Genomic DNA, 57,671 nt, shown 5'->3' on the forward strand with positions numbered 1-57,671 from the left:
ATTTTCAAATCTTCGTGCGGATCATACTGCCACTCTCGGGACCGGTGCTGGCAACCATCTCCCTCTTCATCGGGGTGGCCCATTGGAATGATTGGTTCTCGGGCGCATACTACGTATCCAACAAAGATTTGATCCCGGTGCAGACCCTATTGCAAGAAATGCTGACCGAAGCAGAAGCATTATCCAATTCGATGCAGCGCGCGGCGCAGCAAGGTGGTCAGACGGTGGGCGGAACCAGCGGGGCAGGCGCGACGCCCGAATCGCTTCGCATGGCCTTGCTTGTCATCACGGTCTTCCCGATCCTGTGCATTTATCCGTTCCTGCAGCGATATTTCGTAAAGGGGGTTATGATCGGCTCGGTTAAAGGTTAGGTCATCCTGACCCGGAATTTGTCCAAAGCTTTACCAAGATCATTGATATCCATATTCCAGGAGGCGATTGGTTTGAAGAGGATTTGGTCGAAAGGCGTATCCGCATTGCTCGTGTCCATCATGGTTGGAGGTTTGCTGATCAGCTGCACGAATTCATCAGGGAACGGAGATAACGGAGAAGGCGCAGAAGGAGAGAATTCATACAAACTCAAAATATTACACAATTGGAATGGCTCAAACGGTTCCGATGCGATGACGCCGGTCGAAGAAGTCATCAAGGAGAAGACGGGCGTTACCCTGGAGTGGGAATATACCAAGGGCAGCGAGACGGAGAAGGTCAATCAGATCTTCGCGACCCAGGATCTGCCCGATATCTATACCGGACCTGCCTGGGGCGGGGAGCTGGACGGAATCATCAAGGCGGCCAAAGAAGGACAATTGGTCGATATCTCCGAGAAATTGAAGGATTATCCGAACTTATCCAAATCCATTGCGGAAGAAAATGTCCCGCCGGCATTGTATGAAAAAGCGATTAACGCTTACGACGGCAAAAAGTATCTGCTGCTGCAAAATCAGCCGGCGACCAACGAAGATGGGATGGACTGGCTCTATGGCTTCTATGTGCGCAAAGACATCGCCGAGAAGGTTGGCGTAGACCCGCAATCCGTCGTGACGAAGGACGACTTCTATAACTTCCTCAAAAAAATCAAGGATGCCAACTTGCAGGAGAACGGCCAGCCGGTCTTTCCGCTGGGCGGTTTCAGCAACGGCTGGGCCGTCGGCATCGGCAACACCATGTTTTATTCCGGGGCGAGTTACGTCGATAAAGGCGACGGCACGCTTGAGCATAACTTCTTCACCAAGGGCTACGAAGAATACACGCTGTTCTATCGAAAGCTGGTTGAAGAAGGGCTGATGGATCCTGAAGCCTTCACCCAGACGGACCCGATTGCCAAGGAAAAAATCAATCAAGGCCGCATCGCCATCCTGGCCGCCCACTACCCGGCTATACTGGATGCTTCCAAGGAATATGTCTCATCGCATCCGGGCAGCGACTACATTCCGCTCGGCCCGCTGGAGCGCGCTGACGTCGAACCGGACAGGCCTGTCGATCTCGGAATTCAAGGCAACAATGTGACGGCAATCACCAAGAACTGTAAAGGCGCTTGCGTGGATGCTGCGCTCAAGTTCCTCGACTTCATGGCTTCCGATGAAGGCTTTATGCTGGCTAGGTACGGGGTGCAGGGCGTTCACTGGGACATGAAGGACGGCAAGCCTGTCGCGAATCAGGAATGGTTTGACAAATTCAGCACGGACACCAACATGAAGCTGCGCAAGAACGAAGGCATCAGCATCGGTCTGGAATCGCTGACAGGACTTGACCGCATCAATTCCGCTGCGGGAGGAGACATCTGGGCGGAACAAGAAAGGCTGGACGCGATGGAGAATGCTCGCAAAATCCTCCGTCCGAACGGCATTCAGGTCATTACGGCGTACAACCCCGGCGATGTCATCACCAAAGCGCCGGAATGGGAAATGCTGAAGCCTTCGATGGATCGGATGGGCGATGCGTGGAAGGAAGCGGTTTTTGCCAAATCGGATGAAGCCGCCATGAGCATTATCAACGAACTGCGGGAACAGCTCCGAAAGACCGGATACGATAAGGCGATGCAGTTCACGAACGAAAATCTGAAGGGTAAAGACGTTGTGACCGTTCAAATGCCGAACTAATCATATCCATGATCAGGGGAGCCCGTTAATTAGGAAGGCTTCGCATGACCTTGTCATCCAAGGGGGCGAAGCCTTCGCTGTTTATTGAATCAATATTTCCAAATCGCAAGGAGATCCAGGCAGCTTGAAGAATAAAGAATACATGAAGGAGTTGACGTTAGATGACAACGAATTTCAGACCCCCATCCGTGCCGCTGGTAACCGTAGATCCTTATTTCAGCGTATGGTCCGCAGCGGACCGTCTATATGACGACCATACCCGGCATTGGACGAACAAGATTCAGGGCATGACGGGAGTAGCCATCATTGATGGCGTACCGCGACGATTCATGGGAAAAGTTATCACGCAGGAGCCGTCAGAACAACTTGAGCCTGAAGCGCTTGAGCAAACCGATCTGACGGTTGAGCCCGTAACGACCCGGTATACGTTTCAAGGGGAAGGCATTGAACTTCAAGTTCAGTTTACCACCCCGCTCTTGCTGGACGATCTCGAGCTATTATCCCGGCCCGTCACCTATTTGACCTTTCACGTGCGTTCGTTGGATGGGCAACCGCATGACGTTAAGATTTACATCGATGTAACGGGCGAATGGTGCGTTAATACGCCGGATCAGCAGGTGACCTGGGAGCACCGCGTGTTCGACGGACGATTGAATGCGATGTCGATGGGTACTGTCGAACAGCCGATCCTGCAGCTTGCCGGTGATGACACCCGAATCGACTGGGGGTATATGGTGCTGGCGGTGCCGCGTTCATCGCGGATACAGACGGTAATTCATTCGGTCACAACTCGGGAGTCGTATGTGAGGACTGGTCAATTACCTGTCCAAGATGATTCGAAGAAGCCGCGCCCCGTCTCCGATAACGTTCCCGTCATGGCTGCCGAAATCGATTTGGGTGCTGTTCGGGATGAATGGGTATCCGAATATCTGATGCTTGCGTATGACGATATTCATGCGATCGAATATTTCCTCAAGCCGCTGGATGCTTATTGGAAGGTAAATGGATGGACCTTTCATGACATGCTGTTAGCGGCAGCCGATCAGTATGAAACGATCATGGAGCGATGCGAGATATTTAACCGCGAGCTCATGACCGAGAGCCAAGCCGCAGGGGGCAATCGGTACCGGGATATTTTGGCGCTGACCTATCGGCAGGCGATTGCCGCGCATAAACTGGTTGCTGACGAAGCGGGCCGCGTGTTGTTTTTCTCCAAGGAGAATTTCAGCAACGGGTGCATTGCCACGGTCGATGTCAGCTACCCGTCGATTCCATTGTTCCTGAGATATAACCCTGAACTGATCAAGGGCATGATGCGTCCGATTTTTAAGTATGCGATGAGCGATGAATGGACGTTCGATTTTGCGCCCCATGACGTGGGCACGTACCCGAAAGCCAACGGTCAAGTGTATGGCGAGAACAAGCTGGAATACCAGATGCCGATTGAGGAATGCGGTAATATGCTCCTGATGGCGGCTGCGGTATGCAAGTATGAAGGAAATGCGGAGTTTGCCAGGGAGCACTGGGAGCCCCTTACCGCATGGGCTGGGTATTTGCTGAAGAATGGACTCGATCCGGACAATCAGCTGTGCACGGATGACTTCGCCGGACATTTGGCGCATAATGCTAATCTGTCCATCAAGGCGATCTTGGGCATTGCCGCATACTCCTACATGTGCGATCGGCTCGGCCTCCCGGAAGGGGAAGCTTATCACGAAGCTGCACGGAACATGGCGAATGAATGGATGTCCATGGCCGATGCCGGTGACCATTACAAGCTTACGTTCGACAGCGCCGGCGATTCCTGGAGCATGAAATACAATCTGGTGTGGGATCGGCTGCTGGAGTTCAACCTGTTTCCAACAGCAGTGGCGGAGCGGGAACTGGAGTATTACCAGCATCTACAGAACCGTTACGGCCTTCCCCTGGACAGCCGCGATACGTATACGAAATCCGATTGGCTGGTATGGTGTGCAGCCATGAGTACCACGCAGGCCGGGTTTGAGTCCATGATCGCGCCCCTATGGGATTTCATGAATGAAACCTCCGCTCGAGTCCCGGTGACCGATTGGTATGACACCATCAGCGGCAAGCAAATGAACTTCCAGAATCGCTCCGTCGTCGGGGGATTCTTCATTCGATTACTCATGTCAGAATCCAGTTCAAATTCGAACAAAGACAGGTGATGTAGGTGAACAGCCTTCATGTTAAGGAAGAAATCGAAATGGATCTCATGCGGTTGAAGCAGCAATTCCAGAATCCGGACGCAACGTACCGCCCGCAGCCTTTCTGGTTTCTGAATCACGAGCTCAAGGAAGCGGAGCTGGAAAGCCAGATTCAATCGATGTTTGAAGCGGGCGTCGGAGGGGTTGTTCTGCATGCGCGTCATGGAATGCAAGCCTCATACCTCTCGCAGGCTTTTATGGAAGCTTTGGAATTCTGCACCGTGGAATGCCAAAAACGCAATATGGTCGTCTGGCTGTACGATGAGGATAATTGGCCAAGCGGGACGGTGGGCGGAAAGCTGACGCGACAGCATCCGGAATTTCGCATGCGTTACTTAAGAGTGGAGGAAAAGAGATGTTACGGCGGTTCCGGGCAAGAGAGCTTGAAGCTGGATTTTGCACGCTATGAGAATAATGAGCTGATTGCCATTCTGGCCTATCGTGCCGTCGAGTCTGACGGGGAATGGCTGCTCCATGAAGAATCCGAGGACCTCACGCATGAATGGGGACGGGATTGGACGCCTCCGCATGCGGAAGACTCTTATGTCGTGCTGGCCTGCTGGTCCTGCGAAATTGCGGAAGGCATCACGTTTGCCAATGGGTACTACTTGGATACGTTGAATCCGGAGGCGGTCCAGGCGTTCATCCGGATGTCCTATGAACCGTTTCTGTCCTTGCAGAAATATTTCGGAACGACGATACAAGGCGTTTTTACCGACGAGCCGGGGCTCATGATCCACGACGGTTTCTTCGGGGTGGAAGCGATCCGGACGGCTGTTCACGATGTAGGCGCTACCCTGCCTGGCATGGTCTTTGCTTGGTCTGAAGGAATGGGTGAGCGGTACCGGCAAGAGAACGGGTATGATCTCATCCCGCGATTAGGAGCTTTGCTATATAACATGGCAGACGGCAGCCGTGCAACGAAACAGCAATATTATGATACGATTACGCGCTGGTATGTGGAGGGGTATCATCAAGCGGTTTCCTCATGGTGCGAAGGGCATGAACTGCTGTACATCGGTCATACGCTGGAGGAACCGGTCTGGGGGCAAGCCAGGTCGCAAGGCAACCAGACGCGCGTCCTGCAGCAGTTCCACTATGCAGGCGTGGATTATTTGACGCCAGGCATCGGCACGAAGGAGAATCCGCACCGGATCGTGTCCGTGAAGACGGCGGCTTCCGTAGCCGGGTTGGATAATAAAGAACGCGTGATCTGCGAGGCCTTTGGTGCCAGCGGTCACGGCTATTCCATGCGTCAAAGGCGGCTCGATGCCAATTTCATGGCTTTCCTCGGCGTTAATCTATTTATCCCGCATGCGTTCTATTATTCGTTTGCAGGGTATCGGAAAACCGATTTTCCTCCCACAGAATTCAAACATGCGCCGCATTGGCCGCATTATCGTGCTTTTGCCGACTATCTCGGTCGATTGAGTCTGCTCGGCGCCAGCGGAAAACGAACCCCGGAGGTTCTTCTATTATCGCCTATTCAATCGGTGTACGAAAATATGTTCGCATCGGGACAATCTAACCGGTTTCCTTCATCCGATACCTTGTTCTCGCTTTTGTCGGATCGCATGCTGCGCCATTCCATTGATTATGACTATGTTGATGAATGTCAGCTTCGTAATGCTGCCCTTGTTGATGGAGAAGGGGTACGATTCAGTGGTGACGGGAACGTATATTCGGTTTTGGTTATGCCCGAGGTGGAAGTCATGTCGAGAGACATCGCCGTTCTTCTGGTTGCCTATGTAAAGCAAGGCGGAACGCTGGTTGCCGTAGGGGCAATTCCGAGGCATAGCGAGACCGTACGCCAGGACCCGGAGCTGGCAAAGCAAATGCATGAGCTTTTTAGCCCGAATCCTCAGCATGGGGCTTTACGCCCCGTTGGCAAAGGGTATGCTTTATTTTATTCGTTGGAGGACAAGGACCACGAAGATACATTGATCGAGGATCATCTCGATTCCGGAGAAAAGCGGATACTTGCCGATCCAGAGATGTCCGGAGGCCGTATAAAGGAGCAGGCTCCAGATCTGTTCGAGCCCTTGTGTGAAACGGTAAGCGGGTTATTAAAGAAATCTGCTGCCTTACGATGGAAGCTGATTGAAGGACAATATGAGGATTTGATCTATGTAGAACGTGTGTTCGGTAACCGTGTATTTGTATGGTTTATGAACTGGACGGAGCATGACGTTTCCATGAAGCTTGATGCAGGAGAAACCGGGAACCTTATGGAAGAGTGGGACTTGGAAAGCGGGAACATTCGCCGGTTAGTAGGCGATTCCGTTCTTACCTATGCACCTGGAGAACTGCGAGTTCTATCGGTTGGACCTGAGGAGTGCTCAATTAATGGAACAGAACAAACGTTCGGCAAGGTGCAAAAAACCGAGGATATTATCGTTCTCGAAGATAAGTGGCGTTTTCAGTCTCTTGAACCCAACGTTTTATTACTGGACCAGTGGCAGGTCACGCTGAATGACCGAAACTCCAGGATGAACGCCACGATGCCTGGGCAAGTGAACACGTACCGTACAACGTTTACCATTACGCAGGCATTAATCGAACAATTGCATTCACCGAATGGCCGAGATCATTCGCATCCACCAGATGTTCATCCATTGCCGAGGCTTGAGTTGATTCTGGACGATGTGAAGCAGATAATACCGGCCCATATCGGCTTCCTGCAGCGCAGGCGCAATGTTGAAATCTTCGTGAATGGCGTTAGGCAGAATGCGCTGAAGCCATCCGATTGGCAGGATTCAAACTATGCTTGCCTGGATATCACGGCTCATTTGGTGGCGGGCGAGAACGAGCTCGAGATATTGACGGTTTCCTTATTGGAGCCGATGCCGGCGATTTCATTCCCAGCCTATTTGATTGGCCCGTTTGAAATAGAAGCTGAGGTGAGGTTAAACGCACGTTCGGAACATATGTTTGGTTCTTGGGCTTCTGCCGGCTATCCTTATTATGCGGGGGCGGGTGATTACTCTCAGCAGGTAGACCTGACGGAGGTCAGCTTAGCTCCGGACGAGGAGTTGTGGCTGGAAGCCGAAGATATTAGGGAGACGGCTTGCCTATATGTGAATGATATAGACGCTGGCATCCGGCTGTGGCCTCCGTATCATTGGAACATCACGCGGTATGTGGAACAGGGGCTCCATCAGCTTACCATCCGTGCAGCCAATACGCTGGAGAACCTGTATGGCAAGAATGCTTTGCCTTCAGGGGTGAATGGTCAGGTGAAGCTGGTACGTCGAACTTTATCCAAAGAAATGTAATCTTAGAAGAAGCTCATCGAAATGACTACAACGAATGCAGGTTGTAGTCATTCTGTTAATTAATTGTTTACATAATATAATATATGTAACCTAAATGGATGATGACCTTGCTTATTTCAAGTTACAAAGTCGCGAGCTTATTTATTCGATTGGACATAAGAATAACGAGGACTATTCTTACAAATGTATCGATTTATCATAACATTCTCTTAATCAAGAAGGCTTACACTTAAGTAGTTTTTACGATTGATATCAACTCGGAGGTGCCATGAAATGCAGCTAAAGAAGAAAACCATCATGGTTTTGGCGCTCAGCTTGTCCATCCTTTCGCAAGGCATGGTTGTTCATGCGAAGTCGGATGGGTCTAAGTTTAAGCCGGAAAGCAACGGCAAATGGATGACTGGGGAGTATCACGCGCATACGTATCAGTCCGATGATGCCAGTCAATCCTTACAGGAATTGTTGGACAACGGGTTCGAAAAGTACGGTTTGGATTGGATCGCCGTTTCGGACCATCTTAGAGTTTCGAAACGGGATGATGAGGGAAATCCTCTTGCCGGCGGACCTGTTCCGTTCTCCCAAGGAATGGCGCTGTATCAGATCCCTAAGATCCAGCAGCTCCAGGCAGCAGGGAAATACAAGAATAACATTATCTATTCGGGTTTTGAATGGGACATGCCTACATACGAACATGTGGGAGTCGGCATTATAGCAGGCTCATTCGGTTCAGAGGCGAGCCTTAGGGCAGCCCGTCAGTTCGAGTATCTATTCACGGATCGAGATGAAGCGATGTTTGATCCCAAAGAAGTCGCCGATTGGAAAAAAACAGACAACCGGGCCTATACGACGTCCGAAGATGCTCGAACGGCACTGGCCTGGCTCCAAAAAAACTACGCCAACAGCAGTTATGCATTGCTCAACCATCCTTCCAGAAAAACCGTCTATACGATCGCTGACATACGGGATTTCAACAACATCGCGCCGAATGTTGTATTCGGGTTGGAAGGAATGCCCGGGAATCAGATGGAACCGGATCGTGGCGGGCTAAATTTAACTACGCCGGAAAACAGAACCTATGGCGGCGCTGATTACATGATTGCCAAAGTTGGCGGCGTATGGGATGCGCTGCTCGGCGAAGGACGCGAATTCTGGAACTTTGCGAACTCGGATTCTCATTTTGAGATTAGTGACAATCGTTTATACTCCAGCGGTTATTGGCCGGGACAATACGCCAAGAATTACACATGGGTGAACGGAAAGGATATGCAAAGCGTGCTGAACGGCATGCGTTCAGGCCAATCGTTCTCCGTGCACGGCGATTTAATCAACGCGTTGGATTTTCGCGTTCGCCATGGGAATAAGCAGGCCGAGATGGGGAGTAAACTTCAAGTGAAACAAGGGAATCCTATCGAAATTACGATCCGATTCAAAAGTCCGAAACAAAATAACAACGGCGACTCCGTAGCCGTGGATCATGTCGATTTGATCTCGGGTGATGTCACCGGTAAGGCACAACCAGGTACGGCGGCATACAGCAAGAGCACCAACGATTCGACCAAAGTGGTGAAACGGTTTACGAGCAAGGATTGGACAACCGATCGGGATGGATACAACGTGATCACTTATCGGACGAAAGCAACGAAGGACCAATATTTCCGGTTAAGAGGGACGAACCTTGGCGTGAATGTTGACGGAGAAACCCGACATGGCGATCCGCTCATGGATCCGAAAACGGACATCGAAGACAACGAGCAGCGCTTTGCGGAAATTAATAAACGGAATTACAGCGACCTGTGGTTTTATTCTAATCCGATCTTTGTCAGCGTTAACGATAAGCCGGTTAAAGCTCCTAAACAACAGGGGAAACATTCGTAAGACGCGACTTGCGCTATATTCAGAAGACTGCCGATTATCCGGCAGTCTTTTTCATTTTTCAACTTTTAAAGAAGCCTGAGGTCTGAATTCCTATCTGGCTGCAACAGAAAGGGCTAAAGACAAATGACATACCGTTTGAGATTGGCGGGATTTCTGTCGTTACTCTGCATTACGACTGGCGCATCCATTGTTTCCCGCGGTGCATAAGTTTTGCGAGAACTTCAATAATATAGAAGGAACATCATGCATTGAAAGATATGGACCTAGGCGAGTAGAGACAAGGAGGCAACCTAGCCATGAATATAGCTGAACAAAAATTGCTGGTCGCCGCGCTTGGCGGGGTGAATGAAATTGGCAAAAACATGTACTTCATACAGTACGATCAAGATATTGTGTTGATTGATTGCGGCTCGAAATTTCCTGACGAAAACCTGCCCGGCATCGACTTGATTGTCCCCGACTTCACCTATTTGCTGGACAACGCGGATAAAGTCAGAGCCCTTGTCGTCACTCATGGACATGAAGACCATATTGGTGGAATTCCCTATTTACTGAGGCAGCTGCCGATCCCTGTGTATGGGACGAAGCTTACGATTGAGCTGATTAAAATCAAGCTGAAAGAGCATCGAATTCTGCGTAATTCCGAGCTTCACACGATCGACGCGAATTCCACCATTCAAGCGGGTGCCATCCATGCCTCTTTTTTTTCGACCAGTCACAGCATCCCGGATTGCGTGGGCGTCGTATTTCAAACTCCGGAAGGCAATGTCGTCCACACGGGAGATTTTAAATTCGACATGTCTCCCGTGAAGGGACCTTATCCCGATCTGCACCGAATGGCAGAAATCGGCAAGCAGGGCGTGAAGGTGCTGCTATCGGAAAGCACAAACGCCGAAAGACCCGGGTTTACCCCTTCGGAACGCCTGGTTGGCGGTCATATCCTGGAGGCTTTCGCCCAGGCCAAACAGCAGGTATTCATCTCCACATTTGCTTCGAACGTCAACCGTGTTCAGCAGATCATCGATGCCGCGGTAGAGACGGAACGGAAATTGATTCTGCTCGGCCGGAGCATGGTTAATGTCGTTGCGGTGGCCAAGGAGCACGGATATCTCAACATGCCCGATGATTTGCTGATCGATGCTGGAGACAGCGAGCGTTATCCGCCGGACCAAATCGCCGTGTTATGCACGGGAAGCCAAGGAGAGCCTATGGCAGCCTTATCACGGCTAGCCAACTCCAAGCATCCCCATATCGAGATTCTGCCGGGCGATACCGTCATTATTGCTGCAGGGGCGATACCGGGTAATGAGCGGAATCTGGCTCATGTCATCGATAATTTATATGTGCTGGGAGCCCAAGTCATCTATGGATCGGGTGCGACTTCTGGGATGCATGTATCCGGACATGGCAGCCAAGAAGAATTGAAGTTGATGCTCACCTTAATGAAACCGGACTATTTGCTCCCCGTTCACGGTGAATTCCGAATGCTCTATCAGCATCGTCAGCTGGCCGAGTCCGTGGGAATCCCGAATGAGAACGTGTTTATCGTTCAGAATGGCGATACGGTACAAATCCAGCAGGGCATGGCATCGTTAGGTCCCAAAATCCCTTCAGGCAACAGCCTGGTGGACGGATTGATGATCGGCAACGTAGGCAATATCGTCTTGCGGGACCGGAGGCAGCTGTCCTCCGACGGGATGCTCATTATCGTCACCACGCTCAGCAAAACGGAAAAGCAGATGGTGGCCAAGCCCGAGCTTATATCCAGGGGGTTTATCTTCGTAAAAGATTCGGAGGAATTCATGGGTCAGATCCACGATATCGTCTCGTCTTCAATGAAGGATTTGACTGAAACCGGATCCACCCAATGGAATCTGATCAAGCAAACCTTGAAGGATCATGTCGGCAAATTCATATACAGTGAGACCAAGAGAAGGCCGATGATTCTGCCCATCATTATCGAAGTTTAAGCCCTTTGAATATATAAAGCACAGCCTCCAATAGGCTGTGCTTTTTTTTATGCGTATCGATATGGGGTTCAACCTAGGCATACACCCGGAAGCGGGCTGCTGCATACACTGCCGATAAAGAATCGCTTTAAGGTGTTATTCTTTCATTCACGTCTGTGAAAAAAAGAATAACACATAATCCGGATTCATCCACATAACCATGTACAGAATGGACATGAACGTCTTGTCCGATTGCCGGAATGGATCCGGTTACTAACGAAAGGAGGAGGATCGGTTTGTCATCCACCCCAGAAGGGAAATGGACTGCGGAACATGGAAAATGGGCAAAACGAAAGTTCAGATTTACGCGCAATGACTGGATGGGCTATCTATTCAGCGCCCCTCTGATTATCGGCGTCATCGTATTTGCCATTTATCCCATGTTTGCCGCACTGTTTATGAGTTTTCATCAGACATCCGGGCTCAATTTATCCGGAAACTGGGTGGGCCTGAGCAACTATCGTTACGCGTTAGAGGATTCCTTATTTTGGCAAGCGCTTACAAATACGTTCGTCATGGGGATATGGTCCGTATTGCTAGGGATCGCGCTTTCGTTTGTTCTGGCGAGCCTGATTAATAATCTGAAATGGCATCTGGGACGCAACTTTTTCAAAGCGGTCTATTTTCTGCCCAACGTCGTGTCTGGCGTTGCTACAAGCTTGTTGTTCTCCTTCTTGTTTTTCCCCTCCAAGGAAGGGCTGATCAACTTCGTGATTGGATTGTTCGGCATCGATCCGGTCGGCTGGTTCACGAACCCGGAAGTCGCGCGTTACAGTATCGTGCTGATGAGCTTGTGGGGTGCACTAGGGTATAACACCATTATTTTTCTGGCCGGTTTGCAAAGCGTCCCGCGGGATCTCTATGAGGCTGCCGAGGTCGACGGTGCAGGCACGTACCGGAAATGGTGGTATATAACGATTCCATACTTGCGTCCGATCTTTGTGTTCATGCTCATCATGGGAACCATCGGCGGAATGAAGCGGTTTACCGATGTATGGTTAATCGGCGGAACCGCAGGTAATCCTGGGGGAAGCTTGATGACCGTGGTGCTGTATATTTACCGAAATGCATTCCTCTCTTCGCAGATGGGGCTGGCTACGGCCGTATCCTATCTGTTATTCGTCATCATACTCATCTTAACCGTGTTCCTCATGCTGCTCAACCGACGTAAAGACAGCTTGGATTAATCCCATTATCCATTTTTGGATCCGTAGGGGAACTTTATTCCAGAAGACAGGAGGGTAACTATGAGCAGTTCAGCCTTGCCCAAGGAGCCGGTGCGCCGCAAACGAATCACGCTTCCACAATTGATGCTAACGCTGGTCCTATTGGTAGGTTCATTCATTATGATTGTGCCATTCTTATGGATGCTGGTAACAAGCTTCGATTGGGCCGCACGGTTAAATATTTCATTCCCGCCGAAAATATGGCCGGAGGAGCCTTCAATCCGAACCTATGAAGCCGCTTTCACCAACATCAATATGTTCCGATATATCGGCAATTCCACGCTTGTCAGCGCAGGGGTCATTATCATCAGCTCGTTGTCCGCACTATTATCCGGTTATGCCTTATCCAAGCTTCGCTTCAAAGGAGCTAATTTCGTACTGCTGCTGGCGCTAAGCACGATGATGATTCCGTTCGAAATGACCATGATTCCGCAGTATCTTTTGTTCAGTAAACTCGGGTTGGTCGACAATTATCTGGCATTTTATTTGCCGGCCATGAACTATGCGTTCGGTACTTTTTTGGCCAAAGCGTTCTTTGATCAATTGCCCAGCAGTTTAAGGGAAGCGGCCGTACTGGATGGAGCTAAGGAAATTACGGTATTCAGCCGGGTTTATCTGCCGCTGTGTACGCCTATTATCGCTACCATGGTCATTCTGCTGTTCTTGGGCGTATGGAATGATATGCTGTGGCCGCTGCTGATCTTGAAATCGGCTGCCAAGTACACGATCCAGATCGGTTTAGCCATGTTTACGTACAACAACGGTATTAACCAACAGCCATCCATTATTATGGCGGCCACAACCACGAGCCTAATTCCGGTTATCGTCGTCTATATGTTCCTGCAGCGCTATATTATCGAAAGCATTGCGCTCTCCGGTATCAAGCAGTAATTCAGATAGTAAAGCTAAAATTATGCGGGGGTGTTGACATGATGAAAAAAGCTGTGCTGCTGATCCTGTCATTCGTGCTGGTGTTTACATTGGCCGCTTGTTCAGGCAGTTCAGGTAAAGATGTGACAGGCGGCGTTACCATTGAAAAAGTATCGGATATGGAAGGAACGGTTCGCGTTGCGCTGGCAGGCTGGCAGCTGGATAACGGGATCGATGCGCTGACAGGCAACCCGACCATCGGACTCAACGAATATTTGGATAAAACGTTCAAAAAAATGTATCCGAACATCAAACTGGAGGTTTATCAAATCCCTTGGGAGAACGTAAAAGCCAAACAAACGGCCATGCTGCTCTCCGGCGATGCGGATGTCTTGTATACCGGGGGAGCCTTTGCATCGCAATGGTACCAAGAAGGGCTGCTGCGTGACCTGGACGACTTGATTGCAAAAGATACTTCGTTTGACCCAAGCATCTATCTGGAAGGCATTATGAATAATTCCTACAGCACCAAGTCGCCGGACGGAAGTAAACAATTTGGAATTCCTGCCGTTCTTGGCCGCCGGATGACGATTTATGATAAGAAGCTGTTTGAAGACTGGGGCGTTGAAACACTCTCGGCACAACCGGGACCGGACGAAATTCTGGAGAAAGCCAAGCAGATGACCGGCAAAAACCCGAAAACCGGTGAAGACAATTTCGGTTTGTATTGGAGCGGCAACTCTTTAAACGGATCTACCTTTGTTGCATTAACCCTTGCATATGGCGCCAAAGGAGCGGAAGGATCACTGAAGGATATCAAGAACATCAAGTGGCACCTGAATTCTCCGGAAATGGTCAAAGTGCTGGAATGGCTGAAGGAAGCCGCACAGCTGCCACCGGCCGGGTTCGTGAATGCCCAGGGTGCCGAGAATTTTGGGCTCGAGAAAAACAATATTGCCATCGCGCTGGATTCCACCGGCGGCTCCACGATGAGTGAATACCGGTCGAAGCAGAACAAGGAGTTGCTGGACCGTTTTGAACCTGTGCTGAACATGGGGCCTAAAGGCGAAGGCTGGGTGGCGGTTGACCCGTTCATCATGGCAAAGAATGCCAAAGATGTGGATGCATCATGGGAAGTATTAAAGTTCTTGACCAGCTACATGACGCAAAAATACATGTATGAGAACTTCTCCAGTACCCCGACACTTAAAAACGCTGATTTCGTAACTCCGGAGGATAAGTTTGTGAAAAAAGCACTCGAAATCGCTGATGTTGGCCACTCGGAGCTCATGGATGAAGCCAATCCGTTCTACATGAGCGATATCGCTCCAGCCATTAATGGATTTATCAGCCAGGCAGCGTCCGGTAATGCTCCGGATATTCAGAAGTTTCTGGATGATCTGCAGGCTCGTGCCGAGAAGTGGTCTGCGAATCTGAAGTAAAAACAGGAGGGGACTGCACAGGTGCATGGGTTTGATAAGCGTGGTTGACTTACACGTTGTCCCTGACTTTGAAGAGACGGGCTAATCATGATGAGTATATGAGCCGAACAGCACAATATATTCCAATGTTATGTGAATCGTGCATTGTCCCGATCATGCGGGAGAAAAACCGACCGAATATGGCCGGTTTTTTTATATTTCAAGGCGGATAAAATAACATATAATGGTAAATTATTAAGTTGTAGAGAGGGGAGGGTTAATAAAAAATTAGGATAATGGATGATAACAAGCAAGCACTAAATAGTTCATAAGATTGAGCATTAATAAAAATTAAATCGATTAAGAACCAACGAAAGATTAAAAATATCTCAGTAGCGAAATTCCGCTAAAATGTGAAGCGAAATCGTAATAATAATGAAACAACCAAAATTCGATGATTATGATGATTTATAATGGCACATGAACAAACTTGAACAAGTGATCGATTAATGACGATATTAAACGACATTTTAATTAATGCCTTAGATTAGATAAATTGTAATTCAAACGAATGAATCTAGAATCAAAGAATCCAATTGGAAAGTTAAAGTTGTTTGATAAAAAGAAGATGCGCAAGAAAAAAGGATTATAACGGCTTAACATGATAGAAAGCAAAAACTTCAGATTCATACGAATCTAAATGAAAATCAGCTGTGGCGATTCTTTTCTCAACATCTGTTACACAAAACTCGTATTTTGTACATATGTCAAAGAATCCGGAACACAATTGGCGTGTTTGCTACGATCAATCGATTTATGTCGGAGGACAAGAACATGTACCGTTAAAGGACAAGAACTTGTACCCATTGCCGTAACTTGCCCTTTTCCCTCTTAGATTTCTTCCATTATCGTTATAATAAAAAATAAAAACCCGTTGGAATTAATCATCAACGGGTTTAAAAATTCAATGGGTTCGTTATGCGCGCTTACGGTTATATTTTGATACTAGTTCAGAGTGATACTATCAAGCTCGGCATATCCAGTTGAACCTTTGGCTAGTCTTATGATGTTATCTCCAGTAGTTAGATTCACATTCACATTTATAGTAGTGAATTCCCCCCATCCTGTGGTTGGAGGGTAAGTAACCGCTGAACAAGGGCCACCGTTGTAGCAAAGGTTTTGTGACGAATTTGCTCCAGTACCATTAGCATATCGGATTGTCATCTCCCCGGCATGTCACGCCAAAAGATTAAAACGACCAATGCGTCTGTAGAATCGACTCTTTGTAATTGTCATTTGCGAAATGGCATTCCAAATCCTATCATCACGAACTATTAGATATTTCTCATGATTATATTCATATTTCCTGCTTTGACTAAGATTGCAAAAAAGAGTACCTTTAATCGGTTTTTACCGAATAGAAGGTACTCTTTTTTCTGCTCAATGTCAAAATACAATAAAAACATACGGAATCCTAAGGTTAAGGCATCTCCGAGCTCCAGTAGCTCTCCGGATCCACGTTTTCAAGACCCGGAATTGGCTTGCCGATCGGCAGTTCAAAGGACCAGTTCACATTCGGATACCACTTGTCGGTGACTTTGCGGATCAAGGTGGCCTTCTCCGGCAGTTCGGTCATGCCCTGCACAACAAAGCCGGGATCTCCGGAAGCCTCTTTGATCTTGCCCATACTGACTCCCCCTCTGAATTCCGCCGGATATTCCCTTCCATCCTGATCTCTGACGACCCAAACATCTTTGCTGAATTCATTGCGATATTGCCCTTTCATCTTAATTAGACCCGCAATTTTCGGATCATTCATCCTCGCATTCGGGTCATGGTCAACCGTAAAGCCGCTTAATGTAACGACGTCTCCCTGATCCTTGAATATGACCGGATGTTCTTTAAGCTCGCTTGGAATCAGTTCAAGCGAACCGCTGCTTTGAATGGGAATGGAGTATCCGTCAAATACGAAGCTCAGCTTTTCGCGGTCATACGGAAGATACCTGAAGGTATAGGTCCAGTGCCGCTTACCGCCCTGCAGCTCACTGTTCTGCGAAATGATCGTCTCTGGGTGTCCGCCCCTGTAATTGTTTACGCTCGATATGTCTTCTCCCTTTTCATTTTCAAAATGAAACATCAGCTGCTGCATGCTCTCCAGTACTCCCGGCGAGCGCTTGGCGGCTTCAGGTGTCAAGGAAGTGCTCAGCTCCAATCTTACGCCGCTTGGCGTGCGTACCAGCTTTTCCATCTCAATCTGCATACCGTCAGGCGTCATGTACTTCTCATGTAGGGGCGTCGTAATATTCAGCGCGTTCGCCTTTTTCATGTCGAGCTTGAAGTTGAAATCCCAGTTTCCTTTCACGACTTTCTTGGAAAATACATTTCCTATTTCGCTTACCTCTCCTACTACGCTCACTTGATCATTCTGAACTTCACGAGTAAAAACAAACGTCAATTTATCGATGAACTTCGATCCTCCTTGTTCCCTGAGCCGCGCCACCTCATTATCGTTAGCATCTAGGACAAGAATTTTACTCCAGTCAACCTGATTCACGGCAGGTTTCCCCCGCGGATCCGTCACCTTCACCCCCATCACAAGCCGGGTCGCATCGGCGACCACTTCGTTAATCTCAATCGTGTAGCCTTTATCCTTCACTTTGACATGGGGGTTCTGCACGAGTCCAAGGCTTTGGGCATCCATCATCCCGCTATCTGAGGTTTCCCTCGCAAAAATCGATCGGACCCAGTCGGCAATGGACGGCTGTGCGTACAAAGTCAATGCCATGGCTACAACGAGAAGCGAAGCAACCCACAAGGCGCTTTTTTTCAAGAAAGGCCGCGATTTCGGATGACTCTTCTTAGAAACAGCCATGGATTCTTCCCCTGCAGGCTCGATTTCCATCTGTTCAAGGGAAGCCATCACCTGCTCGGTAAAGCCTTCTGGAAGTCTCTCGGCATACAGCAGCTGCGTCCATACTTTTTCTTCCTCCTCTGCCGCGGCTACCGTACTCCGGCATTCCGGGCACATGCGAAGATGGAATTCCAGCTCTTCGTCCGTTTTATTTCCAGACCGAATGTACTCTTTTGTCTGAGCAAGCTTCCAGCATCTCATGTATCATCCCCTCCTTCTCCTTGAACTTTTTTCGCAGAGACTTCTTGGCCCGGTGCAGCCGATTGCGCACTTGATTCACCTCAATGCCGGCAATAGCGGCAATTTCGTCATAGCTTAGTTCATTCGTATATCGCAGCAGCAGCACGATCCGATATTTATCCGGCAGCTGCTGCAGTAATTGCTGTACTTCCCCGCCGGTTTCCTTGCGGAGATAAGCCGATTCCGGCGTTTCGGTGTGATGATGCTGCACCCGGATCAGCACATCAGCTTCTACCGGCTCAGGCTTTTTTCTCCGCCCCGCATCCTTCATCACATTCACGGCGATGGCGTACAGCCATGAGGCGAAGCTCGATTCCTCCCTGAAGCCCGCCAGCTTGCGGTAAGCTTTCAGAAAAGCCTCCTGCGTGTAGTCCTGGGCATCCTGCGGGCTAGCACCCAGGCCTCGTAATAGGCCGTATATTTTATTTTTGTGCGTATCCACCAGCTGTGTAAAGCTCCTCTTGTCGCCAGCCAGCACCTGCCTGACCAGCGTAACGTCCTGTGACGGGTCTGCCATAACGATCCTCCCTGCTCATCATCTGAACTTCATATATTATAGACGGATGTCCTTTGCCGTTTCTCTCACTAAAAAAAAAAGAGCCCTCTTAGAATCTCTTCCTGTTTATTCCATTATACAGCCCGTTAGTTGAACAAAGGCAGCCGATCTCGTTATCGGCTGCCTACTTGTCTTTTATTGAACTAACGTGTCCCGTTAGTTTAATGAACCTCTATTATGCATTTGAATAATTAATCGAGACCACTCCTGGTTAACTACGGAACGAAGGAGTACCCCAAGTACCCGAAGAAGAACTTCGGCTCGTGCTCCTAGTTTGTATCCTCCCATAGTTGAACGGAAAAAAGTATCTTTATATACTAAAAGTGAGACCTTTACATCTAAAGTAATCTTCAACTTGTTTAATTCTTTTCCAATATACTTAACAAAAAGTTCATAACGTCTCTTTAACCATTCAAATGACCTATTCATGATGTTTGTAATTATACATGTATGAGTGATCCGGTAGGACGTCCAAATTTTTTTGAAAATATCCCAACCTTTATTTCGCCTGGCACACTATTTAATTGTCAGGAATTACAGATGCAACTATGGAGGCAAAAAATGGATTCAATTGGGAAGAACGGAAAAGAATCGGCGGAAGCGATTCGGAGCTATGTCAAACCGATTTTCGGTTTTGCGTTAAACCGGGTCAAGCAGCGGGCCGAGGCGGAGGATCTGGCTCAGGAGATTATGCTGCAGTTGTTGAAATCCTTCTCCGGGGTGCGGGACATTAGATGCCTTGAGGCTTACGTCTGGACGGTTGCCCGATACACTTGGGTGAATTGGTTGAAAAAGCGTGCGCACGCTCCCCAAGCGATCGAAATCAACGGCATGTCCGAACTGTCGGCCGCCCCTTCCCGGGAGCCGCTTGACCGGCTGCTGGTAACCGAAGCTTACCGCGAGCTGCGCCGAGAAGTCGCGTTTCTGTCCGACATCCATCGCCGGATCGTGGTCATGCATTACTACGACGAGCTTAAAATCGGCGATATCGCGATTGCTCTGAACATTCCTGTCAACACGGTGAAGTGGCATTTGAGCGAGGCCAAAAAGGAGTTACGGAAAGGGATGAAACGTATGCGTGCAACAGGAACTTTAAGTGTCAATCCGGTCAGCATGGGGGAAATGGGCCATTCCGGTTCGGCCGGCAGACTGGGCGAAACCAACGATTTTCTTGGACGCGCCTTGGCGCAAAATATCGTTTACGCGGCTTATCACAAGGCGCGTACCGTACATCAAATCGCGGAGGAGCTCGGAATGCCGCCGTCTTTGCTGGAAGGCGAAGTCCGGCACCTGGCCGATTACAATTTTCTCATCCAAACCTCTCCCGGCAAATATCAAAGCAATACCATCGTCTGGGACCTCTTCGAGTTGGTCGTAGCCGGTCATCAATTCTGGCAAGATTGCGCCGCCGAAGTGGCCGATGTTCATTTCGACGCGTTAATGGAAGTTCGCCGGCAAGTCGAGGATAGCGGAGTGTACGTTCCGGACGGCGACTATAACTTCCTGCTCTGGACCTTGCTGCCCAAGAACGTCGAGGAGCAATCTTGGCGGAGCATGCCGGCGGGCGACAACTTCGATGCGGTCGCACCAATGCGAAAGGACGGAGGTCAGTATATTGCCTATGCGGCGTTGAACCGGAGCCGCAATGCCGATCCGGGTTTTGATTTGAGTAGTTACGTCACCTTCGGTCCGTCGCTCCGCTACGTCGAAGACACTCCCTTATACTTGTGGCAATTCAATACGTACTGGAGCGACCGCCAGGTGGATTGGCGTTTCCTGGAATACCGGAATGTCGAGATTTGTAATGCGTTCCAACAAGGGGAACTGCCCGACAACGAAGAGAACAGCGAGCAATATTCGTTCCTGCTGGAGAAGGGGTACATCCGCAAGACGGAGGAGGGGTACAAGTTCAATGCGGTTTGGATCGACTCTCCGCAAACGTTGGATCGGTTGAACAAGGCAATGCCGGATTTGTCCGCTCTGTATGCGCCTGCTGTCGGCAAGCTCTACGATAAAATGCTCAAGCTGTTCCTGCAAAATCAGCCGAAGCATTTGGAGCCGCAGCTTGCTTACATGGTGAGAGGCAACACCGGCGGAGGCCGGCTTGTCGCTTATATTTTGAAGCATTTGATCGATAACAGGAAGTTGAAACCGCCGTTGCCGCACCAGCAGAAGACGATTTCAACCTGGATGGGGCCGGTCAAGTAAGTCGGTTCGGAAATGTATACGAAGAATGGCCGTTCCCGGGCGGTGGCCATTTTTACACAAAACTCTGTCTGTCCACTCTGTCTGTCCAACGAAGTGATTAGGACATCGCTATTTCACCACGACCCCCTCCTGAACGTATGAAAATGATTAAAAACTACCCATGACGCATGTGCGTCATGGGTAGTTTTTGATCGCAATCGTATCCGCCGGATTTCTCCTTTACCTTACGATTTTTAATTTTTCTTGTCCGCAACCAACCGTGAGAGGCCAGATGCTCCACATACTCAGCAGATCTATTCAGCAAAACTGCCCGTTAGCTTAATGATATTGCATTGAACATAGTTAGATACTTATCTAATCGGTAATCGGTTCATGTTCTTGTCCTTTACGGCAATCGGTACAAGTTCTTGTCCTCGACTCGGGACAAGAACTTGTACCGATAAAACAAAAAAGCCGCTACAATAGCGACTTTCAATGGGACCATGTTCTTGTCCCCCGACACTTCTCATCCAATTCCGAGATTGATGCCACGATTGTGCGCGTTCACCGATGTCTTCGGTTTCGGCGAAGGATGATTAGTTTTTATTCTGTCTTGCTTTAGCCACTCTCGGTAATTGTTTCTCAAAAATGGATAACACATTTGAAATCAAATGTTCGCTCGGACTTTTGTTGTCTTTTAAAAGTGTATATATAAGGTTCAAGAAAGTCTTAGCATCTTTCTCTGTTAAACTTTTGATTGATTCCATGGTGCTATCATTTAGAAAATTTTCTTCCTTCATCTCCATAATTATTCCTCCATCTTTAAATATCATTTATTCTTCCGTTACAAAATATTAATGCGTTGTTTCCAAGCTAGCTCCCTTAATTAAAACGTTTCCAGTGGTTAGAAAGTTGATTTATTGTTTCCCGTTAGTTTAATCACCTATTGTTAGCTGCTCTTCGCAGTCCTTCTTCATAGAAAGCTTTATTTGCTTCGACCCAAGCAAGCTTTAATGCCTCTTCTGGTTTGAACAGCCCTCTTCCGTTTGTTTCATAAGTATTTTGAAAATCATCAAGCCTTATGATTTTTGCAGAATAAAAGACCATATAGCTCTCTGGATATGGATACTTATAATTCTCTGGCTTGTTATATAGTCTTATCAATTCATATCCGAGAACGTGAGGAGATTCAATCAAAGCACCTGTTTCTTCATAAAGTTCCCTTTTCATTGCCTCCATAGGCGTTTCCCCAGGTTCAATATGCCCTCCAGGTATATCCCATCCTCTTTCATTCAAATTAGTTAATAACAATGCGTCTTCTTGAAATGCAAGTACAAACGAGCACCTTATTATTAATTCTTGACGAGGAATAACTTCAGACAATACTAATTGTGTTTCGTTAGGCAACGGGAGCCCTCTAACGTTTTTTTCTTCTCTGATAATTTTCATTTCAAAATTTCACCTCTTCAATAATTTGAATTTAAAGCAATACTTTAGAGTCACAAAATTCCCAAAAAATCGTCAGGTGGCCGCCGAAATTTTCGAAAAAAAATTATGCAACTACTAAAATTATTAAGGAAAGAAGGTATAGAAAATGATTCGAGAAATTGAACAGCAATTCACTGAAGAGATCCTTACCGAAGTAATAAAGCGATACGACCTTAATCAAGACACTGTTCGTTCATTGGGCGGTTATGAAAGCTAAGGCCTCCTCCTGATCGCTTTCCAGGTAATTGTCCAGAAGCGCCCTCTCTCAGAAGCACATCCTCATCTGATCCGTCCGGCTCGAACAAAACCTCTTGAGGCGTATCAGTCCTCCCGATTGGATGGGCTTTATTTAATTTATCAGTGACTCTTCCAAACCAATCCGTATGTATTGTACCTGGACAAACGGCATTAACGCGTATCCCTTTGATGCAGCACTCAACCGCTGCCGTTCGTTAAACCAATGATACCTTGCTTGCTAGTCTAGTTAAAGCTTAAAACACCAATCGTCGCTGTTTTTGTTTACAACTATCCTGCCCGTTAGCTTAAAAAGGCACCTGATCGCTCTGACCAGCTGCCTCCTCTTCTTTATTCAACTATCGTTTCCCGTTAGCTTTACGGGCTACCGATCACCCCAACCACTTTCCCCTCAATTTTATCTGTGGGTAATGGCCCAAAGAATCTACTATCATTACTGCGAAACCAATCATCACCTACAATATAAATGCTGTCTTCAGGGATCTCAATTTCCTTCATAGTTAATTCCTCAAAATAATTTACTATATTTTCGATGTTTTTTCTTATGTAATCTTCTAAGTCAACACGCTCTAAAGCTTTTTTCAAACTATCGAGATCAGCACCCAGTCGATGTGCTCTTCCGTAAAAGGCATCAAGCAATTTCCCGTTAATATAGATCTGTCCTTTTTCAATCTTTACTTTTTCGCCAGGTAGCCCGATTACTCTAGAAATACTGTACTCACCAAGATTCTTTTTAGTTTCAGGATTTGTAAAGTATACGATATCACCGCGACTAATCGCATGCTTATTGTAATACTTCGAATCAATCACAACCTGACCTTCTAAATCATGATTCCCACGATCCATGTTGTCATAGTTATGATGATAGATGACCTGCCCGGAATCTAACTCATTTTTGGTTACTGTATTAATCGTTGGTTTGGTTATGGAATCAGTGATGATTTTACTTGTTTCATCTGAACTACTACATGCTGCAAATATCAGTCCAAATACAATACCGATAATGACCACTTTCATCATTTCCCACTCCCCTCGACTTCTTTTCCTTTATACGTAAACTTAAGGTTAAGTGTTCCAAAGTTACAGTGGCTTGATTGAACTAATCTGCCCTTTAGTTGAACAAAAGCAGCCGATTACGTTGATCGGCTGCCTTTGTTTTTATTGAGCTATCGTTTCCCGTTAGCGTAATCACGATGGTTAAGTCCCTGCAGAGACATGGTCAATACGTAGCTGTTAAGACTAATGGTATCATTACGAATCAGTGACTACATCAATTCACCCAGATCTGGCGGACGACGAAAAAGTGTTGCCTGCTCGAAACTATAGGCGATGCTTATTAACGTGGGCTCACTGAAAGCCCTCCCGGAAAAGACAACACCAAATGGACCCTGCGTCGAATCTCCATCCGCATCAATTGTTCCTTTGGCTGAATAACCGGCGGGCACCGTTATAAGGGGATACCCTAATCTGGCAGCAATGTACATACCATCAATATCACCGGGTAGCATTAATGCATCTAAGCCGTGTTGATCGAGTGCATAGTCAATTCCTTGCGATACTGTCGGATGGTTATATTCTTGACGTTTAAGTTGATAGGTTGTCTCGTTTAGTGCATTTTGTTCCGAGCGAATCAGATTATCTTGGCCAAACTTCAATGAGGAAGCAGCGTGCTTCTGATTATAAGAAATCAATTCTTGAAGAGAATGCACGGGCATATCCGAGCTCAACTTCGATAAATAGTGATTCAGGCCTGTTTTGAATTCGTAGCAGATAACATCATTGTTCCATGGATGCTGTTCCAAATAGAGGTCCACAGGATCGATAACTGTAGCACCTTGCTCACGTAGAACATTAATGGCGGATTCCATGATTGAAAGTCTTTCTTCATCCAATGAATCATAGTAATGTCGGGGAATCCCAATGCGAGCTTTACGCAGAAAGTCTCGGTCGAGATAAGTTGTATAGTCATGAGAAGTACGTTGCGGGCTAGTCCATGTTGCCTCATCGTTTTCGTCAAAACCGACGATTGCTCCAAGTAGAATCGCTGCATCAGTGACTGTCTTGGAAATTGGTCCTGGTGTATCCTGACTTATAGAGATTGGGATTATGCCGCTGCGGCTCGTAAGCCCTATAGTAGGCTTTATTCCAACGAGAAGATGTTGGCTGGCCGGCCCAATAATCGAACCTGCGGTTTCTGTTCCTATCGCTGCTGCTGCCAGGTCCGCAGCTAGTGCTGCAGCAGATCCTGAACTTGACCCGCTGACGAAGAGCTTGCCAGGTCCATATGGATTCAACACATATCCACCCCTAGAACTGAATCCAGCAGGCATACGGCTGGACATAAAATTCGACCACTCGGTCATATTTGCCTTACCTAGAAGAACTGCGCCGGCAGCGCGGAGTTTTGCGGCAATAAACGAATCTTCAGGAGCAAACGACTCAGCCAATGCGATTGAACCAGCGCTCGTATGCATTCGGTCGTGTGTATCGATGTTATCCTTGAGAAGGATTGGTATTCCGTGAAGAGGCCCCCGACTACCTGTTGTTTTTAGCTCAAAATCGAGATTCCTTGCGATTTCAACCGCATCTGGATTAATCTCTAATACAGCATTGATCAAAGGATTATACCTATGAATTCTTTCGATATATGCTAGAACGAGGGCTTCGGAGGTACATTCACCCGTAGCCATTGCCTTTTGAATGCTGACCAAATCAGCGTCCTGAATCCAATCTTGCAAGTTGATGCTCATATATTAAGATACCCCCCAGTGATGGTAAATTATAGGACAATAATAATACGGTAACATTCTGTCTTACTACGTGTATAGGTAAAGTTTCGATATAATAAAAAAGTATCTTTGGGCATTGCAGGAGAGCTTATACATATCCGAACATCAATATTGTATCTAAAGAAAACTGCCCGTAAGCACAACGAGGCTACCGATCATGACGGCAGCCTCGTTTAAGTAAATTATTTAGTTATAGTGTCCCGTTAGCGCAACAGGCTGCCTATTGGGCAGCCTGCACATGATACCTACACTACTGGTTGTTTCAACTTATAATCCAAAATGTTCACGAACTAGTCTGAATTGTTCTTCAACACTTAAGCTAGTTGTTCTTTTAATGGTCTTGATTCCATTTTTAACACAGGCATTTCTAATGTCACGAGAAAACTTTACCATATTCTTGTTGCCGTTTTTGATTGTTTCCGCTGGTTTAGCTGTAAGGTTAATAACATCCAAAATCATCTTATGGTCTTCCCTGAAGAAATATAGCCGTTCTATTTCTTCATCAGACGTATAGAGACAAATCATTCTTTCTTTAGGAATAAAGGGTAATATTTGCTCGGGCATTATTCCTAAATCTATTATGATTGGTGTATCGGTAGGCATTTTCAACAAATCGATAACAAAAAACTCCATCATTTCTTCGATAATTTGAAAAAGCCATTCACAATGTTCATCATTGGGTTTATTAAACCATTTGTCCCAGTCCAAACCAGGATGAGGATATTGAAGGGCAGGGTATTCAACAGGGCTAGTGAATGGTCTATATTTTAAGACATTATCCTCTAGCGTTTGAAATCCTAACTCCTCAGCAAATTTCTTTGTCATTGTGGTCTTGCCCGCGCAACAACCACCATTTAACCAATACACATGCTTTAATTGTTCTTTCAGATAATTATCATTAACCTTCATATTTACCCTCCTCAAATTTTAATTTTGAGGAAGTTGGCGGATTCTTATCGGCTTTCTATAACAGCGAAAGTACATATTAAATCCTCCTTTCCAAAGCATACTAATAACATTCGACTGTTTGGTTATTAATTCCTCTTGCATTCCAACTAAACTGCCCGTTAGTGTAACAAGGAAGAAATTGCTTTTGGGTTTTATGTTTTTGCGCTGATTTCTTATAACGTTCCAGCATTCACGAACCCTCACTGGCTTAAGCCCCAAAGGGGCAGCCGCGATGCGGTTAGCCAGTGCAGGGTTGTCGCCTGAATCCTCTTCTACAAAATCCCTCTGGACAACTTGCTGGCCCGCCGCGTGAATGCACTGTTATCTGATGGCATGGCCTTCTCCGAACTACCTTCAAAATCATATTTTTATATTTCCTTCTCGAAGAACACGACATTCATGTCACCGAATTTCTTTTGGGTATACTCTCGATATCCATTCTTCTTGAAAAGTAATATTGCTGGCTCCTGATTAGTGGTTGTATCCAAAATAATTCTTCCAAATCCCTTTTGCTTGGCCGACTTCTCTAACGCAGTCAATATATCTTGACCATATCCTCGCCTTTGATAAGCACTATCTACTCTTATTCTCTTAACTTCTGCGGTCAAATAATCTCGTTTACGGTATGCGCCCATGCATACGATCATGCTATCATGTATTCCAACTAAGAAATCACCATCATTGTCAATATATGTTGTCAAAATGTTTTGCATATCCTTATCCATACTCGGGTCACCGATGCTTGCATTGTGCTGTCTAAGTCCTTCAATGTGCAAATGCATTACTCGTTCATGATCGGTTTCTCGATATTTTCGAATTGCTAACTCCATCACTTCACCGCCCAAATTGGTTTTGCCATGCTTTCAGATAACGTTCTTGTATTCACGACGCCCCACCACCCTAAAGGAGCGAAGTGACTGGCCGCGATGCGGTTGGGTGGTGCGGGTGTGTCCGGCAGATTCCGCTTCCTTGCTACTGTAATTGCCTCCTTGAAACCTCTTCTAACTTCGGTCCGGACCGAGGCAGCTTGTCTGCCGAAGCGTGAATACGGTGTTATATGATGGATCGGCCCACTTCCTCGAATTAAGACACGATGTCGACCCACATAAAAATATTAAGCAGCTACATACTAACTGTAGCTGCTCTGTTCTATGGCTTATGCTTCTGGAAAGAGAGCATTTATTGAGAGATATTGCTCGCCTGTATCTGGAAGTAGTATAACAATTTTTTTATCTTTATTTTCTGGTCTTCTAGCAATTTGTAATGCAACAAATGCGGCAGCACCCGAGGAAATCCCTACCAGTAATCCTTCGCTTTTCGCTAACTGCCTTGTAGTTTCAAAGGCATCTTCATTTTTTACTTGAATAATCTCATCTACTACTGATCTATTAAAATTATCTGGTACGAATCCTGCTCCGATTCCTTGGATCTTATGTACTCCTTTGTTTCCTCCAGAGAGAACCGCGAATCAAAGGGTTCAACTGCAATAATCCTTACTGTAGGCTTTCTTGCCTATAGTACTTCTCCAACTCCAGAAATTGTTCCTCCTGTGCCAACACCACCAATGAATATATCAATGTCTCCATCTGTATCTCTCCAGATTTCTTCAGCAGTTGTTTTCTTATGTATTTCTGGGTTAGCTGGATTATTAAATTGCTGAGGTATATATGAATTAGGAATTGTAGCAGCTATCTCTTCGGCCTTCTTGATTGCACCGGACATGCCTTCCTGGGCAGGGGTTAGAATTAATTCTGCACCTAAAGCAGTTAAAAGCTTTCTACGTTCGACACTAAAACTCTCAGGAAGAGTAATCATTAATCTATATCCTAAAGCTGCTGCAGCAAAGGCAAGACCCACGCCAGTGTTCCCGCTGGTAGGTTCTATTATTACTGAATCCTTATTTATATATCCTTTTTCTTCAGCGTCTTTAATCATAGCGAATCCAATTCTGTCTTTAACACTTCCAGCAGGATTAAAGTACTCCAATTTAGCAATGATTTTTGTCTCAAGTTGATGCTTCAGCGAAAAGTTGGTTAGCTCTAATAATGGGGTATTACCTATAAGATCTGTAAGGTTCTTTGCAATTCTAGACAAAGTTATCCCTCCGCCAATGTCAATTCCAACTGAATTAGTTGGCTTTATGTTTTTAACATAACACTTATGGAAAATAAATACAACAATAACTTCAGCCCCATGGACGGGGCGATTGATTAGCTTCCACAATGGTATTCTGGGCCGATCTTTCATATAACGTCTTATCTACGAACTTCGTAAATAATTCCATATGTAGAGTATTCGTGAATTTATTGAACTATCCAATAAAAGGGCGTCTACTACCGTCGATGAAATCATCTCGGGAATGTAACCATGTTCTTGTCATCAGTCGGGAATGTTATCAAGTTCTTGTTATTGTGTTTTGACAAGAACTTGATAACATAATTATAAAAAGCCGCTTAATTAGCGGCTTTCAATGGGAATATGTTCTTGTCCCCCGACAATTATTTATTTCTGCTGGTTTCCATTCGTTCCTTATGAACTTTCGATCACCTGAATCATATGATCTTGATAAACTATGGATGGCCCCCATAGTCGCGCCCCATTTACTAAACAAACCCGAACCCCATAACTCTGGTTCACTATCAAAGAACCTTCCAGGAACTCCTTCAAAAACGACGGCAATAAAACATTGTTCACGATCTATGCAAACTTTCGTCATGTTGCCATCAATTGTTTGAATTGGCAATGAGGTACGAACACCGTTTTCAGCTAAGTAACGAACCCATTGAACTTCTGCCTGAATCGTCATCTCATATTCAACCGGTTTTGGTGACAACCGTAGAAAATAGGCCTTTCTGTCTTTAATGTATTTGTAGACTTCGTTAGTGGAGCTACTTACAAACTGTATTGAATGAATATCAAAATCGAAAGCTCTACTTGCTTGCGAAAGGATATCTTTAGGTATTTGAGGTTGCATATAACACCCTCCTCAATTCAAATCATTACTCTAATATATGCGTCATACCTAATTAAGTACTGTCAATATACATATACCTGCTCGTTAGCTTAATGAAATTGTATGGAAACATAGTTAGATACTTATCTAATCGGTAATCGGCTCATGTTCTTTGATCATCATTCTTTATTAAATGAATAGTAAAAAAACAAAAACAACAAACCATCACTCTGATGGTTTGTTGTTTTTGTTTTTGACTTATTTAAATGAAAATCTGTTTACATAGTTATCAACATATTCACGAAGTAATTTATTTTCTTGTGTTGGGTTGTCAAATATTTTCATCGCAACCACTGACGGAATATGCGACTTCATTTTTTGAATTTCATTCTTCGTATTGATGGAACTATTCGTACATATTAGATTAATTGGTAGATCGTTTCATTGTTTTCATAATAGACTTTAACTGTATCTATCCTATTTTCTAAATCAATATTTAATTTAAAGATTATCGACGGTAAGCTCATTCCAATCATTTCATTGATCTGTTTCCATTTTGGTGCGACAGTAAGTCTTGCCCCTTCTTCAGCAATGGCTAACCATTGGTGGAAATAATTTATTATTAATTCTGAAGTGTAACGATTCAGAAATTGATGAAATACCGGCCTACTTTCAACATTAGAAAGATTCATTTGAGAAATCAGTATTTTTTTATGTTCGCCCATCGTTTAGAATGGGACCTCCCTGCACTTCCCTGAATGACTTCGTTCCAATCTTCGGCATCTCCCTCTAAACAACGGGCCAGTACCGTCAATGACGTTGCCGAAAACACATTGTAGAATACCTGCTCATATGTCGGAAACACTTGCTCCAGTAAGGCTCTACTGTTCAGCTTCGCCTGCACAAAGATTCCCGTGACGAACTCGTGCTGCCTTGTCAAATGCTGTAGCTCGTAAACGTCTCATTCCACGTTCGGTGCGCTTCACGTCGCCACGGTAGTACATCTCAGCCAGGTGCCAGGCATCCAGAGCATCTGTTTTGACTTTGCGTAACTGTGTCCTTTTCGCTCGTTTGGATTGCAACGGATTCACCATGTAATAGGTGTAGCCACTTCGATCCAAATATGAAACCAATGCACGGTGGTAATGCCCTGTTGCTTCCAGAACCACCACTGGAGCCAAACCCGTTTCAGCTTGAAGCCTACTCAGCATTTCCGCGAATTGTTCGAATCCACTCGTTCCATGCTCAATGTCTACAGCTTTTCGTTAGGGTTTGCGCTAACGCTTTTTTCAGCTTCTCCTCTTCGAAGGGATCAAGTTTTAACTCGGTTAATTTCTCTACATATAAACTGTACAAAATCGTTTCTTCCGGTTTCGTATTCCGCAAATTGCTGTAACTCGTAAGCATTTCCTTCAGAAATTCAGAAGCAGGGACAATACCTTTCTCCTGTCTGTCTTGAATTCTATCTATGACATGCGCGACTTTATCCGAAAACCCGTTTAGCGCAATGAATGAACGCATTCACCTCTATGAAAGCGCTTTTGCCCTATACATAATGGTGTTAGATCGTAGTAATGTAAATATTGCAATAATATAGAATAAAAACATCGAATTGTAAACTTTGTATGAAAGGAGGTGAAAAGGGCTCGACAAACTGTAGTCTCGCTTATTCACCTGGACATAACTACGACAACGAAAGCACCGGAGAAGCCAAAAGATTATAATCCCCTCGCAAAGGACAAGAAGCGGCCTTTCTTGAGAGGTAGAGCATAGACCCTGGTTAAGTACAGGCTCTATTCCCGCCACCGGCTATTAAAGAAAAAAATCATATTTTTCAATTATCCTCCAAACGCTTCTATATGTCGAAGTTAAAAAGCTAAGAATGAGCGAGAAAGCAGGAGAAAACATTACTTTATAATGGGAGGGAATTTGAGATGTCCAAGTCCAAAAAAGGTTTAAGTCTAATGCTGATGTTAGCTATGACTGTTAGTTTTGCGCCCCTTAGCTCCGCGGCCGAGGACGGCACGGGCAGCATAAGCATTCCTAACCGATACAACACACCCTACTCCGTCGATGACAATGAGATCTACATCTTCGCGGCCAACTACAAACCGTTCGAATATAGCACGAACGAGGACGACCACACCGGCGGCGACGTGGTATTCAACGAGATCATCGGCGACAAGCTTCGGGAAGCGTTCCCGGGACTTAAAATCAAGGTTGGCACCTGGGACTATCCGGTCCGCTATGAGGATCTGGATGCGGCCGGGATCGTACCCGATATTATCATCGATAACCCGTACAACCGGATTGATCGTGATTTCGAGCATCGCGGCTGGGTCCAGGATATGACTCCTATGATCGAGCAGAGCGGGATCGACCTGGGCTCGCTCAACCAGGCCGCAGTGGAGATGGTAAAGTCGCGGTCAGATGGCGGGATCTACGGCGTTCCGCTCTTTATCGACGACTATGTACTCTACTACAATAAGAAGATCTTCGATAAGTTTGGCGTAAAGTATCCTACGCCAGGCATGACGTACGACGAGATCTTCAAGCTGGCCAAGAAGCTGACCACCCAGGACGGGCTTGACGCCTACAAGGGTTTCATGCAGCATCCCGACAACTACTTGCAGTATAACCAGCTCGGGCTGTATCCCTTCCAGCCGACTGACAGCGAGGAGCCAGCACCTGCGGACGTGAAGGTGGACATCACGTCACCGGAGTGGAACCAATTGGGAGAGAACATCGATCGGTTCCTCTGGCTTCCTCGTAACGGGTTCACCACGGTTAACGATTTCCTCAAGGGCGACATGAGCCGTCCCGGGCATGTCGCGATGGCGGTGGACACATTGCAGAAGCTGCCGGCATACGTTGGCGACGACCTCTTCATCAAGGATGAGGATGAAGAGATCTACCATGAATGGTTGAGGAGTATCGATGTCGGTGTCACGTCGGTGCCAGTGCTCAAGAATCGTTCAGAAACGACTTACCAGCCCAACACGATGGCGGCGTTCATTCCGCCGCAGGCGCGCCATCAGGAGAAGGCCATCGAGATCGTAAAATGGCTGGTGTCGGAGGAGGGACAGGTAGCGCTATCTCGCAATGCCATCAAGGGAGTCCTGGAGACGCCGGCAGTCGTGGACAGCTTTGGTGACGACATTCCAGGGCTGGCCAACGTCGACACCTCGGGTGTGTATTGGGGTTCCAATGCTGTCGTACAGAACTACCAGAACACCGAGTACTGGGATATTCCGCTGTATTCCGTGTTCCGGCAGCACGTGTTGAAGGACGCGATGTCGGTTGAGGCGGCGTTTACCGTCACCGAGACCGTGGACATTCCCAACTACATCAAATCCCAGTCGGAATCGGGTAAAGACTGGTAAGCAAATGTCGTACCCTTGAACAGACTCTGAGCTCAAAATAAAGAAGATCGGCTTATCGTACCTGTGCAAACAGGCGTAAGCCGATTTTTTTACAACATAGGAATGTTTAAGCTCTTTAAAGCGATAAAGCGTATCATGATTCACACTTCCTCCATGTTGTTAACCAATCGAATGGCTCCGTTACAGGCTTGCATCACCTTCCTTGCAAGCATATTCAATCCGAGGGAGCAGTTTGCGGTAAACGTCCTCGATGTCAAGGATCGACATCGGCTTCGGGTTGTTGTCCATCAATCGCTTGACTTGGAAAGCGGCTTCGGCGAGTACGGGAACATCCGAGGACTGCACGCCGTAGACGGCTAGATTCTGCGGAATTTGCAGCTCTTTCGTCCACTCCGCGATCCGTTCGACGACAAGCTCCGCCGCATCGGCGGAAGCGCCCGCTTCGGTCACGATGCCCATGGCGGAAGCGACGCGCCTCAGCTTATCCTGAACGCTGTCCATATTGAACGCCATGACATGCGGAAGGAGCATCGCGTTCGCCGCCCCGTGAGGGATATGGAACCTGCCGCCGAGCGGATACGCCATCGCGTGAACGGCCGCCGTGCCGGAGCCCGCGAGCGCCATTCCGCCGAACATCGAACCAAGAAGCATCGCGCTTCGGTCTTCGACGGCGTGTCCGTCATGGAACGCGGACACGATGCTTCCCGAGAGCAGACGAATCGACTCCAAGGCCAGCATGTCGCTGATCGGGTTCGCTTTGTTGGACAGAAAGGATTCCAACGCGTGCGTGAAAGCGTCCATGCCGGTTTCCGCCGTGATCGACCGCGGAAGCGACAGTGTCAAGGCGGGATCCAGCACGACCAAGCTCGCGTATAAGCGGCTGCTGACGATGCCCAGCTTCAACGCTTCCTCCTCCAGCGTCACGATGGCGTTCGGCGTGACTTCCGATCCCGTGCCGGACGTCGTCGGGATAAGCACCGTCGGTACTCCCGCATGGGGAATCCGCTCCGTGCCGATCATCTCTCTCACGCACAGCCGGTTCGTACGCAAGACGGACAGGAGCTTCGTCGCGTCCAGGACGCTGCCGCCGCCGATTCCGATGTAGACGTCGAAGGGCTCTTGCCCGATTCGGTCGGCCAGCGCTTCGATGTGGTCCGCGGTCGGCTCCCGCATGACGCCGCCGATCGTTTCGGAGGCGATGCCGCTTCCGGCCAGCCGCGCGGCCAGCTCGTCCGTTGCGCCTTGCCTTCGCATCGCGTCCGATGCGACGATCAGCGCCTTATTGATCCGGCCCAAGCCGCGAAGTTCCGGCCCTAGATTTTGCATCGCGTGAAGTCCGGCGATGATTTTGCCGGAGGTTTGAAATTGATAGATTCTTGCAGGCTCATTCATTCGAATTCCCTCCCGGATTTGCCCCTCGTTATTCGTGCGGGCTGTCGCCGCCTTGCTTGTGTATCGCGATTCTCGTAATCCGGTAATCCTTGATCGAATCGCGATTTCATCACATTCGTTCTCTTTCCATCTCGGTCGTTCGATGATTCGCGGCAAAGGTAAAGCAATAAGAGCCCGGGCCCGAACGATAGACCGCGTGACCGTCTTCGTGTCCCTCGTATGCGACGTCCGGCCCGCTCGCGAGCACCGGCGTGTCCGGAGAGGAGGGAATCCGGATCAGACCTTCGCTGTTCGCCGGAATATCGACCCGGACGGTCATTTGGTTAGACGGGCCGAGCTCCCAGCGGACGCTCGCCCTGCCGGAGCGAAGCTGCTGCCACGCTTCCGCCCATTCGACGCCTTGGACGACCGTCGGCTTCGCCTTGACGAGGTAGCGTCCGACTTCCGGGCGATAACGATAATCCAAGCCGGCAAGGCTGGCGTACAGCCACTCCTCCAAGTGGCCCAGCATGAAATGGTTTTGCGATTTTCCGACGGTCGGTCCGTCCCAGGCTTCGGTCAGCGACGTCGCGCCGTGAGCGACCTGATAAGCGTAGCCGGGCGCATGCGGGTTTCTCGCCATCTTGCCGACGACATCCGACCGGCCTCCGCTTGCAAGCGCCGACAGCACGTAGCGGTGCCCGACGTCACCGGCGGTCGTCTGCCAGCCCCGCTCCCCGATATTGCGGACGAGGCGGTCCAAGAGGACGCCGCGCAGTTCCTCGGGGGCAAGGCCGATCGCGAGCGGCATGGCGATGGCCGTGTCGCTCCCTTCGGCGTACATGGCGTTAGCCGTATCGTAGAACGCCGAATGAAACGCCGTTCGAATGGATTCGGATAGCCGCGAATGGGCGGAAGCGTCCTCGGCTTTGCCGAGCACCAGCGCAATTTCGCCGAGCGCTCTCGCCAGCCCGAAGAAGATGACCGTCTCGACCAGCGCGACGGACGTATTCTGAGCGAAGCCGGGGCCTTTCGGTCCGATGTCGTACCAGTCGCCGAGCCCGCCGCGCAGAATGAAGCCGTCCGATGCCTCGGTCAAATAACGGACATAACGGCCCATCCCCTCGTAGTGCCGCTCGAGCGTTCCGACGCTGCCGTAACGCCGAAGCATCTCCCACGCGAGCAGAATATAGGAGCCCCCCCAAGCGGCCGCGTCGCGAAACATGTGCCAAGGCTCCTCGAATACGACGTACTCCGGCGCCGTCGTCGGCACCATGCCGTTCGGAAGCTGGGCATCCGACATGTCGCGCATGATCTTCTCGAGCAGCGCTTCGCATTCGTAGTTGAACATGACGGAAGGCCCCATGAGATGTAGCTGCTCCAACCAGCCCAGCTTCTCGCGATGCGGACAGTCCGTGAAGACGCTCTTCATGTTGCTGAGGATCGCCCAGTTGATGATCTCGTGAATCCGGTTGAGCAGCGGATCCGAGCACCGAAAGCCCCCGGCGTCCTCGACGTCCGGACCGATCATGTGGCCTTCGAGACCGTGCAGCACGGGAAGGTCCGATTCCTCGACGCCTTCGCCGGCGGGCGCCGCGCCCTCCACTTGCACGTACCGGAAGCCGTAATACGTGAACCGGGGATGCCATTCTTCGATGCCTTCCCCCTTCAAGACGTAATTCAGCTCGTATGGCGATCCCGAATATTTCTGATTGGCCAACCCCTCTTCCGTCAAGAGCTCCGCGGGCTTCAGCTTGACCCGCGTTCCGTTCGGGCCGCTGACGCGAATGCACGGCCAGCCCGAGAAATTTTGCCCCAAGTCGTAGACGTACACGCCCCTCCGCGGCTCCGAGACGCTGCGTGCGGGCAAGCGCTTGGTAATCGCGAGCGGGGGAGACGATTGCGCCGTCAGTTTGCCGGGCGGGGGCTCCAGCTCGCAAGCGCGTCTCCAATCCCCGTCTTCCACGAAGCCCGGACCGTCCCAGCCCGTCCGCTCCAATCCGGCATCGTAATCCTCGCCGCCGTAAATACATGAGAAGGTAAGAGGGCTGTCGCTTAGCGACCAAGTTCCGTCGGTGACGATCGTCTCCGCGGTCCCGTCGGCATATTCGATGACCAGCTCCGCCAAACATTTCGGGTTGCCGAAGCTGCCCTTGAACTTGGCGTAGCGTCCGCCGGCCACGCGATAGAAGCCGTTGCCGAGGAGAACGCCCACCGCGTTCTCCCCCTGCCTGAGCCCGGGCGTCACGTCGTAAACCGAGTACAGCACCGTCTTGTCGTAATTCGTCCACCCCGGCTCAAGCTGCCGGTCGCCGACCTTCGCCCCGTTCAGGCGCAGCTCGTAATGTCCGAGTCCGGTTACGTAAGCGCGCGCGCGGGCAACCGGCTTCTTCACCTCGAAAGACTTCCGGAGCTGGATCATCGGTCCGCGGTCCGCCGCTTCGGCGGCATCGCCGATCCAGCGCTCCGACCATTTCGCTTCGGCCAATAGGCCCGTCTCCCACCATGCCGCCTTGCTGACGGCCGGTTGACCTTGGCCGTCCCACGCCGTTACGTGCCAGTAATACCTCCGCCTCGGCATCAGCGACGCCCCTTCGTACGGGATGGAAACATGCTCGCAGCTTCTCACGATGCCGCTGTCCCATACATCCGGTTCGCCGAGCTTTAGACGCTCCTCGCTGGACGCGACGGCGATTCGGTAAGCGCTTTGGCCGCTTCCGACTCCGGCCGGCTGCCCGAACGACCAGCTTAACCGGGGACGCTCCGCGTCCAGCCCGAACGGGTTAAGGATGCCCTCCGTCCGCAAGTCCGTCGCTTTAATCGCCGCCACGCTGCTCCTCCTTTAACTCGCGCGAAGTCGCCACGGCGATCGTTCGGTATTCGGGGAAGAAGTTGCAGGTCCTGTCGCCTTTCTGAGGCTTGCGGCATGCCGTATAGAAGTGGTACAACACGCCTTCGTGCGCGATGACGGAAGGCTTGTGGGCGTAGGATGCGTCCAGCTCTCCCGGCTGGCCGGTCTCGATGATCGGATCGGGATGTTTGGTCCAATTCAGAAGGTCGGCGGAGTAGGCGACGCCTTCCTGCGCCTTCTTGTAGTCGAAGCCGAAGAAGAACATGGCCCAGCGGTCTCCGTCCCTTAGCACGCAAGGATCGCTGACGAATCCGCCGTCCCATGCCCCCGGCGTAACGCGAAGGACGGGATTGTCCGGATGCCGGGTCCACCGGACGAGATCCGTCGAGGTCGCGAGACCCGTCTGCTCGATCCATCGGCCGTGCGTTTGGTTTTTGGCGTTGTAGAACAAATAAAAGGTTCCTTCATGCTCGAGCAAGCACTCCTTGTAGAGCCCGCCGCTCTCCCACGGCTCTCCTTCCTCCGGCGTCAAGATCGGCTCCGGAAGCCGATGCCACTCGAGCAGCTCCTCGTCCTCCGTCCAGGCCAAGCCGATTCGGGCCGAGCCTGCCTCGTAGCCGTCGCCCGGATAGGAGTGATAGGCAAGCCAATATTTGCCGTTCCACTTTTTGAGCGTGCCCGGCCCGTGCAAATCGTTGTCGCGCAGCATCCAGGTTCCCGCCACGTTTCTCGAATCCCAGGCCGAGCCTTCGTCGCAGCGCAATATCGTCGATAAAGGTTCGAACCGCAGCAGATCGTCGCCGACCGCAAGCGCCGTCTGATAGCCGATGCCGTCGTAGCCGACGTACATCATGTAGAACCGGCCGTTGTGGCGGAACACGAACGGACAGTCCACCGCGTGGTAATCGAAAGCGCCTTCCTCCCCGGAGCCGACCAGAACCGGTTCGCTCCGTTTGTAAGGCGTCAGCCAAGCATCGATCGTCATCTTTCATCCTCCTCCGATTGCGTGAACCATGCTCGAACGGGACCGTACAGCCCTCCGGCAGGGAACGAAGCCTGCCATTCCGGCCTCGGCGTCTTGTCCCAGTAGGTGACGGCCGGGTTCGCGCCGACGAGACTTGTCGGGCGGCCGTGCTCATAGAATGTGCCTAGCGTATTCGTGACGCGTACGCGCAGCTTATGCGAGCCCGCGGCCAGCTTGCCTAACGCGAACCGATACGGGCGCCATACACGGACGCCGGCGGGAGCACCGTCCGCCCACACCTCGGCGGTCCCCCTCACGTGGCCCAAATCGAGCAATACCGTGCCTTCCGCCGCGAGCTCCAGCCGCGTCTCGTATTCAACGGCACCGCTGTGATGCGGCAGATGCAGCGCGGTCCGCCAGTCGCCAAGCTCCCCTAGGCGAGGTAAGGTTTCGAACCGGATCGGCGCGTTCATCACGGCGGCTTCCGTCAACGCGCCTTCCGGTTCGATTCGGACGGCGGCCATCGTTCCCGCCGCCTGCGGGGCGAAGGAACAGCAACCGCTCGCGAACGCCGTCTCTTGCCCGCCGATCCAAAGACGCACCTTGCCCTCGACCTCCAGGTGCATGCGATGCGTACCGACGGGCAGAGGGAATCGGAGCCAAATCGGCCGACCAATCCGGCTCGCGTCCGCCACGAACGGGACGGGCGCCGTCGAAGGCGCCGAGCCCGGCATCAGCCAGCCCACGCCGGGCAGCGGATGGGGACGATCGTTGATCCAGAGCGACTCCGTCTCGGCGAATTGCAGCACGCCGCCATGATGGACTAGCGCGGGTTCTCCCCGTTCGTCCAGCCAATCTGGACCGGTGCAGAAGGGAATCGCGCCGCCGTCCGCCAGCTCGATTCTCCCGTCGACGAATACGTCGCCTTTGCCTTCGGGCAGCAGCAGCGCGATGTCGTTCGCGCCTTCCCGCCAATAAGCAGTAATATCGACTTCCTCCTGGCCCTGCCGAATGTACGGATTGAAGTCCCCATGCTCGGTTACGGCAATCCCGTTCACTGCAAGGACCGCCCTTCCCCGCGCGGCGAACACAAGGCGCACGCGGCTTGCCGGCCGGTTCGGCGGCGCCGCCAGCCCGATCCGAAGGCGGGAGCTGGCAGCCGGCCGTCCCGCGTATATCCATTTGGGCAAGGGCATCGCGGCCGATTCGTTGATTTCGACCGCCGCGCGCTGCATGCCCTTCGATCTTGCTTCCGCTCGCAGCAAGACCGCGTTCGGCCCTTCCTTCAGCCGAACCCAAGCCGTCCTCTCCTCCGGTCCGCCGCTCCATTCGATGGCCTCGCCGTTCACCCATCCCTGCAGATCGGCATTGCTTTCCGTTCGGATCCAGAAGCATCCTTCCTCGCGAGCCATGGCGTTCGTGGCGGCCCAGACGGTTTCGCCCTTCGACGCTTCGCCAAGATGCAAATATCTTCGCGGCACGCGGCCCATCCGTCCGGCCCAGGACCGGAATTTCAGATCGCCGAATACCGTGCTGTAGACAAGCGGCTCCGCTTCTTTCGGATCGTAGGACTCGCCTTTATGAACGTGCCAGTAAGCGGCTTCGCTCCATAGCCGTTCGTCCCAACCCGCGTCGGAATACTCCGGCATCTGCCAGCCTGCCGCCGTTCCGTCCTCGCCGCGTTCCTCCGTGCGGACCCGCATCATGCGCCGCTCGGGAGGCATCAGTCCCCGTCGTTCAGCATGCAGGTCGAAGTCCCCGTACCGATTGTCCAGCGTCGGCTCGATCCGGACGCGCCACTCCTCCAGCGTTCGTTCCTCTCCGCCGCCTGCCGGACCTGATCCGATCTCCGCGGGAAAGCGTTCCGGGTGCGAGACCAAAGCCGAGGTCCGTGCCGCCGCCGACTCGTCTGCCGCTCGGCTTCCCGCATCCCGGACGGACGTCGCGCCGCACACGATCAAGGCGGCAGGCCAATGGTCGAAGGAGGCCTCTACGCGGATCCAATCGCCCTCGCGCGCATACGCGACGGGACCGGTTCGGCCGGTTACCGGGTCCCATAGCTCCGGAACGCCGGCCGTTCGCAGCCGGTAGACGGCTGGCGGAAGCGGCCGCGCGGACTCGACCGCCGGTTCGTGCATCTTCAGCAGCGCGCCGTTCTCCGGCAGCAAGAGAAAGATATCCGCGTCGTCCGTTCGCCGATGCAGCGACAGTCCCGGTCCTTCCGCTCGCTTCTCCGCCTTCCGCTCGGCGAGCGCGGCCGCCTCCTCCGCCGTGTCGACGAAGACGGCGCCCGGAATCGCTCCACGCTCCTCCTCCGGGACGTCTACCCCGACGACCATCCCGCCTTGCCGCGCCATGGCCTGAGCCATTGCAAGCGCCGGCGCGTCCATGACGGTCGTCCCGCATAACACGAGCACGCCGAATCGCTCGCCGGCGATCTCCAGCTTACCGTCCCTGACGAGGCTTCTCTCCAGCGCGGAATCGTCAACGACGTCGAAGTCGAGTCCAAGGGTGCGAAGCGAACCCGCATACGTCTCGGTATCCTTGCGGTGGGTCGTGCCCGCCACGCTCCAGTACGCCCGTCTCAGCTGCGTAATCCTCTCGCGGGGGTCCCGGTTGGAAGCGCCCATCGGATGCTCGTTCGGCTTCACGTCGTCCAGGGACAGATACCCTACTGCCGCATAAGACGGATAATGAACGGCAACGTCGGCGACATGGTTTCCCTCGCTCAGCAAGCGGCATACCCGGCTGACGGTGTCCGCGAACACCCCGTAGTGCTCGAAGTAGGGCTGGCGCCACCCCGTATCCGGCGGCGCCCATTCCCACCATCCGCCGCGGGTGGAGTAATAGACGGCGTGGGGACTGAACAGCGTCACGCCCGTCTGCAGCCAAGGCACCAACCAATGCATCGTTTCCTCGAGCGTGCCGCCCCAGCCGCTGGAGTGAAAGCCCTCCAACCAGACGCGGGATCCGCCGTTCAAATGGACGAGGGAGGAGTGGGCCTTCAAGTCCCCGTCCATGTCCGCTCCGGGCGAATTGTACCACCGGTGCGTCCGGAAGTAATCGAGGTACAGACGCTGCGCGCCGTGAACGTCGGCTCTGCGCGCCGGGCCGGCCTGGTCGCAGCCGATCAGCATGCCGTATTTGCGGTGCCACTCGCCGAGCGGCTCGAAGAACGCCCGTTCGGCGAGCTCCGCCGCGATCACGTAGACGCGTCGGCGAACGTCTGCCGCGCCCGGCCCTTCGTCGAACAACGCTGGAAGCGCCTCCAACAAATCGTGCCGGTGACGCTCGCGATAGAGGATCGGCACTTCCGGCGACCATAGCGGCAGCGGCGGCAGCTCGTCTTGAAAGCTGCCCGCGATCGTTCGGCCGAGATCGTCCGGAAAGCGTCTCTCGAATTCGCCGTGCACCCGGCCCAGCAAGGCGGCCGACGCCTTCGGATCCAGCCAGTTGAAGCCCTGACGCTCGGCGGTGTACCGGTAATCGTCCGTCTCCAGCAAGAGCTGGGAGCCAGAAGGCGCTTCCTCATCCTTCGGATACCTGCGCAGCTGATAGCCCGAGTATGCCGGCACCTCCGCGACGAGGCGCGCGAGTTCGTTCGCGCCGGAGAACCCGATTTGATCATAGAACCACAGTCTCATCCCCAGCCGCTCCGCTTCCCGCAGCGCGGCCTCGAACAGCGTCCACCATTCCTCGCTCATGTAAGCCGGGCGATCGCCGCAGGAGCCGTATTGCGGTCCGGTCGGCGCCAGATGGATAATGCCGATATTGCGCAGCCCTCCCTCCCGGAATTTCCGCAGCTGCCACCGGATTCGCTCTTCCGTCACCTCTTCGCCGCTCCACCACCAGAACGGCACCGGTCCGTATCGCGGATCCGGCTCCTTGAACCGATCGTGCATTCGAGTCCATTCCGAAACCATGCCCATTCCCTCTCCTCTCCGATACAGGCCTTCGCGCGAGCGTGCGATTCCCCCGCCTAGCCGGGTTCTGTTCGTTTGAACACCACTCTACACGGTTTAAAGGCTTTGTTTATAGGTTGCTTCCATCGACTTTATAGGTCATTTCTGAGTGATGTGCGATTCGTTGCGTTTCTTGATTTCGAGGACGAAAAAAGCAAGCCGTCACTCCCGTGCCGGGAAGCGATTGCTTGCTTCGATTGTTCGTTTACGCCGCAGGCTGCCACGCTATCGCTCTCATCCTCCGAGTCTTACGCGTTCGAAATAATCGGCCCCCCCGACCTGACCGCCTTTCAGCGCCAGCTGAAGCCCGTCCAGCCGCGGATCCTCGGAGTAGCAACGGCATAACGGCCCCCCCGGGACGATGGCGCTCAAGCATGACAGGGCGTAAATGCCCAGCTCGCGCGTCACGTAACCGGAGGTATCGCCTCCGGCAATAAGAATGCGGCGCAAGCCCGTCGCCCGCAAGAGGTCCGAGGTCAGCCTGCCAAGCTGCGTGCCGATCAAACGTCCGGAATCCGCCGGCTCCATGCCTCTGGCGGTCAAGGCCTCCCGAAGCGCTGCGATGGCTGGATCCTCGGGTCCGTCCGCGGAATAGACGATGATATTCCTGCCTTGCTCGACGAGCGGCAGCGCCTGCTTCAGCAGCGACCGTCTCGCCTCGTCCGCCCGCCCCGGTTCGAGCCAATCCCGCGCCCGCACCCGTATGCCGGCGTAACCTCGCTTAAGCGCCCACGCGATCTGCGATTGCGTGACCGGCGAACAGCTTCCCGAGACGACCAACAATTGATCCGCTTGTTCCGCCGCTTGCAGCCGCGCCCCTCCCGGGTCGACGAGCCCCTCTTTCGCCCAATGGGCGGCCAGCGCGTATTCCACGCCCGACGAGCCAATGACGAATAGTCCAGTCCCCCGTTCCTCGGCCTCCCGCCACATTAATCTGCCCGCCGCCTCCAGCCGCGGGTCGTCGATGACGTCGAACAGGAGAGCGGCCGGCTCCCCGACCTCCAGCCGATGCTCGAGCCTGGCCGACACCTCCTCGGGCACGCCGTCCAAGGCCGTCCACTCCATTAACGAAACGGGCAAATCCGTTTGCTCCCGAAGATGCAAGCGAAGATCGGATTCCCGCATGGGCGTAATGGGATGGCGGGACATCGTGGGATGGCGGTCCAGCCGGTACGTACCACCGTCGGCGCCCGCCGCGGCGAAGTGGTGGCCGAACAGCGTGTAGCGCTTCAGGGCCGGCACGCCGACCAGGATCGGCACGTACCTTTGACGCGGATAGACGGACCTGCCCAGCTCCAGCACCTTGCCGATGCTTCCCGCGCGGGGCGAAGAATCGAAGGTGGAGCATACTTTATAATGCACGACGGCCGTTCCGTAAGCATGGAGCCGTTCGAGCGCCGGCCGAAGCTCGCGCTCCATCTCGTCCGGCGTCATCGACCGGCTTACGCCCGCGACGCCGAAGCACCGCACGTTCGGGAACCGTTCGGCGAGCAGCTCCGGCGGCGGGGGATCAAGAAACAGCACTGTGTCCGCGCCGCTCTTGGCGAGAGCCTCCATCGCGTCGGTGGAGCCGGTAAAGTCGTCACCGTAGAAGCATAGCAGCCGATCGTTATGTTTCGGCATAGCTCCCGGTACGCTCATAGCGCTCGTTCCTTGCACTTAAACTTGTCGAACGCGCGCCGCAACTCGACCCGCTCCTTCGCGTATTCTTCGGCGGGAATGCCGCGCATCGCGGCCTCCCAGCCTTGCTTCATGCTTTCAACGCCGGCAGCCGGCCCGTCCGGATGGGCAAGAATGCCTCCGCCGGCGAGATGCATGACATCTACCGATCGCGTCCGTTCGAACGTCGTCTCCGCCGTCCCCGCCCATTGCCCCGACGAGAGTACCGGCATCGCCGAATAGCCGTCCCACATGGGCTGCAGACAGGCTTCCACGGACCTCGCGACGGATTCGTCGCTTTCGTAGAACTTGCTGCCCAGACCGTTCACGTGCAGATGGTCGGCCCCCGCAAGCCTGCACAGCTTCTGATAGACCCGGAAATCCATCCCGAGCTGTCCGTGCCGCGTCAGCATCCCCCACTGATTCCGGTGACCGTGGACGGGAACCTCGCTGAAGCCGTTCAAATAGGCGAGTCCCGCGAAACCGATGCTGTTGATGCTGACCATTACGCAATTGCCGCCCGCCTTGACCACATGCTCGTGGTTTCGTTGCAGCTCTTCGATGTCGCCCGTAATATTGCAGGCGTACATCGCCTTGCGCCCCGTCTTGTCCGCCGCTCTCCCGATGGCCCGCATCACCGTCTCCGCTTTTTCCCGCAGGGGCAAATAAGGCGGATTCGCGTTCAGCTCGTCGTCCTTGATGAAATCAACCCCCGATACGGCCAGGTCGTATACGAGCGCCTCCAATTCCGCACGCCCGAGACCCACGCTCGGCTTAATGATCGTACCGATGATCGGCCGGCCGCGGACGCCGGTTATTCGCCGGGTCCCTTCGATGCCGAAGCGCGGACCCGGATAACGGGACTTGAAGTCCTCCGGCAGCTCCAGATCGACGAGACGCAACCCCGACAGCTCGCGGAGCTCGTACAGATTGCCGGCCACGCAGGCCATCAGATTCGGAATCGACGGCCCGAAATTATGAAGCGGGAACGAAACGACAATCTCTCCGCGCGAATAGCGTCCTTGTGTGGCCGGCGGAGCGAGCGCTCCGGGAAGCGACGGCTGCGCAACCTGCTCCAATGGCGTCATTCGTTCGATTCTGGCGCCGTGCCGCTCCTTGAGCGGCTCCGTCTCGCCGGGCACCGCCGTGAACGTGCCCGTCGATTGCTCCCCTGCGATGGACGCGGCCGCCTGCTCCAGCGTCAACGGGGTTTCCACCAAATAAGTAGCCGTTACCCGATTCGTTTCCAATTCCCAACACCTCGCCGTAGCATATCGATTAACTCAAAGATTCCAATGCCCGCTTCACGGCCATGACGCCCGAACGCGGACTCGACAATACCGGCTTGCCGGTTTTCTCCCGGAGCGCGGCTTCCATCCTTGCCATCGAGCCTTGCGCGAGCACGATCGCGTCCACCGAGCCGGCAAGGCCGGCCGCCGCGTTCGCGATCAGCGCGTCATGCTCTTCCGGCTTGCCGGCAACCAGGGCATCATATGCTCCCGCCGCCAGTCCGTCCGCCAATACGACTTTTTGGCCGATCGCCTCCGCTTGAGAGAGCAGCAAGGCCTTGGTCGGCTGCAGCGTCGTCGGCAAAGTCGCGATGACGCCGATGCGGGCATAGCGGCTTACCGCTTCCAGAGCCATTTCCTGATCGATCTTCACGATGGGCACGGATACGAACGGTCTCGTCCGGTCGACCGCTTCGCCGACCGAGGAGCAGGTATTCAGAATGACGTCGGCTCCAAGCTCCTCTGCGTTCCGATAGTAAGTCAGCAGCCGCTTCGACACTAGCGGCGTAATCTCTCCCGCGCGAACGACGTCATGGATCAAACCGTCGTCGATCAGATTGACGAGCCGGCAGTCCGGCAGCAGCTCATCGAATATTTTCTTCAGCGGATCCGCGAGCCCTTGGCCCGTATATACCGCGGCAACCGTCCATTTCATGGATTCCCCTCCGTCTTTCATCATTGCGCTTCATGGCGCTACCAGACGAAATCGCGATCCGGTCTGCGATAATCGCCCTCCCGCATAGGCGCGCGGTCGTAGACGGCGCGTCCGCTGTACAGCGGCTTTTGCCGTCCCTTCGGACTGATCTCGACGACGTCATCGCCTCGCCACTGCGCCGCGAACGATTGGCCGACCGCATTCTCCTGCGTGGTTCGGAAGCTTAACGGAAACGTGATCGTGATCGTCTCGCCCTCGCGGGCCGCCCCGAGCAGCAGGAAGCATTTATTGATCCAACTGCTCGGAGCTTTTCCGTTGCTTTCCGCCGTCTCGCCGCCGAGCTCGCGGAGCACGTTTATTTTGGTAAAGCCCGCCCATTCCGGAATGCGAACGGCCAGCCGCCGCAAATCCCGGCGAACGTGAAGCACGACTTTGCCTTCATGCGGCAAATAACTGTCGACGTCCAGCCATTTCGAGCCTCGGTTCAGCAGGAAGTTGACGCTGATCATGCCGTCCCGCTCGGTAATGGCGTTGCTCCAGCCCATGAACAACCCCCGGGTTCCGGAGCCTAAGCAGCAAAGCTGCAAATCGTTCGTATGGCCGCGACCCTCGTTCACGTCGCAGCAGAAATCGTTGGGAGCGGAATAGCCGGCGAAAGCGCCGCGCGAACGGTCCGCGACCTTGTAATAGGAGCGGTCCGCGCGAACGTCGCGGGACTTGTCGTCCAACTGCTCGACCCAATTCAAGTCCAGCAATTGCGATTCCGCAAGATGGTTCCGGATGAACCGCTCCACGGTTCCCCAATACTCCACGTAGCCGTTCCTGGCGAGCGTGATCCCGGTCGCGATCAAGTCCACGAGCGAACAGGTTTCGTGCTCGTAAGCCTGCTCGTGCAGATCGCCTGGGGTCCAGCCGAACGATGTGCACTTCGTCAGCGCCCAATCGTAGCTCTTCTTCACCCAGGCAATCAATGCGGCGTTGCCCGTGAATTCGCCGAAACGGGCGATCGCGTCGAGCGTGCCGAGGCGGGTATGGAAATGTCCGCTCCGGTAGGCAGGCGCGTCGTTGAAGCTTCCGTCCTCCAGGAAGACACGGCTTCGTTCCGTAATAAGCGCCGTGAAATATTGGCAGAGCTCGAAGGCGTCCGGATTTCCCGTTAATTCGTGGTACTTCAGGAGCGGCATGATCAGCCTGCCGCAGAAGGAAGCCGGATCCGGGGCAAGCCGGAGCTGCACGGCGTTCGCGGATGGCCAGCCGGATTCCTTGTATTCGGATGCCGGGTAATACCAAATGTCGCGCTCCTTGACCGCGATCCGCTTCAACGCGGCCACGTGACGATCTGCCGCTTCCTTCGCCTTCTCGTCCCCCGTTTCCATGTACCATGTCGCCAGCGACAAGATGACCGCGCGCTGATCGATCAGATTGGCGTTCGTCTCCCAGCGGTATACCGGATTCAATTGGCGATAGCTCATGCCGTCTTCCTTGAAGAAGGAGAGCAAGTTGGCCCGGTAGCGCTCCTCCACCTCGCGTCCGAACGTGGCGCCGGACATATGGCGGGCAAGGATCATGCCGTCGATCATGCGTCCGTGTGAGGAGCCGTAATCCCAATCCCCATGCGTCACGAACGCGGGCTTTGCCATTAAATTAGCCGCGAAAAACGGGATATGGCCAAAATCCTCGTCCGCCATGCCCACCATGGCGTTCAATGCATGGGCCGCCCGTTCTTCCAGCATCAACGTGTCCGGAATTTGACGCGTTGCCATGCGAATTCCCCCTCTCGTTATTCGGATCGCCGTCCGCCGGGCGTCAGCTCGATCGCTTGGCGGATCGCTTCCTTCATGCTTTGCTCGTCGGCAATGCCTTTGCCGGCGATATCGAACGCCGTTCCGTGGTCGACGCTCGTCCGGATAATCGGCAGACCGACGGTAATGTTGACTCCGGCTTCCAGTCAGATGCCTGCATACGGCCTTCGCCGTGTCTCCCCCGGTCAGAATGACGCCTTGCAGCTCCGTCGTATCCATGCATTCGGAAGCCGCCAAACCGAGCAGCGACGCGATCCGGTTCGACACTTCCGCCGCCTGCAATCCTCTCGCGGCGCCCGCCACTTGGGCCGACCGGACTTGTCCGGGCGAGCAGCCGGCGTACAAGGAAACGTCAAAGCCTGCCGCAAGCGCCGTCCGGACGGCCGAGCTGCACCGCTCGAGCTCCCGGTCGCAGCCTTCGTCGGAAGTCATGGCCGCGATGGCGTCGAGCTCCACGGCCTTTGTTCGCGGGCATTGATTGAACGCGGCAACCTGGCTCCGGGTAATCTTGGAGATGCTGTCCGCAACCAATAGAACGGGTTTCCCCCTTTCGGGGACGACTCGCGACAGGTGCTCGTGCGCTCTGTGGCCTCTCGCCAACGCGAGCGAATCCGGCAGGCATTCCGCGAGACCGGCCGAGCCTGCCCATAGCATTCGTCCCACGCCTGCCGCCGCGACGTCGGCGATTCGCCGCAAATCCTCGTCCGAGACGGCGTCGCATACGATGATTTCGATGCCGCTCCGAAGCAGCTTCCCGATTCGCAAGCTAGCGGCTTCCGCGCCCGCTCGCAGTGCTTCAAGCGGCAGCAGTCCCGCTTGCCGTTGCGATTGGGAGGCCAGCAGCTTGACGAGATCGGCTTCGGCGACGGGAGATTTGGGATCCTTAGCGGTTTCCGTCCGATCGATCCTTACATCGTTCACATAATGAATGCCGTTTCGGGTCGTCCTTCCGATCTTCGGATAGGCGGGTGCAACGATGATGCAATCCACGGGAATGGCATCCGCGACGGCGTCGATTTCCGCGCGAGATTGCCCCTCAGCGTGGAATCCAGCTTTTTGTACACGTGCTTGAAGCCCATCCGCGCGACTTGGAGCGCGGCGAGCCTGGTCCGCTCGTAGGCCTCGCCTGCGGCAACCGCCCTGCTGTCCGTATCCAGCAGATAATTTCGGAATTCCTTTCGATCGCCGAAACCTCTTCCGCATGCAAGACGACCTGCGTATCGAAGCCTCTCCGCGCGAACTGCACGCCCGAGTCGGTGGCTCCCATCAAGTCGTCCGCGATAATCGCAAGCTCGTTCATGGCAGACGCATCTCCCCGCGGCTCATGGTCTCGTCCCGCAAGAGCTTCCGCAGATGCGCCAGCCCGTTCTCGCGGAGCAGCTCATCCACGCGGACCGGCCTGCCGCCTTCCCGCATGGTTCGCTCCATCGCCGCCATCAAGGCGAGCGTCACCACCGCTTCCTCCGCGTCCGGCAGCGGCTTCGCGCCATTGTCCAGACATTCCGCGAAATAGTCGATGTAGTTCTGATATTCCCCCGCGTGATGGCTGTTGCCCTCGAATCGGAAGTAATAATCGCGCTTATTCTCGAAGGAATACGTCTTGCGGCCTTCGCCCTCGAATCGCGTATGATACAGCAGATTGGAGTACTCCGCCCGCGAGGAGCCCTTCGTCCCCCGAATGACGCAGCCGATTCCCGGCTCGACCTCCGAGCCTAACGCCGGCAAGGTATAGCTGCCCGATATTTGGCCGATCCTGCCTTCTTCGTCCCGAACGAGGAGCCGCATGGAATCCCACGTCTCGAGGCCGTATTGGCGGCTGTTCCCGCTGACGTTGCCGTATCCGGTCACCTCCAAGGCGCCCGGCAAATACCAGCGGACCAGATCGACGGCGTGTATCATGAAATTGTACATCCAGCTGAAGCCCTTCTGCCGGCTCCACGGCTTGTTCAAGAACCAGCGGCTGTCCGCGATATAATGAGCTTCAACCGTCTGGATGCTTCCGTGGCGACCCCGCTCGTAATCTGCGCGCTGGCGGATCATCGGTTCGAAGAAACGGGAGCTTTGCCCGACGAATACATGCTTGCCGGATCTCCCCGCCAGCTCTAGCAGCTCGTTCGCCCCCTCAAGCGAGGTCAACATCGGTTTCGTGCAGATGACGTGCTTGCCTGCCTGCAGCGCCTGAATCATGTGGGGGAGGTGCAGCGGGTCGGGCGAATAAATGGCGACGACGTCGATGGCCGGATTGCTTAACAGCTCCCCGTAATCCGTCGTCCACTGATCGAAGCCGAACTCCTCGGCCCGAAGCTTGCATACCGCCGGATTAATATCGCATACTTGGACAAGCTCCCATCTCGTGCTGCTTAACGCCGCGGACATAATGCTCCGGCCTTCCCCCAGTCCAACGACGCCAAGCTTGTAGGTGTTCATGTATCGGCTTCCTCCTCACCTTTTCCTAATTTCGAAATCCAGCATGAACCCGCGCTCGTCCGCCTTGTACATCCTTACCTCCGCGTCCGCGAACCGCTGCATCCAACAGTCGGAACCTCCGAGATGCGGCCCGGCTTCTTCCTTCACCCGATCATCCGACAGGAAATCGCCGGTTACCAGCCATTTGCCTTCGCCCGTTCGGCCGCTGGCCTTCCACGGCTCGGGGACGAGCCAGTCCGCGATCATGACCGTCGCTCCCGCTTCCGCTCTTCGACGGACCGCCTTCAGCGTCTCCGCGGAAAGGCGAGTGCCGGCATCCAGAATCAATTTCGGATTTCCGAGCTGCTCCTCGCGCACCGTTTCGTCGAAGACGAGAACGTTGTTCGTCGGATAATAGAGCGGATGAACCCGCTCCTCTATGGCATGAGGCCTGCCCCGCAGCAATGGAAATTCGTCCCTCGGAACCTCCGCTTTCAAGCGATGGCGCGGAAAGGCGAAGCCGGGAATATGCATGCAGCTGCCATGCGCGGGAATGGTGCCGTGGCTGAGCAGATGCCACGCGCGGAACACACTTTGCGCAGCGTCGGGGACGGCAAGCCCCCGGTTGCCGAACAACCTTGCGTTCTGCCCGTAATTGCTGTCGTCCGAATGGATGAACGCGATGTCGGGGTCGGCTTCCGCGTGCGACCAGGTCAAGGGATGCGCCGGAATAAAGTCCCGCACGAACTCCTCCCACACCTCTCCGAACTCCGTACGGCGGAAGCTGCCGTTCCCGTGCTGCAGCAAAGCGTCGATATTTTCCGTGAACAGATGGGTCGGTCCCATAAAGTAGCCCATCTTGAGCGCCGAAGCGTACTCCTCCGGCGAGTGCCCGGGGAATCCCGGCGTCCGGATGAACCAGGGCCCGACGTCCGGTCCCCACAAATCCGCGCAAATCCACAGCCCTCGGCCGTATTGCTTCGCCGCGCCGAGCGCCGTGGAAAGCTGAAGCGACTGGAACGACTCTTTCATGATTTTGGGACAAACGATCATTCCGCCCCTGGCTTTCGTGTGGAAGAGGGTGGGGAACACAAACTCGCCTACCAAGGGCACGCCCTCCGGATCGACTCCGGCATTCGCCAGGATCCCGCGCACGTGCGCCGTCCTCTCCGCCACCGCGCGAACAACCGAATCTTGCGATTGCCGCAGCGTGTTTTCTTCCGTGGTCCCCCAATGCGGAAGGAAGGCATCCTTGCGATATTGCGAGGCGTTGATTTGGAGATGCTCGGGCTCGTCGTACAGCAGGCCGATCAGCTTGCCGCTTCCCGCGGCTTCCAGCAGCGCCTCGTCGGGCACGTCGTACCGGTTCGTCCCTTCCGCGTAAGGTCCGTTAATATTTCCGTATTCGTTGCCCAAGCACAGGTCCATGCCGTGCTTGGCCATATCGCGCACCATGGCCGATTGCCCGGCCCCGTTCGGGAACATGTGGTGCACGTAGAAATCGCAGCCAAGCTCCTTCAGCACCTGAAGGAACAAATCGGGAGCCGGGAGCGCCTCCTGGGAAGGATAGACGCTGCCCGTGCCCGTTCGCATGATTTCGTCGGACGCTGCCCCCGCCCATGAATCCTGCCAGGCGATAACGGGCCCCTGCATGCCCAGCTTTGGTCTGGCCATTTTTTCGTTCCCCTTTCCGAATCTCTCGTTCTCTCATTCTGTTATTCTTTTATTCTCTTATTCCCTCGTTCCGTCGGTATTCCGCTAATTTGTCGGTACCGCTTTCACTGCCTTCGTCGATTGACTATAATTATAGGTGCAGAATAACCAGAGTTCTCTATCTGATGTTGCTCGAAAGTTAAAGGATCTTGCTCTTCGGGGGGACCAAATGGCAAGGGTCAGCGATGATTCCTTTCATGATGATTCTGGGCCTCATTCCCACTCACGCTGCCTCTTGGACGTCCCGGCAAGCAAAGAAGCAACAGCTGTTTGCCAGCCTGACAAGCGTCTGTTCCGTTCAGACGACTCCATCAACGGTTCATATCGTGATCCTTCATGCGTGCAATTTGGCAAGCTTTCCGGCGAGTTCCAAAGGCCAATGGCAAGACCACCCATATAGACGGAGCCCATCGCTGATCGTTCGGCTATGCCTGTGCGAGTGACCGGCTTCCGCAGCAGGTCCGCCTGGAATTGCATCAAGATCGCATTAACCGTGGCCCCTCCGTCGGCGCGCAGCTCCTCCAGAATGACGCAGGATTCGCTTTGCAGAAGCTCCACTGCGTCATGCACCTGATAGGCGATACTTTCGATCGCGGCACGGACAATATGCGATTTGTCTGTCGCGCGGTTCATTCCCGTAATAGCCGCTCTTGCGTCCGGCTGCCAGTAGGGCGCGCCTAGACCGACAAAAGCAGGTACGAGGTAGACGCCTCCATGATCCGGTGCACGCTCAAGCAATTGCTCCATTTCCTGATAGGTCGCGAACAGTCCCAAGTTGTCGCGTAGCCAATTCAGGCTGTCTCCGCTAGAGCGAATGACAGCTTCAAGCGCATACGTTACCCTTCCGCCGCAGCCCCAGGCGACGGTCGAAACGAGTCCTCCGCCGGCATGGGGAGCAGCGGCTCCGACGTTCATCAGCACCGAAGTTCCTGTGCCGTAGGTCGCCTTTGCCATTCCTTCCTTCAGGCACAGGTTTCCGAACAGCGCCGCCTGCGAATCGCCGATTATGCCGGTCACCGGGACGGAAGCCCCGAGCCAGCCTTCGCTCTCCGTATAGCCGAATACTTCGTCGGAATTCCTTACTTCCGGCAGAATGCCGCGCGGAATACCGAACAATTCGCACAGCTCCTCATCCCAAGCAAGCGTATAGATATTAAACAGAGAGGTGCGGCTCGCATTCGTGTAGTCGGTTGCATGCGTCTTGCCGCCCGTCAGCTTCCAGACCAGCCAACTGTCGATCGTTCCCGCAAGCAGTCTTCCCTCATCGAGCTTCTCGCGCGCGCCCTCCACATTGTCCAGAATCCAGCGCCACTTCGTTGCCGAGAAGTACGGGTCTAGCGTCAAGCCAGTCTTCGCGGTGACCGTCCCCTCATGTCCCTGCTCCTTCAATCCCGCGCATGCTTCCGCCGTACGCTGGCATTGCCACACGACTGCGCGGCCAACCGGCTCACCCGTCATCCGGTCCCATAGGACGGCCGTTTCCCGCTGATTCGTAATCGTAACCGCCACAAGCTGCGCGGGAGATACATGCGCCTCACGCATGGCATTGAGCGCCGCAAGCTTGACATTGTCATAAATTTCTTGCGCGTCGTGCTCCACCCAGCCGGAGTTTGGGTAATACTGGCGATGATCGCGGCTGCTTCGGCTCCTCACCGTCCCGCTGGCGTTCACGATAAGCGCTTTCGTACCTGAGGTGCTTTGATCAATAGCCAATATAAATTTATCACTTGCCGACATAACAGACCTCCCTATTGCCCTAACAGTTCCTGCGCGAGACTACTGATATGTTCGACGCTGATGCCATAATGCCGGAACACTTCCGCCGTCTTGCCCGCGATAGCAGGTTCATCCGGAATGCCAACAATCCGCATAGGCACGGGATGATGCTGCACCACGACCTCGGCAACGGCCGCGCCCAAACCGCCGTGTATGCTGTGCTCTTCAATCGTAATGATTCGTCCGGTTTCGAGCGCCGCCTTCAGAATGGCTTCCTCGTCCAGCGGTTTGATCGTATGCATATTGATGACGCGCGCGGAAATGCCGGCTTCCGCAAGGGCGGCTGCCGCGTCAACCGCAACCTTCACGGTCTCTCCTGCCGCAATGAGCGTAATATCTTTACCGTCTCTTAGCGTGACGGCCTTGCCAATCTGGAATTCGTAATCATCCGATTCGTAGACGTCCTCAACTGGATTCCGCCCGATTCGAATATAGGCTCCGCCTTCATATGCAACCAAAGCTTCCGTCATCTTTTTCGTCTCATGCCGGTCGGCCGGCAGAAGTACGGCAATGCCCGGGATCGCGCGCATGACCGCCAAATCCTGTACGGAATGATGGGACATGCCAAGCGCTCCGTAGCTGACGCCGCCGCTTATGCCGACCAGCTTCACATTTGTTGCGGAATAGGCCACGTCGACTTTAATCTGCTCGATGCTGCGCATGCTCAGGAAGCAAGCCGGCGATGTGACGAACGGTTTTTTTCCGCTGTGCGCGAGACCGGCGGATATGCCGACAATGTTTTGCTCCGCGATGCCTACTTCCACGAACTGGTCTGGATACGCGCTCGCGAAAGGCGCCATCGCCGCCGAACCGCGCGAATCGCTCGCAAGGACCATAATGCTGCCATCCTCTTGAGCCAGCTCCAGCAGCGTGTCGCAAATCACTTGTCTGTTGGCTATTTTGTTCGCCATTCCTTACACGGCCCCTTCCCGTTGATACGTATCCAATACAGCTTCCAGCTCCGCGATCGCCCGCTTTAGTTCGTCGTCGCTCGGAACGTGATGATGCCAATGAGGAATGTTTTCCGCAAAAGACACTCCTTTTCCCTTCACTGTATTGGCCATCACCAGGGTAGGTTTGCCAGGTTGTGCCGGGGCTGCCTCGAATGCTTCCACAAGGGAGTCCATGTCGTTGCCGTCAACGGTTACGACATGCCAACCGAATGCCCGCCACTTATCCTCCAGCGGCTCCAGCCCCATGACTTCCTCCGTCGATCCGCTAATTTGCAGCCGGTTGCGATCGATAATGCCAATGAGATTGTCGAGCTTGTAATGCGGGCCAGCCATCGCCGCTTCCCAGACGGAGCCTTCCGCCTGCTCGCCGTCGCCCATCAGGCAGAACACGCGATAATCGCCGCCGTCCCGCTTCGCGGCAAGCGCCATGCCGACCGAGATGGCAAGACCGTGGCCGAGCGCCCCCGTATTCATCTCGATGCCGGCCACCTTGTTGTTTGGATGGCCGATCAGCCTTGTTCCGAAAGCGCTGAACGTCTTCAGCTCCTCCTTCGGGAAGAAGCCAAGATCGGCGAGAATGCACCATAATGATTCCACTGAATGGCCTTTGCTGGCAATAAAGCGGTCCCGTTGCTCCCATTTCGGCTGTTTGGGATCTACTCTCATGACACGATAATAAAGTGCGGTAAGGATGTCCGTATTACTTAATGATCCACCTGTATGTCCGGTCTTGGCAGCGTGAATCATGCTCAGCAGATCGATTCGAATTTGCGCTGCTTTCGCTTTCAATTCCCGTACTTCCATTTGCCCGTCCTCCTCCGTCTGCTTCTATAAGCCGCTGCCGCGAAGCCATGCTTGAATTTCGCGTTCTGTCGGATCGACCGGGTCCGGCGTCAATCCCGGAATATAGCTGCAAGCCTCATATAACGCCGGGATAACATTGGCATGAATGCCGACGGAATGATGCACATAAGGCCCCTTAACGAGCTTCTCTTCCCATAGCGGCCAGTCGTTGACCTCCACCCACACATAAGAACCGCGGGTATATGGGCCTTTGATACCGCGCGCTTTGCCAAGGAACAGCTGGTAATCGCCATGATCGCCGTCGAAGCGCGCCAAAGTCATATCGCCGCCTTTCACTTCGCCTTCATGCGTGCCCGGCGAATGATCGTCGAACAGAAAGTGCTTACGGAGCCTCGGCTTATCCTCCACCGACATGGATACCGGGAAGTTGCCGCAATGGAATAGCAGCTCGCCGTTCGCGTTCTCGGGATGTCGGACCGTCAGATCGGCGAAGAAGGTCGGATGCTGGTTCATCGTTGCCGCCTGAACCATGATGGATGTAATTGCACCGTGAATATCCGTTTCGCAGGTAACCGGAATTTGCTCATCGGTCAATATCGCGTTCGCGAGACAAGGCATGATGCCCATCGCATCCTGCAGTGAAGACCAGCATTGAATCGCGATCGCGGAGCTTCCCGTCCGGACGGCGAACGATTTCATGGCCGCCTTCAGAGCCGCGATGCGGATGACGTCCGCTTCGGCCACCTCCGACCAGTCCAGCTTGCGTTTAATATAATCGACGGCTTCGGCTAGCTCCGGGCTTCCGTTTTTCTCGATGCGCTTTGTTTCCCTTTGAATATCGACAAGCGTAATGGGATGGATCTCAATGCCGAACCTCTCCAGCAATTCGCCTTCGTTGCACATCATCGTCCAGAACGACGAAGGACGCGGCCCGATTTGCAAAATGCGTAAGCTGCGGAAGCTTCTGACCACATTGGCTGCCGCGACGAAATTGGTAAAACCCCGCTCAAACACCGGATCGTCAATACGGCTATTGGTCACATAAGTGAAAGGAACATTAAAACGTCTCAGCACCTTGCCTGTCGCGAACAGGCCGCATTGCGTATCGCGCAGCCGCATGCCGTCCTCCAGCGGAGATTCGTCGCGAGGCCCCCATAGCAGCACCGGCTTGCCAAGCGCCTTGCCCACACGCGCCACCGTATCCTCCGTCCCGAAATTGCAATGAGGGAAGAAGACGGCATCCACTCCGTCCTTCTTGAATCGATCCACTAATGAATCCGCATTGATATTGTCGTCATAGAGCAGCCCTTCTTCGTTAATGCCTTCCAAATCGACGATGTCGATATCCATACCGAAGCTTTCGATTTTCTCCTTGATCAGCACCTTGTACTTGAATGCGTCCTCCGCGCTGAAAACAAACCGTCTTGTTGGTGCATATCCCAATTTAAATTTTTTCAAGCATGCGCTCCTCCTTGTTTTAACTAAACAAACTTAACTAAACAATCGTATTTTCAAATAAACAGTTCACAAAAACCAAGTCAATCAAACTTATGACACCTTTAAATTAACACCGTATTTTTGTTTAGTCAATCAGTTTATATAAACAAAAGCAAATAGTTTAGTTAATAGACATAAACGTTAATATAAACTCGCAGCGTGATGTTGCTTATTATTCATGGGGATAGTAAACTAAACGTACTAAACTTCGATATTTGGAAGAAATGAAATGAGGCTGAAGTGGATTGAAAATGGAGGATATCGCGAAGCTGGCGGGCGTGTCCAAAGCCGCCGTCTCGCTTGCATTAAACGGAAAGCAAGGAATCAGCGTTGAAACGCGCGAAAAAATTATTCAAATTGCGGAGAAAAACGGCTATACCCACAAATCGAGATCGTCATCGGACGAGCCGTCTATCAAATCGCTGACGTTTCTCGCGATCGCCAATTCCGGCATTGTTCTGGAGCAATACTACCAGCAGCCGTTCTTTCGCGAACTGATCCATCATATCGAGGAGAGATGCCGTTTCTACGGCTATTCGCTTATGTTCACTTCGGTATCGCCAGATCAGTTTGCGGAGCAGCTTAAGCTGATTTCGGAGGAAAAGAGAAGCGATGGCGTCATTTTGTTAGGTACCAACCTTGGCCGCGAGCAAATTTCCGACATCGCGGGAGCGATTACGATGCCTCTTGTCGTATTGGACAACTGCTTTGAAACGCTCCCCGTTCATTTTGTATCCATCAATAATGTGCTGGGAGCCTATCAGGCAGGGATACACATTTGCGACAGCGGGCATTCATCCATCGGATATCTGGCATCTAATGTAAGAATTAAAAACTTCGACGATCGCCGGATAGGCTTCGAGTCAGCGCTTCGGGAGCGAGGGCTCGATCCAGGCGATGTGTGCGTCTTCTCGGTCGCGCCGACGATCCTTTCCTCTCAGGAAAACCTGTCGCGGCAGCTTACGGATTATTTGGCTGACAAGAAGCCGATGCCTACGGCTTTTTTCTGCGAGTGCGATTATATCGCGATCAGCGCTGTCAGAACGCTGCAAGAGCTTGGTCTTCGCGTGCCGGAGGATATATCTGTCGTCGGCTTTGACGATATTTCGGAAGCTAGAATCGTCACTCCCGAACTGACCACGGTTCAAGTAGCCAAGGAACGAATGGCCCATCTGGCTGTTGATCTGGTCATACAGTCGGCGACATCAGGCGAGACCGCCGCTTCCAAAGTCATGATCGATACGACGCTCGTACAA

At 52.6% G+C, this 57,671-nt stretch carries 39 protein-coding genes and 3 pseudogenes (2 of these 42 cut by a window edge); 12 read left to right on the plus strand and 30 right to left on the minus strand.

Annotation, left to right across the window (positions count from 1 at the left end):
- The 9 genes from MHI43_RS15240 to MHI43_RS15280 all read left to right on the plus strand — a co-directional run.
- Positions 1–371, plus strand: partial view of a carbohydrate ABC transporter permease gene (locus MHI43_RS15240; RefSeq protein WP_036663047.1) — the 3' end only. It extends 526 nt beyond the left edge of the window; 371 of the gene's 897 nt are visible here — the last part of the coding sequence; the start codon falls outside the window, past its left edge; the stop codon is at positions 369–371.
- Between the two features lie 72 nt (positions 372–443).
- Complete coding sequence (locus MHI43_RS15245; protein ID WP_036663045.1) at positions 444–2,102, plus strand: extracellular solute-binding protein; 1,659 nt, start codon at positions 444–446, stop codon at positions 2,100–2,102.
- A 161-nt stretch (positions 2,103–2,263) separates the two neighbouring features.
- Positions 2,264–4,288, plus strand: a complete 2,025-nt coding sequence (locus MHI43_RS15250; RefSeq protein WP_036663043.1) for a glutaminase family protein — start codon at positions 2,264–2,266, stop codon at positions 4,286–4,288.
- Positions 4,289–4,293: 5 nt separating this feature from the next.
- Positions 4,294–7,602: a glycosyl hydrolase gene (locus MHI43_RS15255; protein WP_036663041.1), complete on the plus strand. Its 3,309-nt coding sequence runs from the start codon at positions 4,294–4,296 to the stop codon at positions 7,600–7,602.
- Between the two features lie 273 nt (positions 7,603–7,875).
- Positions 7,876–9,477 carry an S-layer protein gene (locus MHI43_RS15260; protein WP_036663039.1) on the plus strand — a complete coding sequence of 534 codons (1,602 nt, stop codon included), beginning with the start codon at positions 7,876–7,878 and terminating at the stop codon, positions 9,475–9,477.
- 296 nt (positions 9,478–9,773) lie between these two features.
- Complete coding sequence (locus MHI43_RS15265; protein WP_036663037.1) at positions 9,774–11,447, plus strand: ribonuclease J; 1,674 nt, start codon at positions 9,774–9,776, stop codon at positions 11,445–11,447.
- 275 nt (positions 11,448–11,722) lie between these two features.
- Positions 11,723–12,673, plus strand: a complete 951-nt coding sequence (locus MHI43_RS15270) for a sugar ABC transporter permease (RefSeq protein ID WP_009592680.1) — start codon at positions 11,723–11,725, stop codon at positions 12,671–12,673.
- A 60-nt stretch (positions 12,674–12,733) separates the two neighbouring features.
- Entirely contained in the window at positions 12,734–13,603 is an 870-nt protein-coding gene (locus tag MHI43_RS15275) for a carbohydrate ABC transporter permease (protein ID WP_036663034.1), read from the plus strand.
- Positions 13,604–13,644: 41 nt separating this feature from the next.
- Positions 13,645–15,024 (plus strand): extracellular solute-binding protein, encoded by a 1,380-nt coding sequence (locus tag MHI43_RS15280; protein ID WP_009592677.1) that lies wholly within the window; start codon positions 13,645–13,647, stop codon positions 15,022–15,024.
- Between the two features lie 1,459 nt (positions 15,025–16,483).
- Here the strand turns inward: MHI43_RS15280 and MHI43_RS15285 are convergent.
- Together MHI43_RS15285 and MHI43_RS15290 are read right to left on the minus strand one after the other, a co-directional pair.
- Positions 16,484–18,115 (minus strand): DUF4179 domain-containing protein, encoded by a 1,632-nt coding sequence (locus tag MHI43_RS15285; protein WP_036663032.1) that lies wholly within the window; start codon positions 18,113–18,115, stop codon positions 16,484–16,486.
- The gene (locus MHI43_RS15290) at positions 18,063–18,671 is read right to left on the minus strand and encodes a sigma-70 family RNA polymerase sigma factor (RefSeq protein WP_051425358.1); all 609 of its coding nucleotides are present in this window, start codon (positions 18,669–18,671) and stop codon (positions 18,063–18,065) included. The genes MHI43_RS15285 and MHI43_RS15290 overlap by 53 nt, the downstream gene beginning before the upstream one ends.
- Before the next feature lie 600 nt (positions 18,672–19,271).
- Between MHI43_RS15290 and MHI43_RS15295 the strand changes: the two genes are divergently transcribed.
- Positions 19,272–20,918, plus strand: a complete 1,647-nt coding sequence (locus tag MHI43_RS15295; RefSeq protein WP_036663030.1) for an RNA polymerase sigma factor — start codon at positions 19,272–19,274, stop codon at positions 20,916–20,918.
- 575 nt (positions 20,919–21,493) lie between these two features.
- Here MHI43_RS15295 and MHI43_RS15300 read toward each other — a convergent pair.
- The 12 genes and pseudogenes from MHI43_RS15300 to MHI43_RS15355 all read right to left on the minus strand — a co-directional run bounded on the left by MHI43_RS15300 (position 21,494) and on the right by MHI43_RS15355 (position 30,541).
- The gene (locus MHI43_RS15300; RefSeq protein WP_036663028.1) at positions 21,494–21,703 is read right to left on the minus strand and encodes a hypothetical protein; all 210 of its coding nucleotides are present in this window, start codon (positions 21,701–21,703) and stop codon (positions 21,494–21,496) included.
- Between the two features lie 133 nt (positions 21,704–21,836).
- A complete protein-coding gene (locus MHI43_RS15305) occupies positions 21,837–22,346 on the minus strand; it encodes an NUDIX domain-containing protein (protein WP_036663026.1) in 510 nt (169 codons plus the stop codon).
- A 212-nt stretch (positions 22,347–22,558) separates the two neighbouring features.
- Positions 22,559–22,813, minus strand: coding sequence for a hypothetical protein (locus MHI43_RS15310; RefSeq protein WP_155989892.1), 255 nt, complete (start codon positions 22,811–22,813; stop codon positions 22,559–22,561).
- A 184-nt stretch (positions 22,814–22,997) separates the two neighbouring features.
- Complete coding sequence (gene lepB / locus MHI43_RS15315; RefSeq protein ID WP_036663025.1) at positions 22,998–23,660, minus strand: signal peptidase I; 663 nt, start codon at positions 23,658–23,660, stop codon at positions 22,998–23,000.
- A 245-nt stretch (positions 23,661–23,905) separates the two neighbouring features.
- The gene (locus MHI43_RS15320) at positions 23,906–25,390 is read right to left on the minus strand and encodes an amidase family protein (RefSeq protein WP_036663023.1); all 1,485 of its coding nucleotides are present in this window, start codon (positions 25,388–25,390) and stop codon (positions 23,906–23,908) included.
- A 306-nt stretch (positions 25,391–25,696) separates the two neighbouring features.
- Complete coding sequence (locus MHI43_RS15325) at positions 25,697–26,338, minus strand: hypothetical protein (RefSeq protein ID WP_036663021.1); 642 nt, start codon at positions 26,336–26,338, stop codon at positions 25,697–25,699.
- A gap of 407 nt (positions 26,339–26,745) precedes the next feature.
- Positions 26,746–27,207 carry a GNAT family N-acetyltransferase gene (locus MHI43_RS15330; protein WP_036663019.1) on the minus strand — a complete coding sequence of 154 codons (462 nt, stop codon included), beginning with the start codon at positions 27,205–27,207 and terminating at the stop codon, positions 26,746–26,748.
- Positions 27,208–27,533: 326 nt separating this feature from the next.
- Positions 27,534–28,471, minus strand: a pseudogene (gene cysK / locus MHI43_RS15335) (cysteine synthase A).
- 373 nt (positions 28,472–28,844) lie between these two features.
- Positions 28,845–29,351, minus strand: coding sequence for a phosphotransferase (locus MHI43_RS15340; RefSeq protein WP_036663017.1), 507 nt, complete (start codon positions 29,349–29,351; stop codon positions 28,845–28,847).
- Positions 29,352–29,749: 398 nt separating this feature from the next.
- A complete protein-coding gene (locus MHI43_RS15345; RefSeq protein WP_036663016.1) occupies positions 29,750–30,055 on the minus strand; it encodes a hypothetical protein in 306 nt (101 codons plus the stop codon).
- Entirely contained in the window at positions 30,031–30,270 is a 240-nt protein-coding gene (locus MHI43_RS15350; RefSeq protein WP_340970247.1) for a hypothetical protein, read from the minus strand. The genes MHI43_RS15345 and MHI43_RS15350 overlap by 25 nt, the downstream gene beginning before the upstream one ends.
- The gene (locus tag MHI43_RS15355; protein WP_081746310.1) at positions 30,212–30,541 is read right to left on the minus strand and encodes a transposase; all 330 of its coding nucleotides are present in this window, start codon (positions 30,539–30,541) and stop codon (positions 30,212–30,214) included. The genes MHI43_RS15350 and MHI43_RS15355 overlap by 59 nt, the downstream gene beginning before the upstream one ends.
- Positions 30,542–31,264: 723 nt before the next feature.
- Here MHI43_RS15355 and MHI43_RS15360 point away from each other — a divergent pair.
- Positions 31,265–32,713 carry an extracellular solute-binding protein gene (locus MHI43_RS15360; RefSeq protein WP_051425357.1) on the plus strand — a complete coding sequence of 483 codons (1,449 nt, stop codon included), beginning with the start codon at positions 31,265–31,267 and terminating at the stop codon, positions 32,711–32,713.
- Between the two features lie 180 nt (positions 32,714–32,893).
- Here the strand turns inward: MHI43_RS15360 and MHI43_RS15365 are convergent, their stop codons facing one another.
- From MHI43_RS15365 to MHI43_RS15440, 16 genes and pseudogenes are all read right to left on the minus strand, one after another.
- Entirely contained in the window at positions 32,894–34,105 is a 1,212-nt protein-coding gene (locus tag MHI43_RS15365) for an iron-containing alcohol dehydrogenase (RefSeq protein WP_036663014.1), read from the minus strand.
- Between the two features lie 109 nt (positions 34,106–34,214).
- Positions 34,215–36,914 carry a family 78 glycoside hydrolase catalytic domain gene (locus MHI43_RS15370; protein ID WP_051425356.1) on the minus strand — a complete coding sequence of 900 codons (2,700 nt, stop codon included), beginning with the start codon at positions 36,912–36,914 and terminating at the stop codon, positions 34,215–34,217.
- A complete protein-coding gene (locus MHI43_RS15375; protein ID WP_036663013.1) occupies positions 36,901–37,920 on the minus strand; it encodes a hypothetical protein in 1,020 nt (339 codons plus the stop codon). Before MHI43_RS15375 ends, MHI43_RS15370 begins: the two co-directional genes overlap by 14 nt.
- Positions 37,917–41,036 (minus strand): hypothetical protein, encoded by a 3,120-nt coding sequence (locus MHI43_RS15380; RefSeq protein ID WP_235201792.1) that lies wholly within the window; start codon positions 41,034–41,036, stop codon positions 37,917–37,919. The genes MHI43_RS15375 and MHI43_RS15380 overlap by 4 nt, the downstream gene beginning before the upstream one ends.
- A gap of 487 nt (positions 41,037–41,523) precedes the next feature.
- Positions 41,524–41,811 carry a hypothetical protein gene (locus tag MHI43_RS15385; RefSeq protein WP_235201791.1) on the minus strand — a complete coding sequence of 96 codons (288 nt, stop codon included), beginning with the start codon at positions 41,809–41,811 and terminating at the stop codon, positions 41,524–41,526.
- 284 nt (positions 41,812–42,095) lie between these two features.
- Positions 42,096–43,520, minus strand: coding sequence for a four-carbon acid sugar kinase family protein (locus MHI43_RS15390; protein WP_235201790.1), 1,425 nt, complete (start codon positions 43,518–43,520; stop codon positions 42,096–42,098).
- Complete coding sequence (locus MHI43_RS15395; RefSeq protein WP_036663012.1) at positions 43,499–44,770, minus strand: ribulose-bisphosphate carboxylase large subunit family protein; 1,272 nt, start codon at positions 44,768–44,770, stop codon at positions 43,499–43,501. Before MHI43_RS15395 ends, MHI43_RS15390 begins: the two co-directional genes overlap by 22 nt.
- Before the next feature lie 28 nt (positions 44,771–44,798).
- Entirely contained in the window at positions 44,799–45,464 is a 666-nt protein-coding gene (locus MHI43_RS15400; RefSeq protein WP_036663011.1) for an aspartate/glutamate racemase family protein, read from the minus strand.
- Positions 45,465–47,244: 1,780 nt separating this feature from the next.
- Positions 47,245–47,418 (minus strand): annotated as a pseudogene (locus MHI43_RS15405) (4-hydroxythreonine-4-phosphate dehydrogenase PdxA); the annotation flags it as partial.
- Positions 47,419–47,470: 52 nt separating this feature from the next.
- Positions 47,471–48,469 (minus strand): annotated as a pseudogene (locus MHI43_RS15410) (four-carbon acid sugar kinase family protein); the annotation flags it as partial.
- A gap of 93 nt (positions 48,470–48,562) precedes the next feature.
- Positions 48,563–49,693: a Gfo/Idh/MocA family oxidoreductase gene (locus tag MHI43_RS15415; protein WP_036663007.1), complete on the minus strand. Its 1,131-nt coding sequence runs from the start codon at positions 49,691–49,693 to the stop codon at positions 48,563–48,565.
- 15 nt (positions 49,694–49,708) lie between these two features.
- Positions 49,709–51,346, minus strand: a complete 1,638-nt coding sequence (locus MHI43_RS15420) for a hypothetical protein (RefSeq protein WP_036663005.1) — start codon at positions 51,344–51,346, stop codon at positions 49,709–49,711.
- A gap of 252 nt (positions 51,347–51,598) precedes the next feature.
- Positions 51,599–53,122, minus strand: a complete 1,524-nt coding sequence (gene glpK, locus MHI43_RS15425; RefSeq protein WP_015735256.1) for a glycerol kinase GlpK — start codon at positions 53,120–53,122, stop codon at positions 51,599–51,601.
- Positions 53,123–53,133: 11 nt separating this feature from the next.
- Positions 53,134–54,072: a transketolase C-terminal domain-containing protein gene (locus MHI43_RS15430; protein WP_036663004.1), complete on the minus strand. Its 939-nt coding sequence runs from the start codon at positions 54,070–54,072 to the stop codon at positions 53,134–53,136.
- Between the two features lie 3 nt (positions 54,073–54,075).
- On the minus strand, positions 54,076–54,918 hold the full coding sequence (locus tag MHI43_RS15435; RefSeq protein ID WP_015735258.1) for a transketolase: 843 nt from the start codon (positions 54,916–54,918) through the stop codon (positions 54,076–54,078).
- A 24-nt stretch (positions 54,919–54,942) separates the two neighbouring features.
- Complete coding sequence (locus tag MHI43_RS15440) at positions 54,943–56,376, minus strand: L-fucose/L-arabinose isomerase family protein (RefSeq protein WP_036663003.1); 1,434 nt, start codon at positions 56,374–56,376, stop codon at positions 54,943–54,945.
- A 284-nt stretch (positions 56,377–56,660) separates the two neighbouring features.
- Between MHI43_RS15440 and MHI43_RS15445 the strand changes: the two genes are divergently transcribed.
- Positions 56,661–57,671, plus strand: the 5' portion of a protein-coding gene (locus MHI43_RS15445) for a LacI family DNA-binding transcriptional regulator (protein ID WP_015735260.1). Its footprint extends 45 nt past the window's final position; 1,011 of the gene's 1,056 nt are visible here — the first part of the coding sequence; the start codon lies at positions 56,661–56,663; the stop codon falls past the right edge of the window.

Origin of the sequence: Paenibacillus sp. FSL H8-0457 (genome assembly GCF_038051935.1) — a bacterium.
GTDB lineage: Bacteria > Bacillota > Bacilli > Paenibacillales > Paenibacillaceae > Paenibacillus_AQ > Paenibacillus_AQ lautus_A.

Bases quoted from the DNA above. Each gene is read 5' to 3' on its own strand.
- MHI43_RS15355 (WP_081746310.1), bottom strand. From the start codon at position 30,541: ATGCTGAGTAGGCTTCAAGCTGAAACGGGTTTGGCTCCAGTGGTGGTT.
- MHI43_RS15375 (WP_036663013.1), bottom strand. From the start codon at position 37,920: ATGACGATCGATGCTTGGCTGACGCCTTACAAACGGAGCGAACCGGTT.
- MHI43_RS15380 (WP_235201792.1), bottom strand. From the start codon at position 41,036: ATGCTGATCGGCTGCGACCAGGCCGGCCCGGCGCGCAGAGCCGACGTT.
- MHI43_RS15360 (WP_051425357.1), top strand. From the start codon at position 31,265: ATGTCCAAGTCCAAAAAAGGTTTAAGTCTAATGCTGATGTTAGCTATG.
- MHI43_RS15325 (WP_036663021.1), bottom strand. From the start codon at position 26,338: ATGAAGGTTAATGATAATTATCTGAAAGAACAATTAAAGCATGTGTAT.
- MHI43_RS15305 (WP_036663026.1), bottom strand. From the start codon at position 22,346: ATGAAAATTATCAGAGAAGAAAAAAACGTTAGAGGGCTCCCGTTGCCT.
- MHI43_RS15365 (WP_036663014.1), bottom strand. From the start codon at position 34,105: ATGAATGAGCCTGCAAGAATCTATCAATTTCAAACCTCCGGCAAAATC.
- MHI43_RS15340 (WP_036663017.1), bottom strand. From the start codon at position 29,351: ATGCAACCTCAAATACCTAAAGATATCCTTTCGCAAGCAAGTAGAGCT.
- glpK (WP_015735256.1), bottom strand. From the start codon at position 53,122: ATGTCGGCAAGTGATAAATTTATATTGGCTATTGATCAAAGCACCTCA.
- MHI43_RS15420 (WP_036663005.1), bottom strand. From the start codon at position 51,346: ATGGCCAGACCAAAGCTGGGCATGCAGGGGCCCGTTATCGCCTGGCAG.
- MHI43_RS15260 (WP_036663039.1), top strand. From the start codon at position 7,876: ATGCAGCTAAAGAAGAAAACCATCATGGTTTTGGCGCTCAGCTTGTCC.
- MHI43_RS15415 (WP_036663007.1), bottom strand. From the start codon at position 49,693: ATGAACACCTACAAGCTTGGCGTCGTTGGACTGGGGGAAGGCCGGAGC.
- MHI43_RS15285 (WP_036663032.1), bottom strand. From the start codon at position 18,115: ATGAGATGCTGGAAGCTTGCTCAGACAAAAGAGTACATTCGGTCTGGA.
- MHI43_RS15295 (WP_036663030.1), top strand. From the start codon at position 19,272: ATGGATTCAATTGGGAAGAACGGAAAAGAATCGGCGGAAGCGATTCGG.
- MHI43_RS15345 (WP_036663016.1), bottom strand. From the start codon at position 30,055: ATGGGCGAACATAAAAAAATACTGATTTCTCAAATGAATCTTTCTAAT.
- MHI43_RS15430 (WP_036663004.1), bottom strand. From the start codon at position 54,072: ATGGCGAACAAAATAGCCAACAGACAAGTGATTTGCGACACGCTGCTG.
- MHI43_RS15330 (WP_036663019.1), bottom strand. From the start codon at position 27,207: ATGGAGTTAGCAATTCGAAAATATCGAGAAACCGATCATGAACGAGTA.
- MHI43_RS15280 (WP_009592677.1), top strand. From the start codon at position 13,645: ATGAAAAAAGCTGTGCTGCTGATCCTGTCATTCGTGCTGGTGTTTACA.
- MHI43_RS15250 (WP_036663043.1), top strand. From the start codon at position 2,264: ATGACAACGAATTTCAGACCCCCATCCGTGCCGCTGGTAACCGTAGAT.
- MHI43_RS15290 (WP_051425358.1), bottom strand. From the start codon at position 18,671: ATGGCAGACCCGTCACAGGACGTTACGCTGGTCAGGCAGGTGCTGGCT.
- MHI43_RS15400 (WP_036663011.1), bottom strand. From the start codon at position 45,464: ATGAAATGGACGGTTGCCGCGGTATATACGGGCCAAGGGCTCGCGGAT.
- MHI43_RS15300 (WP_036663028.1), bottom strand. From the start codon at position 21,703: ATGGAGATGAAGGAAGAAAATTTTCTAAATGATAGCACCATGGAATCA.
- MHI43_RS15265 (WP_036663037.1), top strand. From the start codon at position 9,774: ATGAATATAGCTGAACAAAAATTGCTGGTCGCCGCGCTTGGCGGGGTG.
- lepB (WP_036663025.1), bottom strand. From the start codon at position 23,660: ATGATGAAAGTGGTCATTATCGGTATTGTATTTGGACTGATATTTGCA.
- MHI43_RS15385 (WP_235201791.1), bottom strand. From the start codon at position 41,811: ATGGACTCGAATGCACGATCGGTTCAAGGAGCCGGATCCGCGATACGG.
- MHI43_RS15435 (WP_015735258.1), bottom strand. From the start codon at position 54,918: ATGGAAGTACGGGAATTGAAAGCGAAAGCAGCGCAAATTCGAATCGAT.
- MHI43_RS15320 (WP_036663023.1), bottom strand. From the start codon at position 25,390: ATGAGCATCAACTTGCAAGATTGGATTCAGGACGCTGATTTGGTCAGC.
- MHI43_RS15275 (WP_036663034.1), top strand. From the start codon at position 12,734: ATGAGCAGTTCAGCCTTGCCCAAGGAGCCGGTGCGCCGCAAACGAATC.